The 55,664-nt window shown below is 63.4% G+C and carries 56 protein-coding genes and 1 tRNA gene (2 of these 57 only partly in view); 20 read left to right on the forward strand and 37 right to left on the reverse strand.

Annotation, left to right across the window (positions count from 1 at the left end):
* The 5 genes from FJ543_RS12805 to fghA form a co-directional block, all read left to right on the forward strand.
* Positions 1-155, forward strand: the 3' end of a protein-coding gene (locus FJ543_RS12805; protein ID WP_140617631.1) for an ABC transporter permease. Its footprint begins 781 nt before the window's first position; only the last 155 of its 936 coding nucleotides appear in the window; the start codon falls outside the window, past its left edge; the stop codon is at positions 153-155.
* 47 nt (positions 156-202) lie between these two features.
* On the forward strand, positions 203-1,009 hold the full coding sequence (locus FJ543_RS12810) for a 4-pyridoxolactonase (RefSeq protein WP_015315988.1): 807 nt from the start codon (positions 203-205) through the stop codon (positions 1,007-1,009).
* 26 nt (positions 1,010-1,035) lie between these two features.
* Entirely contained in the window at positions 1,036-2,214 is a 1,179-nt protein-coding gene (locus FJ543_RS12815; RefSeq protein WP_140875324.1) for an alanine--glyoxylate aminotransferase family protein, read from the forward strand.
* 38 nt (positions 2,215-2,252) lie between these two features.
* Positions 2,253-2,999: an SDR family NAD(P)-dependent oxidoreductase gene (locus tag FJ543_RS12820; protein WP_140875326.1), complete on the forward strand. Its 747-nt coding sequence runs from the start codon at positions 2,253-2,255 to the stop codon at positions 2,997-2,999.
* Positions 3,000-3,238: 239 nt separating this feature from the next.
* The gene (gene fghA / locus FJ543_RS12825) at positions 3,239-4,075 is read left to right on the forward strand and encodes an S-formylglutathione hydrolase (RefSeq protein WP_140875328.1); all 837 of its coding nucleotides are present in this window, start codon (positions 3,239-3,241) and stop codon (positions 4,073-4,075) included.
* Between the two features lie 270 nt (positions 4,076-4,345).
* On the opposite strand, the gene FJ543_RS12830 is transcribed toward fghA, so the two are convergent.
* Positions 4,346-4,422 (reverse strand) — tRNA-Met (locus FJ543_RS12830).
* 238 nt (positions 4,423-4,660) lie between these two features.
* Here FJ543_RS12830 and FJ543_RS12835 point away from each other — a divergent pair.
* Positions 4,661-5,626 carry a Gfo/Idh/MocA family oxidoreductase gene (locus FJ543_RS12835; RefSeq protein WP_015315992.1) on the forward strand — a complete coding sequence of 322 codons (966 nt, stop codon included), beginning with the start codon at positions 4,661-4,663 and terminating at the stop codon, positions 5,624-5,626.
* A gap of 56 nt (positions 5,627-5,682) precedes the next feature.
* Here FJ543_RS12835 and mnmA read toward each other — a convergent pair whose 3' ends face one another.
* Positions 5,683-6,873 (reverse strand): tRNA 2-thiouridine(34) synthase MnmA, encoded by a 1,191-nt coding sequence (gene mnmA, locus FJ543_RS12840; RefSeq protein ID WP_140713547.1) that lies wholly within the window; start codon positions 6,871-6,873, stop codon positions 5,683-5,685.
* Positions 6,874-7,156: 283 nt separating this feature from the next.
* Here mnmA and FJ543_RS12845 point away from each other — a divergent pair, with 283 nt between their 5' ends.
* Entirely contained in the window at positions 7,157-7,432 is a 276-nt protein-coding gene (locus FJ543_RS12845) for a DUF1153 domain-containing protein (protein WP_006203587.1), read from the forward strand.
* Positions 7,433-7,492: 60 nt separating this feature from the next.
* Here FJ543_RS12845 and FJ543_RS12850 read toward each other — a convergent pair whose 3' ends face one another.
* Both FJ543_RS12850 and FJ543_RS12860 read right to left on the reverse strand, forming a co-directional pair.
* Positions 7,493-7,657 carry a hypothetical protein gene (locus tag FJ543_RS12850; protein WP_224530100.1) on the reverse strand — a complete coding sequence of 55 codons (165 nt, stop codon included), beginning with the start codon at positions 7,655-7,657 and terminating at the stop codon, positions 7,493-7,495.
* 325 nt (positions 7,658-7,982) lie between these two features.
* Positions 7,983-8,360: a flagellar export protein FliJ gene (locus FJ543_RS12860; RefSeq protein WP_015315994.1), complete on the reverse strand. Its 378-nt coding sequence runs from the start codon at positions 8,358-8,360 to the stop codon at positions 7,983-7,985.
* A gap of 451 nt (positions 8,361-8,811) precedes the next feature.
* Here FJ543_RS12860 and ctrA point away from each other — a divergent pair, with 451 nt between their 5' ends.
* Positions 8,812-9,507 carry a cell cycle two-component system response regulator CtrA gene (ctrA, locus tag FJ543_RS12865; protein ID WP_006203583.1) on the forward strand — a complete coding sequence of 232 codons (696 nt, stop codon included), beginning with the start codon at positions 8,812-8,814 and terminating at the stop codon, positions 9,505-9,507.
* A gap of 123 nt (positions 9,508-9,630) precedes the next feature.
* Here the strand turns inward: ctrA and FJ543_RS12870 are convergent, their stop codons facing one another.
* Together FJ543_RS12870 and FJ543_RS12875 are read right to left on the reverse strand one after the other, a co-directional pair.
* On the reverse strand, positions 9,631-9,999 hold the full coding sequence (locus FJ543_RS12870; protein WP_015315995.1) for a response regulator: 369 nt from the start codon (positions 9,997-9,999) through the stop codon (positions 9,631-9,633).
* Between the two features lie 247 nt (positions 10,000-10,246).
* The gene (locus FJ543_RS12875; RefSeq protein ID WP_015315996.1) at positions 10,247-10,876 is read right to left on the reverse strand and encodes a histidine phosphotransferase family protein; all 630 of its coding nucleotides are present in this window, start codon (positions 10,874-10,876) and stop codon (positions 10,247-10,249) included.
* A gap of 385 nt (positions 10,877-11,261) precedes the next feature.
* On the opposite strand from FJ543_RS12875, the gene FJ543_RS12880 reads away from it, so the two are divergent.
* Both FJ543_RS12880 and FJ543_RS12885 read left to right on the forward strand, forming a co-directional pair.
* Positions 11,262-11,798: an EipA family protein gene (locus FJ543_RS12880; RefSeq protein ID WP_224530344.1), complete on the forward strand. Its 537-nt coding sequence runs from the start codon at positions 11,262-11,264 to the stop codon at positions 11,796-11,798.
* A 156-nt stretch (positions 11,799-11,954) separates the two neighbouring features.
* Complete coding sequence (locus FJ543_RS12885) at positions 11,955-13,109, forward strand: hypothetical protein (RefSeq protein WP_140875330.1); 1,155 nt, start codon at positions 11,955-11,957, stop codon at positions 13,107-13,109.
* Between the two features lie 46 nt (positions 13,110-13,155).
* Here FJ543_RS12885 and FJ543_RS12890 read toward each other — a convergent pair whose 3' ends face one another.
* The 5 genes from FJ543_RS12890 to FJ543_RS12910 all read right to left on the reverse strand — a co-directional run bounded on the left by FJ543_RS12890 (position 13,156) and on the right by FJ543_RS12910 (position 16,811).
* Positions 13,156-13,950, reverse strand: coding sequence for an RNA methyltransferase (locus FJ543_RS12890; protein ID WP_140875332.1), 795 nt, complete (start codon positions 13,948-13,950; stop codon positions 13,156-13,158).
* A gap of 101 nt (positions 13,951-14,051) precedes the next feature.
* Complete coding sequence (locus FJ543_RS12895; protein ID WP_015316000.1) at positions 14,052-14,396, reverse strand: metalloregulator ArsR/SmtB family transcription factor; 345 nt, start codon at positions 14,394-14,396, stop codon at positions 14,052-14,054.
* A gap of 171 nt (positions 14,397-14,567) precedes the next feature.
* Entirely contained in the window at positions 14,568-15,329 is a 762-nt protein-coding gene (locus tag FJ543_RS12900) for a HugZ family protein (RefSeq protein ID WP_140875334.1), read from the reverse strand.
* A gap of 111 nt (positions 15,330-15,440) precedes the next feature.
* Positions 15,441-16,202, reverse strand: coding sequence for a 3-hydroxyacyl-CoA dehydrogenase (locus FJ543_RS12905; protein WP_015316002.1), 762 nt, complete (start codon positions 16,200-16,202; stop codon positions 15,441-15,443).
* Between the two features lie 84 nt (positions 16,203-16,286).
* Entirely contained in the window at positions 16,287-16,811 is a 525-nt protein-coding gene (locus FJ543_RS12910) for an N-acetyltransferase (RefSeq protein WP_015316003.1), read from the reverse strand.
* 267 nt (positions 16,812-17,078) lie between these two features.
* On the opposite strand from FJ543_RS12910, the gene FJ543_RS12915 reads away from it, so the two are divergent.
* Positions 17,079-18,071, forward strand: coding sequence for a glutathione S-transferase family protein (locus tag FJ543_RS12915; protein WP_140875336.1), 993 nt, complete (start codon positions 17,079-17,081; stop codon positions 18,069-18,071).
* On the opposite strand, the gene FJ543_RS12920 is transcribed toward FJ543_RS12915, so the two are convergent.
* Positions 18,072-18,569: an NUDIX domain-containing protein gene (locus FJ543_RS12920; protein ID WP_140721592.1), complete on the reverse strand. Its 498-nt coding sequence runs from the start codon at positions 18,567-18,569 to the stop codon at positions 18,072-18,074.
* A 53-nt stretch (positions 18,570-18,622) separates the two neighbouring features.
* Between FJ543_RS12920 and FJ543_RS12925 the strand changes: the two genes are divergently transcribed.
* Complete coding sequence (locus FJ543_RS12925; protein WP_140875338.1) at positions 18,623-19,552, forward strand: metallophosphoesterase; 930 nt, start codon at positions 18,623-18,625, stop codon at positions 19,550-19,552.
* Here the strand turns inward: FJ543_RS12925 and FJ543_RS12930 are convergent.
* The 4 genes from FJ543_RS12930 to leuA all read right to left on the reverse strand — a co-directional run bounded on the left by FJ543_RS12930 (position 19,536) and on the right by leuA (position 25,062).
* Positions 19,536-20,150: a hypothetical protein gene (locus FJ543_RS12930; protein WP_140823183.1), complete on the reverse strand. Its 615-nt coding sequence runs from the start codon at positions 20,148-20,150 to the stop codon at positions 19,536-19,538. The genes FJ543_RS12925 and FJ543_RS12930 overlap by 17 nt on opposite strands.
* 108 nt (positions 20,151-20,258) lie before the next feature.
* Positions 20,259-21,059 (reverse strand): alpha/beta fold hydrolase, encoded by an 801-nt coding sequence (locus FJ543_RS12935; protein WP_140875340.1) that lies wholly within the window; start codon positions 21,057-21,059, stop codon positions 20,259-20,261.
* Positions 21,060-21,296: 237 nt separating this feature from the next.
* Positions 21,297-23,072: a hypothetical protein gene (locus FJ543_RS12940; RefSeq protein WP_140617646.1), complete on the reverse strand. Its 1,776-nt coding sequence runs from the start codon at positions 23,070-23,072 to the stop codon at positions 21,297-21,299.
* Positions 23,073-23,322: 250 nt separating this feature from the next.
* Complete coding sequence (leuA, locus tag FJ543_RS12945) at positions 23,323-25,062, reverse strand: 2-isopropylmalate synthase (RefSeq protein WP_140875342.1); 1,740 nt, start codon at positions 25,060-25,062, stop codon at positions 23,323-23,325.
* Between the two features lie 401 nt (positions 25,063-25,463).
* Here leuA and FJ543_RS12955 point away from each other — a divergent pair, with 401 nt between their 5' ends.
* Together FJ543_RS12955 and FJ543_RS12960 are read left to right on the forward strand one after the other, a co-directional pair.
* Complete coding sequence (locus FJ543_RS12955) at positions 25,464-26,630, forward strand: ATP-grasp domain-containing protein (RefSeq protein WP_140790932.1); 1,167 nt, start codon at positions 25,464-25,466, stop codon at positions 26,628-26,630.
* A 3-nt stretch (positions 26,631-26,633) separates the two neighbouring features.
* Entirely contained in the window at positions 26,634-27,410 is a 777-nt protein-coding gene (locus tag FJ543_RS12960; RefSeq protein WP_140875344.1) for an alpha/beta hydrolase-fold protein, read from the forward strand.
* A gap of 39 nt (positions 27,411-27,449) precedes the next feature.
* Here FJ543_RS12960 and FJ543_RS12965 read toward each other — a convergent pair whose 3' ends face one another.
* Entirely contained in the window at positions 27,450-28,985 is a 1,536-nt protein-coding gene (locus FJ543_RS12965; RefSeq protein WP_140875346.1) for an MFS transporter, read from the reverse strand.
* Positions 28,986-29,132: 147 nt separating this feature from the next.
* Between FJ543_RS12965 and FJ543_RS12970 the strand changes: the two genes are divergently transcribed.
* Positions 29,133-30,020, forward strand: a complete 888-nt coding sequence (locus tag FJ543_RS12970) for a LysR family transcriptional regulator (RefSeq protein WP_140665177.1) — start codon at positions 29,133-29,135, stop codon at positions 30,018-30,020.
* 23 nt (positions 30,021-30,043) lie between these two features.
* On the opposite strand, the gene FJ543_RS12975 is transcribed toward FJ543_RS12970, so the two are convergent.
* The 4 genes from FJ543_RS12975 to FJ543_RS12990 all read right to left on the reverse strand — a co-directional run bounded on the left by FJ543_RS12975 (position 30,044) and on the right by FJ543_RS12990 (position 32,887).
* Positions 30,044-31,147: an AbrB family transcriptional regulator gene (locus FJ543_RS12975; RefSeq protein WP_140875348.1), complete on the reverse strand. Its 1,104-nt coding sequence runs from the start codon at positions 31,145-31,147 to the stop codon at positions 30,044-30,046.
* A 79-nt stretch (positions 31,148-31,226) separates the two neighbouring features.
* On the reverse strand, positions 31,227-31,535 hold the full coding sequence (locus FJ543_RS12980; protein ID WP_140875350.1) for a putative quinol monooxygenase: 309 nt from the start codon (positions 31,533-31,535) through the stop codon (positions 31,227-31,229).
* A gap of 58 nt (positions 31,536-31,593) precedes the next feature.
* Positions 31,594-32,379 (reverse strand): SDR family oxidoreductase, encoded by a 786-nt coding sequence (locus FJ543_RS12985; RefSeq protein WP_140875352.1) that lies wholly within the window; start codon positions 32,377-32,379, stop codon positions 31,594-31,596.
* Positions 32,380-32,449: 70 nt separating this feature from the next.
* Complete coding sequence (locus FJ543_RS12990) at positions 32,450-32,887, reverse strand: DsrE family protein (RefSeq protein WP_140875354.1); 438 nt, start codon at positions 32,885-32,887, stop codon at positions 32,450-32,452.
* 102 nt (positions 32,888-32,989) lie between these two features.
* On the opposite strand from FJ543_RS12990, the gene FJ543_RS12995 reads away from it, so the two are divergent.
* On the forward strand, positions 32,990-34,087 hold the full coding sequence (locus FJ543_RS12995; protein WP_140875356.1) for a hypothetical protein: 1,098 nt from the start codon (positions 32,990-32,992) through the stop codon (positions 34,085-34,087).
* A gap of 171 nt (positions 34,088-34,258) precedes the next feature.
* Here FJ543_RS12995 and FJ543_RS13000 read toward each other — a convergent pair whose 3' ends face one another.
* The 7 genes from FJ543_RS13000 to FJ543_RS13030 form a co-directional block, all read right to left on the reverse strand.
* Positions 34,259-35,206, reverse strand: coding sequence for a cation diffusion facilitator family transporter (locus tag FJ543_RS13000; RefSeq protein WP_140617656.1), 948 nt, complete (start codon positions 35,204-35,206; stop codon positions 34,259-34,261).
* 5 nt (positions 35,207-35,211) lie between these two features.
* Complete coding sequence (locus FJ543_RS13005; protein WP_140721627.1) at positions 35,212-37,401, reverse strand: anthranilate synthase; 2,190 nt, start codon at positions 37,399-37,401, stop codon at positions 35,212-35,214.
* Between the two features lie 221 nt (positions 37,402-37,622).
* Entirely contained in the window at positions 37,623-38,678 is a 1,056-nt protein-coding gene (locus FJ543_RS13010; RefSeq protein WP_140875358.1) for a succinylglutamate desuccinylase/aspartoacylase family protein, read from the reverse strand.
* Positions 38,679-38,765: 87 nt separating this feature from the next.
* The gene (locus FJ543_RS13015) at positions 38,766-39,941 is read right to left on the reverse strand and encodes an MFS transporter (protein ID WP_140875360.1); all 1,176 of its coding nucleotides are present in this window, start codon (positions 39,939-39,941) and stop codon (positions 38,766-38,768) included.
* Between the two features lie 287 nt (positions 39,942-40,228).
* Positions 40,229-41,605: an FAD-containing oxidoreductase gene (locus tag FJ543_RS13020; protein ID WP_140875564.1), complete on the reverse strand. Its 1,377-nt coding sequence runs from the start codon at positions 41,603-41,605 to the stop codon at positions 40,229-40,231.
* A gap of 11 nt (positions 41,606-41,616) precedes the next feature.
* Positions 41,617-42,078, reverse strand: coding sequence for a DUF4126 domain-containing protein (locus FJ543_RS13025; RefSeq protein WP_140721635.1), 462 nt, complete (start codon positions 42,076-42,078; stop codon positions 41,617-41,619).
* 116 nt (positions 42,079-42,194) lie between these two features.
* Positions 42,195-42,842 (reverse strand): glutathione S-transferase family protein, encoded by a 648-nt coding sequence (locus tag FJ543_RS13030; RefSeq protein ID WP_140790913.1) that lies wholly within the window; start codon positions 42,840-42,842, stop codon positions 42,195-42,197.
* Positions 42,843-43,055: 213 nt separating this feature from the next.
* On the opposite strand from FJ543_RS13030, the gene FJ543_RS13035 reads away from it, so the two are divergent.
* Positions 43,056-43,613: a sugar O-acetyltransferase gene (locus tag FJ543_RS13035; protein ID WP_140875362.1), complete on the forward strand. Its 558-nt coding sequence runs from the start codon at positions 43,056-43,058 to the stop codon at positions 43,611-43,613.
* Here the strand turns inward: FJ543_RS13035 and FJ543_RS13040 are convergent.
* Together FJ543_RS13040 and FJ543_RS13045 are read right to left on the reverse strand one after the other, a co-directional pair.
* Positions 43,600-44,949, reverse strand: a complete 1,350-nt coding sequence (locus tag FJ543_RS13040) for an ATP-binding protein (RefSeq protein ID WP_140875364.1) — start codon at positions 44,947-44,949, stop codon at positions 43,600-43,602. The two genes, FJ543_RS13035 and FJ543_RS13040, sit on opposite strands and share 14 nt — an antisense overlap.
* Positions 44,946-45,605 (reverse strand): response regulator, encoded by a 660-nt coding sequence (locus FJ543_RS13045; protein WP_140875366.1) that lies wholly within the window; start codon positions 45,603-45,605, stop codon positions 44,946-44,948. Before FJ543_RS13045 ends, FJ543_RS13040 begins: the two co-directional genes overlap by 4 nt.
* A 166-nt stretch (positions 45,606-45,771) precedes the next feature.
* Here FJ543_RS13045 and FJ543_RS13050 point away from each other — a divergent pair, with 166 nt between their 5' ends.
* Together FJ543_RS13050 and FJ543_RS13055 are read left to right on the forward strand one after the other, a co-directional pair.
* Entirely contained in the window at positions 45,772-46,038 is a 267-nt protein-coding gene (locus tag FJ543_RS13050; protein WP_140665146.1) for a PepSY domain-containing protein, read from the forward strand.
* Positions 46,039-46,043: 5 nt separating this feature from the next.
* Positions 46,044-46,628 (forward strand): cytochrome b/b6 domain-containing protein, encoded by a 585-nt coding sequence (locus FJ543_RS13055; protein WP_140875368.1) that lies wholly within the window; start codon positions 46,044-46,046, stop codon positions 46,626-46,628.
* Between the two features lie 56 nt (positions 46,629-46,684).
* Here the strand turns inward: FJ543_RS13055 and FJ543_RS13060 are convergent, their stop codons facing one another.
* The gene (locus FJ543_RS13060; protein ID WP_140875370.1) at positions 46,685-47,680 is read right to left on the reverse strand and encodes a helix-turn-helix domain-containing protein; all 996 of its coding nucleotides are present in this window, start codon (positions 47,678-47,680) and stop codon (positions 46,685-46,687) included.
* Between the two features lie 125 nt (positions 47,681-47,805).
* Between FJ543_RS13060 and FJ543_RS13065 the strand changes: the two genes are divergently transcribed.
* Positions 47,806-48,450, forward strand: a complete 645-nt coding sequence (locus FJ543_RS13065; protein ID WP_140875372.1) for a cysteine hydrolase family protein — start codon at positions 47,806-47,808, stop codon at positions 48,448-48,450.
* A 67-nt stretch (positions 48,451-48,517) separates the two neighbouring features.
* Here the strand turns inward: FJ543_RS13065 and FJ543_RS13070 are convergent, their stop codons facing one another.
* The 6 genes from FJ543_RS13070 to FJ543_RS13095 all read right to left on the reverse strand — a co-directional run.
* Entirely contained in the window at positions 48,518-50,197 is a 1,680-nt protein-coding gene (locus FJ543_RS13070; protein WP_140875374.1) for a formate--tetrahydrofolate ligase, read from the reverse strand.
* Between the two features lie 312 nt (positions 50,198-50,509).
* On the reverse strand, positions 50,510-51,634 hold the full coding sequence (locus tag FJ543_RS13075; RefSeq protein WP_015316037.1) for a DUF2333 family protein: 1,125 nt from the start codon (positions 51,632-51,634) through the stop codon (positions 50,510-50,512).
* 103 nt (positions 51,635-51,737) lie between these two features.
* Positions 51,738-53,039, reverse strand: coding sequence for a DUF6638 family protein (locus tag FJ543_RS13080; RefSeq protein ID WP_140875376.1), 1,302 nt, complete (start codon positions 53,037-53,039; stop codon positions 51,738-51,740).
* Positions 53,040-53,148: 109 nt separating this feature from the next.
* Positions 53,149-53,565, reverse strand: coding sequence for a DUF559 domain-containing protein (locus FJ543_RS13085; RefSeq protein WP_140875378.1), 417 nt, complete (start codon positions 53,563-53,565; stop codon positions 53,149-53,151).
* A gap of 101 nt (positions 53,566-53,666) precedes the next feature.
* A complete protein-coding gene (locus FJ543_RS13090; RefSeq protein WP_140875380.1) occupies positions 53,667-55,577 on the reverse strand; it encodes an AAA family ATPase in 1,911 nt (636 codons plus the stop codon).
* A gap of 24 nt (positions 55,578-55,601) precedes the next feature.
* Positions 55,602-55,664, reverse strand: partial view of a hypothetical protein gene (locus tag FJ543_RS13095; RefSeq protein ID WP_140875381.1) — the 3' end only. Its footprint extends 1,083 nt past the window's final position; only the last 63 of its 1,146 coding nucleotides appear in the window; its start codon lies off the right edge, out of view; it ends in the stop codon at positions 55,602-55,604.

A 55,664-nucleotide genomic window follows, 5' to 3' on the forward strand; every position in this document is an offset into this window, starting at 1 on the left:
TGACGACGGCCATGCAGGTGGCGGGCATCAACATACCGACCGATGTCATCCAGATGCTGCCGTTCCTGGCGGTGATGATCATGCTGGTGCTGTTCGGGCGGCGGGCCAGCCTGCCGGCGGCACTGGGCATTCCATACGAGCGCGGCGCGCGCTGAGAAAAACCAGACGCGCGGATGAACCCGCGCCGGAAAAGGAGGCAACAATGTCGGATACCAAGGTCTACCTGCTCGACGGCGGCTCACTTGTCCTCGACGGCTATCATGTGTTCTGGAACCGTGGCCCAGGCGGCGAAGTGCGCTTCCCCGTCTATTCGATCCTGATCGAGCATGCCGAGGGCCGCTTCCTCATCGATACCGGCTATGACTACGACCACGTCATGAAGGTGCTGCCCTTCGAGAAGCCGATCCAGGAAAAGCACCAGACCATTCCCGGCGCGCTGGCGCTGCTCGGGCTGGAGCCGAAGGACATCGACGTCGTCGTCAACTCGCACTTCCATTTCGACCATTGCGGCGGCAACAAGTATTTTCCGCATGCCAAGAAGATCTGCCACCGTTCGGAGGTGCCGCAAGCCTGCAATCCGCAGCCCTTCGAACATCTCGGTTATTCGGACCTGAGCTTCTCGGCGGAAGCGGCGGAGGCACGTGGCGCGACCGCGCAACTGCTGGCAGGCACGACACGGGCCAACTCGACTTTCGAGGGCATCGAAGGTGACATCGAACTGGCAAAAGGCGTGAAACTGATCTCCACCCCCGGCCACTCGATCGGCCATTACAGCCTTCTGGTCGAGTTTCCCAAGCGCAAGCCGATCATGTTCACGATCGACGCCGCCTACACGCAGAAGAGCCTGGAAACGCTTTGCCAGGCCGCCTTCCATATCGACCCGGTCGCGGGCGTCAATTCGATGCGCAGGGTGAAGAAACTTGCCGAGGATCACGGCGCCGAGCTGATGTACTCGCACGACATGGACAACTTCAAGACCTACAAAACCGGCACACAGTTCTACGGCTGATCGCCGCCAATCCGGAGACCAAGACCATGCGCTATCCCGATCACGCGGATCCGGTCCTCACGCTGACGGCGGGGCCAGTCAATGCCTATGCCGAGGTGCTGCGAGGCCTCGGCCGCACGGTGCTCTACGACTATGACCCGGCCTTCCAGCTCTTCTACGAGAAGGTCGTCGACAAGGCTCAAAAAGCGATGCGGCTTTCCAACAAGCCAGTCATCCTGCACGGAGAGCCGGTGCTGGGTCTCGAGGCGGCGGCGGCGTCGTTGATCACATCGGACGACGTCGTGCTCAACCTTGCCTCGGGCGTCTACGGCAAGGGGTTCAGCTATTGGGCGAAGCGCTATACACCGCATCTCCTCGAAATCGAAGTGCCCTACAATGAGGCGATCGACCCGCAGGCGGTTGCCGCCATGCTGAAGGCGCATCCGGAAATCACTGTCGTCTCCGTCTGCCATCACGACACGCCGTCGGGCACGATCAACCCGATCGATGCCATCGGCGCGCTGGTGTCGGCGCATGGCGGTTACCTGATCGTCGATGCCGTCTCGTCTTTCGGTGGCATGAAGACGCATCCGGAGGACTGCAAGGCCGACATCTATGTGACCGGCCCGGGCAAATGTCTTGGCGCGCCGCCAGCGCTGACGATCATGGGGGTCAGCGACCGCGCCTGGGCCAAGATGAAGGCCAACAAGGCGGCGCCCCGGGCCTCGATGCTGAGCATCGTCGACTGGGAGAACGCCTGGTCTCGCGACAAGCCATTCCCCTTCACGCCCTCGGTGGCCGAAGTGAACGGCCTGGATGTGGCGCTCGATCTCTATCTCAACGAGGGGCCAGAAGCGGTTTGGGCGCGCCATGCACTGACGGCCAAGGCCATGCGGGCCGGCGTCGTCGCCATGGGCCTGTCGATCTGGGCCGCCAGCGATGCAATCGCCTCGCCGAGCACCACGGCCGTTCGCACACCCGACGGTGTCGACGAGAAAGCACTTCGCCAGGCAGCACGCGCCCGCTACGGCGTGGTGTTTTCGTCGGGTCGCGGCGAAACTTTGGGGAAGCTTACACGCATCGGCCATATGGGCCCGACGGCACAGCCGATCTATGCGATCGCGGCGCTGACGGCGCTTGGCGGCGCCATGAACGCGGCAGGCCAGAAGCTTGCGGTCGGCAAGGGCATCGACGCGGCGCTGGCGGTGATCGACGCCGACGCCTGAACAGACATCAACAGACCACGCATCGAGGGAGAAATTTCATGACGGAACGGCTTGCGGGAAAGACGGCGCTGGTGACGGGGGCGGCACAAGGCATCGGCAAGGCGATCGTGGTGCGGCTGGCGGCCGACGGCGCGACCGTCATCGTCAGCGACATCAATGCCGAGGGTGCCAAGGCCGCGGCCGCCGAAATCGGCGGCAAGGCGAAGGCGATCGCAGCCGATATCGCCGATCCGGCTTCGGTGAAAGCGCTGTTTGGCGAGATACAGGCACTCACCGGCGGCGTCGACATCCTGGTCAACAATGCCAGCATCGTGCCGTTCGTCGCCTGGGACGACGTCGACCTCGACCATTGGCGCAAGATCATCGACGTCAACCTGACAGGGACCTTCATCGTCACCCGCGCGGCGACCGACCAGATGCGGGCGGCGGGCAAGTCCGGACGCGTGATCAGCATCGCCTCCAACACCTTCTTCGCCGGCACGCCGAACATGGCGGCCTATGTCGCGGCCAAGGGCGGCGTCATTGGCTTCACCCGGGCGCTGGCCACCGAGCTTGGCAAGTACAACATCACGGCCAATGCGGTGACGCCCGGCTTGATCGAGAGCGATGGCGTCAAAGCAAGCCCGCACAACGAGGCGTTCGGCTTCGTCGAGATGCTGCAGGCGATGAAGGGCAAGGGCCAGCCCGAACATATCGCCGATGTCGTGTCGTTCCTGGCCAGCGACGACGCTCGCTGGATCACCGGCCAGACGCTGAATGTCGACGCCGGGATGATCAGGCACTAAGGGCAATCGTCAAGTCCGGCGCCCTGCCGCTCTGATCGCCGGCCATCGAAACGTCTGGCTTTTCGCTGGCCTCCAGCCTCCCGGCTAGGTCAGCGTGTTCCCAAAGCCTGGCGTCTACCGGCGGCGCTACCGGGGTGCACCTCGGTGACGCCGCCGGGATTGATTAGCGGCGCGCGGTTGCGAGCAATACATCCAGCCGCTATGCCGGGCCGGGATTTCTTGACGAGAAGGCAGAGCTGATGAAAGTCGTTTCCACGTCCAAGTCGCATGGCGGCGTGCAAGGTGTTTATTCACACGCTTCCGAAGCCTGCGCCTGCGACATGACCTTTGCCGTCTTCGTGCCGCCGCAGGCCAAGGAAGGGCCACTGCCGGTGCTTTGGTATCTGTCGGGCCTCACCTGCACTCATGCCAATGTCATGGACAAGGGCGAATACCGGCGTCTGGCGGCCGAGCTCGGCCTGATCGTGGTCTGCCCCGACACAAGCCCACGCGGCGAGGGTGTGGCCGACGAAAAGGATAATTGGCAGTTCGGCTCGGGCGCCGGCTTCTATCTCGACGCGACGCAGCAGCCCTTCGCCAGGAACTACCGGATGCACTCCTATATCGTCGACGAGCTGCCGGCCCTGATCGCCAGCCAGTTCCCCGCCGATATGGAGCGCCAGTCGATTTTTGGCCACTCCATGGGCGGGCATGGCGCGCTGACCATCGCGCTGAAGAACTCCGAGCACTTCAGAAGTTGCTCGGCGTTCGCACCGATCGTTCAGCCGATGACGGCAGACTGGTCGCGGCCGGCTCTGGAAAAATATCTCGGCAAGGACGAGAAATCCTGGCGCGCCTACGATACAACAGCGCTGATCGAAGACGGGCACCGCTTCGGCGAATTCCTGGTCGATCAGGGCACCGCCGATGGCTTCCTCAAGGACGGCCTGCGGCCATGGCTTCTCGAAGACGCCTGCAAGAAGTCCGGCATCGCGCTCACCTTGCGCATGCAGGAAGGCTACGATCATTCCTATAATTTCATCTCGACCTTCATGGACGACCATTTGAAGTGGCATGCCGCGCGCCTGGCCAAGTAGGAGCACGCCAGGGGCTACTCACTCCGTGAGGATCGGGTTCGGGTCCGGCAAGGCCATCCCATAGGCGGTGTCGGCCGCGCCTTCGGCTATGTCACTGGCGCAGGATCCGCAGGGCAAGAGCCTGAGCACGCTGATGCTGACGCGGCGGCGCGGAAATCGGCCGCGAACTCGATCGTTACGCGCTCAAACGGGTATGGCTGCGTGGATAGCAAACCGAGCCAAGGTTCTCGGGCGCCGGAGCCCATTGGTATCTGAAATTATTCTAGAAATTGGTAGCGGGAGAGGGACTTGAACCCCCGACCCCAGGATTATGATTCCCGTGCTCTAACCAACTGAGCTACCCCGCCAGGGCGGCGACAGGCCCGAAATCCGCCTTAAATCGAAAGGCATTTCGAGGCGTTCGCCAAGGTCGCGCGGATATAAGGTTGGGAGGGCGAGCCTGTCAAGCTTCGATGCATTCGATATCAGGGCTATTCTCGATGGGGAAAAGCTTTGCCGCACGAACAGCTGGTTGGTGCCGCCGGGGTTGAGTTCGACGGGGCACGTCGCTATGTCTCGGCCACGAGTTTTTAGAGTTTGAAACAGATGAAGCCGCGCATTGCAGTCCTCGGTTGCGGATACTGGGGCTCCAACCACATCCGCACCCTCAAGGCGCTCGGCGCATTGCACGCGGTTTCCGACACCAATCGGGCTCGCGCCGAAGGTTTCGCCAGCGAACAGGACTGCCTGGCGATCGAGCCGGACCAACTGTTCGTCCGCGATGACATCGACGCCATCATCATGGCCTTGCCGCCGCAGTTCCATGCCGATCTTGCCGTGCGCGCCGTCGAGAACGGCAAGGACGTGCTGGTGGAAAAGCCGATCGCGCTGACGGTGGCCGATGCCGAGCGCTCGGTGCAGGCGGCCAAGGACAATAGCCGCGTGTTCATGGTCGGCCATGTCCTGCGTTTCCATCCCGCCTTCGAGACGTTGAAAGGGCTGATCGACAAGGGCGAGCTCGGCGAGGTCCGCTACATCCATTCGCACCGGCTGGGGCTCGGCAAGTTCCATACCGAGAACGATGCGCTATGGGACCTGGCGCCGCACGATCTGTCGATGATCCTGGCCATCACCGGCACCGAGCCGATCGAGGTGCGCGGCGAGGGAGCGGCACTCCTCGACAATCTCAGCGATTTCGCGCATCTGCACATGCGCTTTCCCAACGGACTGCGCAGCCATCTTTTCACATCGCGGCTCAACCCCTATCGCGAGCGGCGGCTGACCGTGGTCGGAACCAAGGCGATGGCGGTGTTCGACGATGTCGAGCCATGGGAGCGCAAGCTTGCGGTCTACCGCCACGCCGTGTGGCAGGACAGCGGCCAGTGGGCATTCACCACCAATGAGCCGTCCTATGTCGCGGTTGCCCAGGGCATGCCGCTGACGCGCGAACTGGAGCACTTCATCCACTGCATCGAAACGCGCGCCGAACCGCGCACCAGCGGCGAGGAAGCGATCAGGGTGCTGCGCATCCTGACGGCCGGCACCGTCACCCACACCAAATCCACGGCCTGAAGGAAGGCTACGTCGTACTGGTACGTCGCACTCCTGGTACGATGGCCAGGGGAGAGCTACTCGGCGGGAACTTGCGCCGGCTTCGCGGCCAGCCGGCTCAGCATCGCTTCGGCTTCGGCGCCGCGCTCGGAGCGCACGATGAAGCCGCCGCCGAAGACACGGGCCTCGTTGCCGTCGTCGGAATAGAGCACGCAGGCCTGTCCAGGCGCGATGCCGGATTCACCGTCGGCCAGTTCGACCGAGGCCACACCTGCCTCGTGACGCAGCACGGCCGGCCGTGGCGGCCTGGTCGAGCGCACCTTGGCGAACAGCTCGATGCCGCCGGCGGGCACATCGGCGAGGCCTCCGTCTCCCAGCCAGTTCATGTTGCGCAGATAGATCTTGTGCGTCTCCAACGCCTCGCGCGGGCCGACCACGACACGGGCGCGCTCGGCGTCGAGATGGACGACATAGAGCGGCTCGCCGGACGCGATGCCGATGCCACGGCGCTGGCCGATCGTGTAGCGCAGAATGCCCTCGTGGCGACCGAGCACGCGGCCGTCGATATGAACGATGTCGCCTGGGTTGGCGGCAGTCGGCTTCAGCTTGGCGATGATGTCGGAATATTTGCCCTGCGGCACGAAGCAGATGTCCTGGCTGTCCTGCTTGGCGGCCACCGTTAGCCCCATCTCCTCGGCGATGGCGCGAACCTGGGGCTTCGATAGGCCGCCGAGCGGAAAGCGCAGGTAGTCGATCTGCGCCTGCGTGGTGGCGAACAGGAAGTAGCTCTGGTCGCGGTCGGCATCGACCGGCCGGTAAAGCGCCCGGTGGGCGCCATTGGCGCCGGAGCGGATGTAGTGGCCGGTGGCCAGCGCGTCGGCGCCGAGATCCTTGGCCGTGGCCAGGAGATCGGCGAACTTGACCGTCTGGTTGCAGGAAACGCAAGGAATGGGGGTTTCGCCGGCGACGTAGCTCTCGGCGAACGGATCGATGACCGCCTTGCGGAACCGCTCCTCGTAATCGAGCACATAATGGGGAATACCCAGCGTCTCGGAAACGCGACGGGCATCGTCGATGTCCTGGCCGGCGCAGCATGAGCCGGCCCGATGCGTTGCCGCACCATGATCATAGAGTTGCAAGGTGACGCCGACGACATCGTAGCCCTCGCGCTTCAACAAGCCGGCGACCACTGAAGAATCGACGCCGCCCGACATGGCGACGACGACGCGGGTCTCTTCGGGGCGTCTGGGGAGGTCGAGGCTGTTCATGGTGCTTTCATTTCGCGGCAGCTCAATGCCAATGTCGAGAATATAGGTCAAGCTTTCATGCGGCGCCAGCTTGCAGGACGACCCCGGCGTGGCGGACACTGCGAACGGGCACATTTCTCCCGGCTAAAACGGGGCTTCCGGCCGCATATTTCAAATGCCCGCTAAAAGACTAACGCGGCGTTCACGATCCTTACCTAGTCATTAGGGTCTGCTTAGGCAATTTTTAAAGCTGTGGCGGTAACGTGGCGGGGATTGGGTCTTTGAGTTTTTTGTAGAGAGTACGATGACCGATCTGGTTAGACCTAGAGTCAAATATGTTATCGGGCCTGACGGCAGCCCTCTCACGATTGCCGATCTGCCGCCGACGAACACGCGTCGCTGGGTTATCCGGCGCAAGGCGGAGGTGGTTGCAGCAGTGCGCGGCGGGCTTTTGAGCCTTGAAGAGGCATGCCAGCGCTACAAGCTGACCACGGAGGAATTCCTGTCCTGGCAAGCGTCGATCGACGAATATGGCCTTGCCGGGCTGCGCACCACGCGTATCCAGCAATACCGGCACTAGGCCGGTCTCACCACAAGCAAGGGCGCGGCATGCCGCGCCCTTTGCTTTCAGTGTCGCCGCTCAGACCGTCAGCGCTACCTTGCCGATCGGCTTGGTTGCGAGAAAGGCGTCGGCGGCTCCCGCCTGGTCGAGTGGAAAAGTCCTGGCGACATGGACGGCAGGCTTTTGCGCGTCGATCAACCCGGCGAGCGCGAGCAGGCCCTCGCGGTCGGGCACCACCGACATGCGCTCGACCCTGATATCGCGCGAACTGGCGTAGGCGCGCTGCGCAAAGGCTGGCTGCGCAATGGCGCGCTTGCCACGCGTCGAACATGAACTGACCGAACTCGGCCATAACCTGGCCGGACTGCTTGCCTAGATCAGATCACGGGCGGAGCAGCTGCGCCTGATATTAGGGATGCCCGGGCGAGGGCCAGCGCCAGAAAGGAGGATTGGGCGGCGTAGGTCTTGCGTACCAGCACCGCTTCCGCGGCGGCTTGCTGTTGCCGGTTCAGGCTGTCGCCTGGCAGGGCGCGCGCTTGTACGCCAAATAGCGCCGATGTCGGCCGACTCAGCCGATCATGGCGCTGCGGCCGCCAGTTTCGGTCTCGCGAACCTTGGTATCGCGCGATTCCAGCATCTCAGCCTTGGAAAGCTCCGCTTCAGCTTCGCCGAGTAATGATTCGGCGGCGCTTCGCTGCTGGGCGAGGTCGCCTTGCGAGTTCCTGAGATTGTCGCGGCGCAGGCGCGCCGCCTTGGCGAAGGTCGGATAGGCGAAATGATTGATATCTGTGATGCCGGCTTTCTTTTCCTCGGCGGTGATCTGAAGCTCCAATTCGACGGCCATGCGCTCGAACTCGGCGATCATCGTGTCGAGCTGCAGCAGCTGGCGCCGCTTCTCATTCACCTGAAATTGCTTCAGCCGAACGAGGTTTTCACGTGACTTCATGATTCGGTACTCCCGGAAACGCACACCCGCACATATCGTCCAAACCACCTGGAAAGGTCCAAGCGCTGCCCGTATCCACCGGCTTTCCCCGCACTATGGGAAACAAAACCCTAAAGTTTTTTGCCGACGGTAACCATTCGTTTACGGGCATTGTTAATCATACGGGTCAGGGCTTAAGGCCGGGTAAAAATTCCGGCCGCCGAAGCGAAGCCGCGTCGATGAGTCCCTGGAGTCACTTAGTCCGGTTTATTAATGTGCTGCATTAGGAATTTTGGTCTGTGATTCGTTATTAGATTCAAGAGGGTGTAGAAAGGGGTTAAAAAATCTGATACCGTATTGGACGGGAAATTAGGTTTTGTTAACCATTCGATGGCAGCCTCTGCACAAGGCAACCACTGCTCCGGGACAGGACGGGTCGTGAAATGGTCCGGCGGCAGAAAAGGGGAATGAAATGCGTGTTCTGCTGATAGAAGATGACAGTGCAACCGCACAAAGCATCGAGCTGATGCTGAAATCGGAAAGTTTCAACGTCTATACGACAGACCTCGGCGAAGAGGGTGTCGATCTGGGCAAGCTCTACGACTACGACATCATCCTTCTCGATCTCAACCTGCCGGACATGTCCGGCTACGAGGTCTTGAGAACGCTTCGCCTCTCCAAGGTAAAGACGCCCATCCTCATCCTCTCCGGCATGGCCGGCATCGAGGACAAGGTACGCGGCCTCGGCTTCGGCGCCGACGACTACATGACCAAGCCGTTCCACAAGGACGAGCTGGTGGCGCGCATCCACGCCATCGTGCGCCGCTCGAAGGGACACGCCCAGTCGGTCATCACCACCGGTGACCTGGTGGTCAACCTCGACGCCAAGACCGTCGAAGTCGGCGGCCAGCGCGTGCACCTCACCGGCAAGGAATACCAGATGCTGGAGCTGCTCTCGCTGCGCAAGGGCACCACGCTCACCAAGGAAATGTTCCTCAACCACCTCTATGGCGGCATGGACGAGCCGGAATTGAAGATCATCGACGTCTTCATCTGCAAGCTGCGCAAGAAGCTCGACGCCGCGTCCGGGGGCCAGAACTACATCGAGACTGTCTGGGGCCGCGGCTATGTGCTGCGCGAACCGGAAGATATCCGCGTCAGCGCCTGAGCGCAGTCGGCAACGCACTTCTAAAAAACCCGGCTTGGCCGGGTTTTTTTGCATTGTGGAGCAATTATTTGTTTTTGTGCGACACGACAGACCACCGCGCGGTTTGCCTGGAACAGCTTCCGTTCAGGCAGCGATTTTCAAGGCGCGAAAACGTTCGAGCAGTTGCGGGCGATTGAAGGGCTTCAACAGATAGCCCTGGGCGCCGGCGCGCTTGGCTCGCATGATCGACGCGATATCGAGTTCGACCAGCGAGATCAGGATCTGCGGCCGGATCGGGCTTTCCATGGCGCGCACGCGCCGGATGAGGTCGACCGCCTGCATATCCGGCAAGGCGCCGTCGATGACGATGATGTCGGGCATGTCGGCGGCGCACATCTCCAGTGCGTCAAGCCCGCTGGCCGCCTCGATGACCATCATGTCGGAACCGCCCAGGATGCGTTTTGCAACCTTCCTGATGACGCTTGAATCGTCGACGAACATGCAGCGTTTCATTTCCGCGTCCTCTTTGCCCTTGGGCGATCCGGTCGTGCGGGGCATCTACGGCGCAGCCTAGACCGATCTGGTAAAGAAGCCGAAAAGCCGTTAGGTAAAATTTTTGCAAAGAAACCGTTCGGCGGGTTTTTCCTTGCGGATGCTTCGGTGTCGACGAGCGGGCAAAGATCATCGCGCCGCGATTGTGGCGTCAATGAAATATTTCAGACTGAAATACTTCGTTTGGTCGCGCTGCCGGCGCCGACTTTCAGGCCACTGAGAGGACGATTTCTTCAGGCGTCGCGTGAATCGAAATCGTCATGTTGGCCTCGCGGGCCAACAGCAGCGTGTAATAAGGTTGCACCGAATGCGCGTCGATCGGCTCTTCCGGCTTGTGGCCGGAGTGCAGTTCGAGGAATTTCGGCGGCACACGCAGCATCGGCCCGCTTGCCGAAAGCGAAAAACGCGGCTCGGTTTCGAGATTCTCGAGCGTCACGACCAGCTTGCCGCCGCGCGGAATGGCGGCGTTGGCGACCAGCAGCAGGTTGAGCAGCAGCTTGACCTTGTTCTTGGGCAGCAGCGCACGGGTTCCATTCCAGACCAATTCCGGCTTTTCGTTCTTGAGGAAGGCGATGGCGACGGCCTCGGCATCTCCGGTGTCGATCATCATGCCCGCCGAGCCGGCCGCGCCAAAGGCGATGCGGGCGAACTGCAAACGCGCCGAAGCGTTTTTTGCACTCTGACGGATGAGCCGCATGGCGTCTTCGTCGGCGCCGCCCTCGTCGAGCAGTTCAAGCCCGTTGTTGATCGCGCCGACCGGCGAGATGATGTCGTGGCAGACGCGGCTGCATAAAAGTGCCGCCAGGTCGGGAGCGGTAAGGGTGAACAGATCGGCCATCGGCGAAATCCCTGCAAAATCTTCCATTTGACGGCCGAGCGATCGATCTTCGCGCCTGCCCACACGAATCACGCTTCAACCCAAGGCTTTCTGAATACACAGCGCCCGTGCGTGCAGCAACAAATCCAAAATTGCCGTCATGGCATATGGCGCGTTCACGCAGGCTGCGTGTCCGCTCGAGCGGCCAAGAGCCTTCGAACCGCCATCTTCATGTGGGAGTTTAATGGTTGAAAAAGGATTACGGCATAGTTTGCCCCTAACAGTCATCCTTAACGGCCGCCTAAAGAGCCGTACGGATGCGAGGCGTCGGCGAAAGTGCTTCATGACGGAGATTGGAAGCATGTTTTCCCGAATCTATGACCGGAGTTTTCTCCGTGTCCTCTCAATGGCGATCGCGCTCATGGGCGTTCTCGTCTTCTCGACATCGCCCCTGCGGGCGCAGGAGTACACCGCTCAGGAGATTGTCGATTCCGGCCACAAGTTCTTCGGCGCGACGTCGGGCGGGTTGGCCACCGTCGTGGAGAAGATTTTCGCCTCCTACGGTCTGCCCAATGGCTACCTGCTTGGGGAGGAGGGATCCGGTGCGCTGATCGGCGGCCTGACCTATGGCGAAGGCACGCTCTACACCAAGAATGCCGGCGATCACAAAGTGTTCTGGCAAGGCCCGTCGCTGGGCTGGGATTTCGGCGGCGAGGGGTCACGCGTGATGATGCTGGTCTACAATCTCGACGATGTCGGCAACCTCTACAATCGCTATGGCGGCGTCGCCGGTTCGGCCTATGTGGTGGCGGGTGTCGGCTTCAACGTGCTGAAGAACAACAATGTGCTGCTGGTGCCGATCCGTACCGGCGTCGGCGCCCGGCTCGGCGTCAATCTGGGCTACCTGAAACTGACCGAGCGGGCGACCTGGAATCCGTTCTGATCCGGCCGATATGAGCGAATCACGGACGGTTCGACCGGATTCCTCAACCGACGACCCGAATGGGCCGCGGCAAGCCCTTGCCGCGGTGCCGGATTTCCGCCATGCCAAGATGGCACGGTCCAGCCTTCCAAGTTGTCGTCGATAACGGGTAGTCCTTTGGTTCAGTCGGTCCTGTTCTTTGCCCTCGGCTTTCTCTGTGCCGGCTTTCTGGCGCTGATGGTGGCTCCCGCCGTCTGGCGGCGTGCCGTCGCACTGACCCGCAGGCGCATCGAGGCCTCCATTCCGCTGACGCAAGCCGAGATCCAGGCCGACAAGGACCGGATCCGGGCCGAATACGCCATGACGACGCGGCGCCTCGAAATCAACGTCAAGACGCTGCGCGAGAAGGCGGCCGAACAACTCGTCGAGATCAATCGCGGCCGCGAGGCGCTGAAGGCGCTGGCGGTCGAGCGCACGGACAAGGACCACGCGCTCGCCGAACTCGGCGCCAAGAACGAAGCGCTTCGACAGCGCGAAGAGGAACTACATCAGCTTTCGGAGCGGCTCAAGGAAACCGAACGAAAGCTGGAAAGGCGGGCGCTCGATCTCGAGAAGCTGGAGCACATGTATGACGACGCCAGTTTTGCCTCCAGCAGCCGCCAGATCGAACTCGTGGCCCGCGAATCCGAATTGCAGAAGCTTGCCAGCGATATCTTGCTGCTGCGCGGCCAGCGCAAGGAAGCGGATCGGCGCAGCCAGGAGATCATGGCCGAAAGCAAGGCCGCGCGCGATGCCCTGAAGGCCGAGAAGAAAAGGGCCGCTGAACTCGACAAGAAGGTCCAGCGGCTGCTCGCAACGCTCGCCGACCGTGAGGACAAGCTTGATCGGCGGGAAAAGGAATTGGCGCGGTTGCGGGAAAAATCGAAAACCGAGGACGGCGCACCGGCCCTGCGGCTGGTCGGCAAGCCAGATGAGCCGGCCCGGCACGAGGAGGCCGGCAAGCGCGACGATTTGGACCGGGCGATTGCCAAGCTTGACGGCGACCGCGAACGGCTGGAGGCCAGGCTGACGGCGCTGGCGCGCGAGAACAAGCGCCTCAAGGCGGATCTCGGCGCCGCGGCATCGTCGGGTTTGACGAACGGCAATGGTGCCGCGCTGCGCGAGCAGATGAATGAGCTGGCGGCGGAGGTGGTCCACCTGACGGCCAAGCTCGAAGGCCCCGATTCACCAATCGCCAAGGCGCTCGCCGCGCCGCAGGACAATCGCTCTGCCGGCAACGACCGCAGCCTCGCCGATCGCGTGCGCGCCTTGCAGAAAGCAGAAGCCAACTGACGCCGTGCAGGCTGACGCTTTCGCCGTGTCCTGGCTCACATGATCGTCAGCGCGAGAAATGATGCAGGGCAATGGCCGAGGCGGCACCGACGTTCAAGCTGTCGAAGCCCTTCGACATGGTGATCCGCACGGTTTGCAGGCGGGCAAGCAGGCTTTCGGGCAGGCCTTCGCCCTCGGTGCCGAGATAGAGTGCCAGCCGCTCGCCGCGCCGTGCATCGCGTATGTCGATCCGGCCGCGCGGTGACAATGCGAACTGGTCATAGCCCCGGCGGTCGAGCTCCGCGGTGAAGCCCGCGGTGTCGGTGAAGGACGCAAAAGGGATCTTGAGCGCGGCGCCGACCGAAACCCGGATCGCCTTGCGGTACAGCGGATCACAGCATGTCCCGTCCATCAGCACCGCATTGGCGCCGAAAGCGGCGGCGTTGCGGAAGATCGAACCCATATTGTCGTGGTTGGCGATGCCGACAGGCACGACGATCAGGGCTTGAGCGGGCAAGGCATCCAGCAATGACCCGGCCGGATGCGGCGTCTCCTTGCGGCCGATGGCCAGGATGCCGCGGTGCATGTGGAATCCGGCAATCGCGTCCATCACCCCGCTGGCGACGACGTAGACCGGCAGGTCCGCTTGCGCCTTGCGCAGCACCTCCTCCAGGCCGCCAAGCCGGTTTTCCAGGATCAGGATGGATTCGGCGGTGAAGCGGCTCGACGACAAAAGCAGGTCGAGCACCACTTTGCCCTCGGCGACGAAGCGGCCTTGCCGGCCCGCCAGATCGCGCTCACGAATATCGAGATAGGCTGCGACGCGCGGATCGCGTGGATCGTCGATGCGAATTGGGTCCATGTCCCGCTCAACAATCGAAAGCGCGGTCCGTGGGCCGGGAAAGACACACCAACCGCGCTCCGGAAATCGTCAGCGAGGTAAACGACCGCGGCAGCGTCCGGTCAAGTCCCGGCGCGGCGCAACCTCTGCGCCATTTGGGACAGATCCTCCTTGCCGCCGCCGAAAATGCCTTCCAGCATGGCGAGCAGTTCGCGCACGGCATCGGATTTGCAGGAATAGTAGATCATCTGGCGATCGCGGCGGGTGTCCACGAGGTCCAGCGCCCGCAACTTGGCCAAATGCTGCGAGAGGGCGGATTGGCTAAGCATCACCTTTTCGGCGATGGCGCCGACCGACATTTCGCCGTCGATCAGATAGCTCATGATCAACAGCCGTTTTTCGTTGCCCATCAGCATCAGAAATTCGGCAGCTGATTCGGCGTTGGCGATTAGCTTTGTCGAGACCATTGATGCCCCATGCTGTTTGCTCATCGAGGCGCCATGGGGGCAATGGCGCCTGAATCCATAAATTCACGTGTGAAGGTGCCGACGAGTCAGCACCACACCTAAAGCCTAGAACATTTCTTTCAAATCTCAAGCGTTGCTTTTGATCAAATGCAATTTAATCTCGCTTTGCGCCTAGGATGCCGCCCTGGCGGCCCTCGCCATTTCAACCAGAACGGGACGCAATTCCTGCGAATTTGCCAGTGGTTGTGGGAAGAATACCCGGCAAACATCGTCCCCGGACACCAGATCCATGCCATCGGCGTCCAGCCCGGCGATGCTCCAGCCAGCACCTGGCGCCTTGGCAAAATGATGGGCGTAGTTGGCGATCGCGTCGAGATGGTGCGCATTCATGTGCTCGACGGCTGACTGTTCGCTCGCCGCGAGCTCTTCGACAATCGGCCCGGCGGTGACCAGATCGGCCCGGTCGAGCAGATAGGCCTTGCCGAAGCCGCCGTTGAGACTGGCGCGCTGCGGCTCGAGGCGAAAGATTGAGAAGTCGCCGAGCCCGGCATAGAGGCTCGCCTTGGGATTGCGGTTGAGATAGCGGCGCGCGGCGCGAGCTTGGGCCTGCGAGCCGCGCTCCAGCCGCGAGGCCTGGCAGGCCAGCGTCAGCCGCGGATGCGCCAGCGGATCGCCTTTGCCGGGCTCCCCGAGCAGAAGGGAACAGCGCGGATCGGCAAGCAGGGCCGACGTGTGCGCCGCGAGCATCGACACCAGGATGAGCGGTGCGCCGTCAATGTCGGTGGCGACGCCGACCCGGCTCGCCAGCGGCGCCCCGGTCCCCGGTTCCAGCACCGCCAGGGCGCCGAAACGGGCACTGCGCAGAAGCGTTTTCGCCAGGCGGATCGCCTCGGCGTCGGTCTCGCGGATGACACCCTTCTTTCGATCGTCCAAGGTTTCTCGCCCTCCCAAGTTGATTTCCTATTCCACTTGTCAGCCGATGATGCCGGACTTGGCAAGGGGAGGTGCCCGCGCAAACCGCTTCGCAGCTTGGGGCGACACGCCTTACTTCGGCGCCATGCGGATGGCGCCGTCGAGGCGGATGGTCTCGCCGTTCAGCATCTGGTTTTCGACGATGTGCAGGGCAAGCGCGGCATATTCGGATGGTTCGCCGAGGCGCGACGGGAAAGGCACGGCGGCGCCCAGCGAATCCTGCACCTCCTGCGGCATGCCGGCCATCATCGGCGTCTTGAAGATGCCGGGCGCGATGGTGCAGACCCGAATGCCGGATCGGGCGAGATCGCGCGCCACCGGCAGCGTCATGCCGACGACACCGCCCTTCGAAGCCGAATAGGCCGCCTGGCCGATCTGGCCGTCATAGGCGGCGACCGAAGCGGTGTTGACGATGACGCCGCGCTCGCCGCCCCGCAGCGGCTCGAGTTTCGCGGCGCGGTCGGCGACCAGGCGGATCATGTTGAACGTGCCGATCAGATTGACCTCGATCACCCTGCGGTACTGGTCGAGCGGATGCGGTCCATCCTTGCCGATCGTCTTCACGCCGATGGCGATGCCGGCGCAATTGACCAGGATGCGCGGCTCGCCCAGCTTGGCGGCAGCCTCGGCCAGGGCGGCGACGGCACTGTCGGCACTCGCGACGTCGCACTGGACGGCGATGCCGCCGATCTCGGCCGCGACCTTGGCCGCGCGCTCGATGCCGACATCGAAGATGGCAACGTTGGCTCCCTTGGCGGCAAGCGCACGAGCGGTTGCCTCGCCAAGGCCGGAGCCGCCGCCGGTCACGATTGCTATCTGGCCGCTGGGATTCATGGCGTCATCCTTCCCGTGAGAATGGGCTTGCTATCAAACAGGGACGGATCAGGCCCGGATTGAAAGGCCGGGTCAAGCCATCGCCTAGACGTGCTCGGCGGCCCTGGCCTGGCTGGCGTGACCGACCTCGCCGGAAAGCCTGGCAACCGCGCCGGGCGTGATCTCGTGCGACAAAAGGCGGTCGAGGTCGACAGGCCTAGGCATCGAAATCTGACCACGGGGGATGCGCTTGAAGCCGAGCGGCCCGTAATAAGGTTCGTCGCCAACCAGGATGACGGCCGGCGCGCCAGCCTTGGCGGCCGCCTCCAGCGCGATCGCTACCAGCCGGCGGCCGATGCCGAGGTTCTTGAAGGCCGGCCGTACCGCGAGTGGCCCAAGCATCAGCGCCCGGCCGGCCCCCGCCGCTATGCGGGTCATGCGCACCGAGGCGACGACGAGGTCGCCGTCGACCGCGACAAAGGACAGGGCGCGCTCGTGGCCGCCGGCCTCGCGGATCTTGTAGGCGGCCAGCACGAAACGGCCGGGGCCGAAGGCCTCGTCGTTAATGGCTTCGATTTGAGGGTCATGCGCCGGAGTTTCCGGCAGGTATTTCACGTCGGCAAGGCTCATGGTCTTTGCGTTCCGGTAGAGGAGGAAAGGTTGCTGCAAACGGCAGCATTCGCCAGTCAGCGCTTCATCAAGCGCGGGCGCCCTTTCGTCGTCGGTCAAACCGGATCAAAGCAAAGTCGAACATGCGGAGTGTCCGCTAGCATCAATTTTGCGCCGCCGCAATCGACCCGTTCGCTGGCACTACCGATTGACGATCTGTTCAGCCCTGGATGCTTTCCGCCTTGCCGCATCGCGCCCTACATGACGGGAAACCCGAAAGGACAATTCATGGGATTGCTCGTCGACGGCAAATGGCAGGATCGCTGGTACGACACGAAGAACAGTGGCGGCAAGTTCGTGCGGGCGCAGTCGCAATGGCGCGACTGGATCACGCACGACGGCAAACCCGCCGAAGGCCGCAGCCGCGGCTTCAAGGCGGAGCCCGGCCGCTATCACCTTTACATCTCACTCGCCTGTCCCTGGGCGCACCGGACGCTGATTTTTCGCACGCTGAAGAGGCTGGAAGGCATCATCTCCGTCTCGGTGGTTCACCATTTCATGGGCGCGGACGGTTGGACGTTTCTCGCCGAGGACGGCGCCACCGGCGACACGCTCTATGGTCTCGACTTCCTGCACCAGATCTACACCAAGGCCGATCCTGCCTATTCAGGCCGGGTGACGGTGCCGGTGCTGTGGGACAAGAAGGAACAGACGATCGTCTCCAACGAATCCTCCGAGATCATCCGGATGCTCAATTCGGCCTTCGACGAATGGGGCGACGCCAGCTTCGACTTCTACCCCGAGGCCTTGCGCGGCGAGATCGACGTGATCAACGGGCTGGTCTATCCCGCCGTCAACAATGGCGTCTATCGAGCCGGTTTCGCCACCACGCAAGCGGCCTATGAGGAGGCGTTCGGCGCGCTGTTTTCGGCGCTCGATACTCTGGAACATCGCCTTTCCAGGCAGCGCTACCTAGTGGGTGATCGCATCACCGAGGCCGACTGGCGGCTGTTCACCACCCTGGTGCGCTTTGACCCGGTCTATGTCGGACACTTCAAGTGCAACCTGCGCCGCATCGCCGACTATTCGAACCTGTCGAACTATCTGCGCGACCTCTATAGCGTGCCTGGCGTCGCCGGGACCGTGAACCTGCGCCACATCAAGGCGCATTATTACGGCAGCCACGAGACCATCAACCCGACCCGGATCGTGCCGGTCGGGCCGACGCTCGACTATGGCGCGCCGCATGATCGGGCGCGGTTCGGAAGGGCTGCTGCCTGACTACCAATAGGGCGATGCTGGCACGTTGGCGAAAATTTCGGCGATCCGCCGCAGCGTTGCCGGCGTCGTGCCCTCCGGCAGGCGATTGAGCGGGAAAAAGCCGGCCTCGGCGATTTCATGGTCTGGCAGTTTCGGTGCGGTGCGGCTGAAATGCTCGACGAGGTAGAAGCCGACATGGTCGCGCCGGCTGGCACGGCGGTTGAAATGCATCGATTTGAGAATCGGCGCGTCCGTGATCTGGATGTTGCCTTCCTCGTAAAGTTCGCGCGCCAGCGCTTCGGCCATCGTCTCGCCGACCTCGACGCCGCCGCCGGGAAGCTGCCAACCGGGCACATAGGTATGGCGGATGAGGAAGACGGAATTGGTGGCGGCATCGTGGATCAGGCCGCGCACACCGAGCGTCATTGGCCGCCGCAGCACGAAATAGAGATGGAACAGCCGCGCCCTCAAACCCGCCCAGCCGGTCTGGCGGAACGGAGCCTCCTCGTCGCTCGCCATCAGTAGCGAAACCGTGGGTGGAAAGGGGCGCGCACGTCGCCTATGAAGGAGGGATGTTCAGGCTCGCGCATATTTCCGATGTCCATCTGGGGCCGCTGCCCGATGTATCCTATCGCGATCTCGCCTCCAAGCGCGTGCTCGGTTATGTCAACTGGCAGCGCAACCGCCGCCGCCACATGCACGACGCCGTCATCGACGCCATCGTCGCCGATATCAAGGCGCAAAATCCGGACCATCTCGCCGTCACCGGCGACCTCGTCAACCTGGCCCTCGACGGTGAGATCGAGATGGCGAAACACTGGCTCGAGACGCTGGGGCCACCGCATGTGGTGTCGGTGGTGCCGGGAAACCATGACGCCTATGTGCCCGGCGCATTCGACAAGGTCTGCCGGTCGTGGGCGGCGTGGATGAGCGGAGACGGTGTCAACACGCCGGTCGACCGCAATGCCTTCCCCTATCTGCGCGTGCGCGGCAATGTCGCGCTGATCGGGGTTTCGACGGCGCGCGCCACGGCGCCCTTCATGGCCAATGGTTTTTTCATGGAGGGGCAGGCGGCTCGGCTCGGCAAGATACTCGAGAGCACGGCGAAGCAAGGGCTGTTCCGCGCGATCATGATCCATCATCCGCCCCTGCGGGGCGCCGTCTCCCAGCACAAGCGGCTGTTCGGCATCGCCCGCTTCCACAAAATCGTCCGCCGCCATGGCGCGGAGCTTGTGCTGCACGGCCATTCGCATCTGCCGTCGCTGTTCCAGATTGGGCTTCGCGGTGCAAAGATCCCGGTCGTCGGGGTCGCCGCCGCCGGCCAGGCGCCGGGCGGCAATCACCCGGCAGCACAGTACAATCTGTTCGACATCGACGGCGAAAAGGGTAACTGGCGTATCCACCTGACGCGGCGCGGTCTGACCGGACCGTCAATACCGCCTTCCGATCTGCAGAGCCTGGAACTCGGGGTCGAGCCCGGCGAGGCTATGGCCGCCAGTTGAGAACCATGGCCGAGATGCGGTCCCACAGCAGCGCGGCCGACACCGCCAGACCAACCAGCGCGCCGGCGGCGACCAGCCCAAGCCCGGACAGGAAGGCCGACCAGCCCTTGCCTTGCGTCGATGCTCGCAGCGGTGGCTCGGCTTCCGCGACCTCGGCGCGTTTCATGCCGGCGACCGCCGGCTCGACGCCACCTTCCATCATCCTCTGGCGCTCGACGATGCGCTCGGCCACATAACGCGTCACGGAATCGGCGACCGGCTTCATCTCGGTCGACTCGGCAAGCACGACCCGGCCAATGCGTGTATCCTTGAGGAAGCGGTAGGTGCGACGGTCGCGTCCCATCGCGACATGGCTGACGGCGTCGATCCACAGGCGCGGCTGCAGCCCCGAGGAGACGACAAAGTCGAAATTGTCCATGTCGGCTGGAACGTCGGCGAAGACGGGCGCGAGGTCCGCGGCCAGCAGGTCCAGGCGCATGCGGTGCGCCTCGCGCATGTCGACGACGACATCGTCGCGGTCAGCGAAGGCATTCTTCACATCACGGATGGCATCGGACAGTTTCTTTGACGGATCGATCTTCTCGCCTGCGTCCTTCATCGGCGTGGCCTCGCGGGTTTGGTTAACAGGCAGTTAACACAGCCGAAGGCAAAATGCACTCGCGAGATCAAGACGGCAAGGCGCCCGCTTGGTGCCGCGCGGGACGTCTCAGCCGGTCGCAGCGAGTTTCGGGCGCAAGGGCCTGGCGCGGCGGTTCGTGTTGCGCTGGATGATCGCGGCGACCAGATCGGGCGCCTCCTCGATCAGCATATGGCCAGCCTCCAGCACGTGGTGCACGTGAAATCGCGCGGGCAGACCATCCATTTGGGTAACGGGTAGCATCGGGTCATTGCTCCCCCATACCACCATCACCGGCATGGTCAGTGTGTCCAACCGGTCGTGCGGGATGACGCCCTGGCGGTCGTCGCTGGTCATGGCGGCAGCAATCTCGATGAGTTTCTCCACCTGGCCGGGTCGCTCGCGCATGTCGCGAAGGGTATCCACGGTGCGGTCGACGGCGCGCGTCAGCGGTCCCGACATCGCGCTTAGGCACGCGCGGATGTCGGAGGGATCCCATGAGGCGGCAAAGCGGCGCAACAGCGGGCCGTTGATCTCGGGGCCGAAGCCGCCCGGCGCCAGAAGTGTCAGCGAGGCCACCCTCTCGGGTTCGGCCAGTGCCATCAGCGTCGCCACCGCGCCGCCCATCGAGTGGCCCACCAGATGAACGCGCTTCACCGATCGCGCGGCGAGATCGGTCAGGACGGCCCTTGCCGCCACCTTGGCCGGGCCGGCGCCGGGGAAATCGAGCGACAGCCCGTGCCCCGGCAAGTCATAAGCGAGTGTGCGCACCGCAGGCGACAGCGACGGGATCACTTCGTGCCAGACACCGTGGCAGCCGCCAAAACCATGCAGCAGGACGATGGCCTTCGAGCCAGCACCCTGTTCGGTGGCGTGAAGCGATGCGATCATTGAAATGTGAAAGCTTATTACGGGACGGGAAGATTACGGGACGGGAAGATGGGAATGCGGCTGGATTGCTCCTTGTCCAGCACGATGGCCAGTAAAATTTTCGCGACGACTGGCGTTTGCGCTCTCTCGACCTTGCGAAGTCGCCTGACAAAGCCGACAAATCCGTCGTATCGGGGGTTTGCCACCTGCTTTCGGCGGCCAACAATTCGGTTGGTCCAAACAACCGTTGGTGGGACGTCAGCTCGCGTTGCCGAGGCCCGCCGCGCGCAGAGCCCCAACCAGCCGCTCGGTCAGATCGGGCGGATATTTCCGGTCGATGAAGGTCGCGCGCGGATCGGCGGTGAATTTCGGAAATTTGGCGGTTAGCTCGTCGAGCAGCTTGCGCGCCAGATTGTCCTGGCCGGCGATCTTGGCACCGATCAGCCGGGCTGCAAGATAGTGCGATTTGGTTGCGGTTGTTCTCAAAGAGGAACTGGCGATGGCGGCCTTGTTCGTGTCGCCAAGCATGAGTTCGCCGGCGAAAAGTCCGAAATCCCACCATGTCGGATGACCGCTGGAGGCGTCCACCGCCTGGGCCAGGATCGGCGTCCCCTCGGCATACCTGCCAGCGAAAATCAACCCATAGCCGTAAGCTGCGGCCATGGCGAGATCGTAGGGATTGAGGTCATAGGCCTTGCGCATCCAGCGCAGCGCCTCGTCAGCGTTGCCAAGACGCGAATTGATGTAGCCGTAGGAGCGATGCGCATAAGGACTGGTCGGTCCCATCTGCACGGCGCGATGGGCAAATGTCATCGCCTTCTCGATCGTGGCATCCGGCGGATAGGCGTAGTGGTCGTTCACGGCCTCCAGGTGCAGCGAAGCGAGTTCCGAGTAGACCAGCGGTGACTTGGCGCCGCGTTCGGCGAGGGTTTCGAGGCAGCGATAGGCGGCCTCGTGGGTCCGGGCGTTCTGGTCGAGATAATATTTGTCGTTGAGCGTCAGGCATTGCGTGAGGACGGTCTGAATGCCGCTCTGTTCGATATAGCTGTAGATCGTGCCGGAAGCGGGAAGAGCGGACGTCAAGATGCCGGCTATACGGTTCTCGACGGCGGTCGGTGCGCTGTCGGCGGCGGTCAGGTTGCGCGACAAAAGCACCCGTCCGGTCGCCACGCTCTGCAGTTCAATCGTGATTTCGCCCGTATCCGGCCCAGGCAGAATATCGAAGATGAAGCTTGTGGCATTGGTGGCCGGATCGGTCGTGGCGACCGCGTCGCGACCGATGAAGTCGATCGTATCGAAACCGCTCAGGCCGGCGCGCAGCGATGCGGCGACACGGCTGGCATCCGTGCCACTGGCCTTGACGGCGATGTAGACGAGCGGCAAGGCCTCGCTGGCGGGAGACGGCTCGATGCTGCCGGTGAGGCCTGCGGTCTCGAGCGTGGCCGCAAGGTCGCCGCCTGCCAGCAGCGCACCGCTGCCCTGACGCAGGATCAGAACACCAAGCATGGCGATGACGACGGCGATCGCCATCCAGAAGAATCTGAGGTGACGTGCCACCGACGGCGCCGGCGCAACCATCGGTGCCAGTAAGGCAGGGGCCGCAATGGCACTCTCGGCAGTGCCGCGTTGCGCCGATGGAGCCGCCGCCGCTCCCGTCTGGATGGCGAGTTCGGCCGTCTCAGGCAAGCGGATCGCATTGAGCTCGTAGGCCGGGACATAGCCGCCGCGCGGAATGGCTATGCGGACAGGCTCGGCAACACCTTCATTGGCGAAATATTGCTGCAGCAAGTCGCGCAGCCGGCCGGCCTGAACCCGCACCACCGCATCGGTCGAAGGATCGAAATCGCCGTCCTTGCCGAAGACATCCATGGCGATGGAAAAGCCCTTGAGCCTGTCGGCTTCGCCTGCCTGTTCGCGCTCGACAAGATAACGCAACAGCTTGCGTGCCCGTTCGGATCTTCCGAACGTTTCGCTGGCAAGCAGTCGCTCCAATGTTTCGCGCACTGCGGGGGCGGCAGGCGTGGCATGCTGCAAGTGTCGATCCTCTCGAAGTCGGCACAGGTTAAGGCACGGATCATATAATGCCCGCACCGCCATACAAGTATACACCCATTATGCGATCGCGTACCCCACCGGATATTTTGCCGGTGGTTAATGAGCCGCGCGCGCGAGACGGCCAGGACGCCGGAGCAATCCTATCGAATCCCATGGATGCCAAGACCTTGTTCAGGCCCGAAGAATGGCGGCGCGAGAGCCAACCCCGGCTCTCGCGCCGACGGGTAAACTATCGCGCGTTGCGGCCGACGATACGATTGGCCGCTGACGTTACTGCTTCCAGAGAGGCAGCGACGATGTTGGTGTTGATGCCGGCGCCGAACAGCTTGCCGCCGGGATATTCCATCTCGACATAGGAGATGGCCGACGCATTCGAGCCGCGCTGCATCGAATGCTCGGAATAATCGAGCACCGACATCTCGACGCCGACATGGCGTGACAGCGCATCGACGAAGCCGTCGATCGGGCCGGTGCCGGTGCCTGATATCGTCACTTCCTTGCCGTTGTCGAGGATGACGGCCTCGACCACGCGCCGGCCCTTCACCTCGGTGGCCGGATAAGTGTGATGGTCGAGGAATTTCAGGCGGGCGCCAGGCTGGTCGACATAGGTTTCGAGGAAGCGGTCATGAATACGCTTGGCCGGCACTTCCTTGCCTTCGGCGTCGGTGATCGCCTGGATAGCCTGGCTGAATTCGATCTGCAGGTTGCGCGGCAAATTGAGGCCGTAATCGGCCTGCAGCACATAGGCAATGCCGCCCTTGCCCGACTGCGAGTTGATGCGGATGATGGCCTCATAGCTGCGGCCGACATCGGCCGGATCGATTGGCAGGTATGGCACTTCCCAGTGTGGCGTGTTGGCCTTCTTCAAGGCCTTCATGCCCTTGTTGATGGCGTCCTGGTGCGAGCCGGAAAAAGCAGTGTAGACGAGTTCGCCAACATAGGGGTGGCGCTCGGGAATCTTCAGCTGGTTCGAATATTCGTAGACATCCTTCATCCGGTTGATGTCGGAGCAGTCGATGCCCGGATCGACGCCTTGCGTGTACATGTTGAGCGCCAAGGTGACGATGTCGACATTGCCGGTGCGCTCGCCATTGCCGAACAGCGTGCCCTCGACGCGGTCGGCGCCAGCCATCAAGCCGAGTTCGGTGGTGGCGATGCCGGTGCCACGATCATTGTGCGGATGCAGCGAGATGATCAGGTTTTCGCGGTTGTCGAGATTGCGGCACATCCACTCGATGCGGTCGGCATAGATGTTGGGCGTCGACATCTCGACCGTCGACGGCAGGTTGATGATCAGCTTGTTGTCGGGTGTTGGCCTGACGATCTCGGTGACGGCGTTGCAGATCTCCAGAGCGACCTCGAGTTCGGTGCCGGTGAAGCTCTCCGGCGAATATTCGAAGCGATAGCCGCCGCCGGCCCTGGCAGCCATGTCGGTGATCATCTTGGCCGCGTCGGTCGCGATACGCTTGATGCCGCCGACATCTTTCTCGAAGACGACGCGACGCTGCAACTCGCTGGTCGAGTTGTAGAAATGCACGATCGGGTTGGTGGCGCCCTTCAGCGCCTCGAAGGTGCGGCTGATCAGTTCAGGCCGGCACTGCACCAGCACCTGCAACGACACATCGGCCGGCACGTTGCCTTGCTCGATGCACCAGCGCGCGAAGTCGAAATCGGTCTGCGAAGCCGAGGGGAAGCCGATCTCGATTTCCTTGAAGCCCATGTCGAGCAGCAGGCCGAACATGCGCGCCTTGCGCTCGTGGCCCATCGGATCGATCAGCGCCTGGTTGCCGTCGCGCAGGTCGACCGAGCACCAGATCGGCGCCTTGTCGATCACCTTCGAGGGCCAGGTCCGGTCGGTGAGGCCGACGGTCGGGTAGGGTTGATATTTGCGGGCTGCGTCCGGCATGCCCCGGCCAACTTGCTTGCCGGTCGCGGCCTCGCTGGCGCGGATGTCTTCTCGTGCGTTCATCGTTGTTTCTCCCGGCGGCTGGCGGGTCCACCTTTCAGGCGGATGTGGAGCCAAGCGGCGCCTTTACCAGAATTTCGTTCGCTTGATATGATTTGCCAAGGAGCATGCGCTTGCGCGGCGGTTCGACCGCCGGGCGCTCCTTCAGCGAACCCGGCGATCGCCGATAAGGCCGAGAAGAAGCAGGGTCGAGGCAAGCGCGCGCACGGTCTCGCCGGCAAAGCCGGTCTGACGGGAAGCGGTGGTGGGGCGCGTGTTCATGGCCGCTCTCATACAGGAGCGGCCTGTTGGAGGCAAGCGGGCCGGCCCCCGTCGAATTTTATCTTAACGCGGATGCTCTTCCCCGCGCGCCGCAAATGCGCCAGACTTGGCTTCCGGCGGGGTGCCGTCGGCAGGGGGCGTTCATGAATTTCGTGTTCTTCTCGCCGCATTTTCCCGCCAATGGCGCCGATTTCTGCGACCGGCTGAAGAAGGCCGGCGCGACCGTGCTCGGTATTGGCGATGCGCCCTATGATGCGCTCGACGGCAAGCTGAAGCAGGCGCTTTCGGAATACTACCGCGTCGCCGACATGGAGGATTACGAGCCGGTGTTCCGGGCGATAGGCCATTTCATCCACAAATGGGGCCGCATCGACCGGTTCGAATCGCTCAACGAGCACTGGCTGGAGCTGGAAGCCAACATCCGCACCGACTTCAACATCTACGGCACCAAGCTCGATTTCGTGAAGAATCTGAAGCGCAAGAGCCGCATGCGCGCCTTCTTCCGCAAGAGCGGTGTCGAGACGATCGCCCAGCGCAAATGCTCCGACCGGGCCGGCGCCATGACCTTTATCCGCCGCGTCGGCTACCCCGTGGTGGTGAAGCCGGATTCGGGCTCCGGCGCTTCGAACACGTTCAAGATCTCCAATGCGAAAGAGCTCGACCAGTTCTTCCGGGACAAGCCGGAGGACGTGACCTTCGTCATGGAGCAGTTCATCGAAGGGCTGGTGGTGACCTATGACGGATTGATCAACCGCGACGGCGAGGTGGTGCTGGCGGCCAGCCATCGCTACGACCAGAGCGTCATGGACGTGGTCAACAAGGACCGCCACATGAGCTACACCTGCTTTCCCCGGATCAGGCCCGCCGTAGAGGAGGCCGGCCGCAAGATCCTGAAAGCATTCGACGTGCGCGAACGCTTTTTCCATATCGAATTGTTCGAAACCAGGGACGACCGCATCATCGCGCTGGAGGTCAACATGCGGCCGCCCGGCGCCTGGATGACGGACGCGATCAACTACACGTTCGACATCGATGTCTACGCGGCATGGGCGGACATGGTGGTCAAGGATGCTGCCGGCGGCCCTTATGAGGGCAAGTATTTCACCGCCTATGCCAGCCGCAAGCGCCACCTCGACTATTTGCACAGCCATGCGGACGTGCTAGCCGCCCACCGCGACAAGATCGTCCATCATCAGCCGATAGAAGAGGTTTTCAGCCGGGCCATGGGAAATTACGCCTACCAGATGCGCTCGAAGGATCAGGCTGATCTGCGCGAGGCGGTGGCCTATATCCACGCCGAAAAGGCTTGAGGCATGGACATTTCCTATCACAAGGTCTTCGCCCGCAATCTCGGCCGCGACATGGAGTACAAGCGCTACGGGCATGCCGGCCGGCCGGTCGTGGTGTTCCCGACCTCGCAGGGCCGCTTCTACCAGTTCGAGGATTCCGGCGGAGTGGGGGCGCTCGCCGAGTTCGTCGATACCGGCCGCATCCAGCTGTTCACCGTCGACGGCATCGATACAGAATCCTTCTTCGCCAGGAATGTCGATGCCGCGCATCGCATCGACCGGCACGAGGCCTATTTCCGCTATCTGCGCGAGGAGGCGCTGCCGGACTTTCTGGAAACCGCCGCGCAAGCCAATGGCGGACGGCGGTTGAAGCCGCTGTTCTCGGGCTGTTCGATGGGCGGCTACCATTCCTCGAACTTCGTCTTCCGGTTTCCCGAGCTCGCCAGCGGCGTCATCTCGCTGTCGGGTGTCTATTCGGCCCGCGATTTCTTCGGCAAGGCGCTCGACGGCGACATTTTCTACAATTCGCCGCTCGATTATCTGCCAGGGATCGTCGACCCGAAACTGCTGGCGCGGCTGAAAGCGCTCAGGCTGATCTTCTGCTGTGGGCAGGGCGCATGGGAGGAGCGCATGCTGGTCGAGACGCGCCAGCTGGAACAGATCCTGCGCGACAAATCCATTCCGGCCTGGGTCGACTATTGGGGCGGCGACGTCAGCCATGACTGGCCGTGGTGGCACAAGCAGCTGGCTTATTTCTTCGGCCGCTGGCTGGATGACGATCTGATGCACAGGCTGGACTAAGGTGCATTGATATTCAGCTGGCCTGCGAATGGCTGACGCCTACCCCTCCTGGCAGGCCGGCAGGGGTGCGGTCTGGTGCTCCGCCGCGGATCCGCGGCGCAGACCGAGAAAGACGACGAGGGCGGTGACGATGGTGATTGCCGCCAGCACGATCAGCAGCCTGTCGAACGCTGTTTCGTAGGCCTCGACCAGCACGGCGGCGCCGGCCGCCGGTAAACGGTGCACGGTTCCACCGAGATTGCCGGTCACCAGCAATTGCGCCGCGGCGGCCGCGTCGCTGGAAGGCGCAGCGCCCCGAGCGGCGAGTTGCGCGGCGGTGAAGCCTGACAGCGTCGCCATGACGATGGCCAGCGCCACACCTTCGCAAGCGACACGGGTGGTGTTGAAGATGCCGACCGCCATCCCGGCCCGCTCTGTCGGCACGACGCTGACGGCGAGCCCGTCCATCAACCCCCAAGGCAAGGCGATGCCGACGCCGATCAGGATCAGTGGCGCGACCAGCGCAACCTCAACCGGTGGCGTCAGGCTCAGCCAGACCAGGCCGGCCGCCGCGACGAGCAGGCCGACGCCGCAGATCGTGGCCGGAGCAATCCAGCGCGCCAGCTGGCCGGCGAGCAAGGGCAGGAACAGCAACGGTCCGGAGAGGCAGATCATCAATTGCCCGGCCTTGATCTCGCTCATCCCCTCGATGCCGATGAAGCGGATCGGTAAAAGTACGAGCAGGACGACGAAGCCATAGGCGGGCGCCGCCGCAAGAAACTGGACGCCGACGAAGCGAGGAAAGCGAAACAGGGTGAGATCGAGCATCGGCCGGCGCACGCGCCGCTCGGCGACGACAAACAGCACAAAGCAAAGGACGGCGACGCCGAGAAGCGTTGCCACCAGCGGGTCGGTCCAGCCGCTCTGGGGTGCCTGGAGCACGCCATAGGTCAGCGAGGCCAGCGCGAAGGTGAACGTGGTGGCGCCCGCCCAGTCGAGGCCGGAAGCATCCGGATCACGCGATTCCCTGATGGTGCGCAGGCCGAGGGTTGCCGAGGCAGCCGCGAGCGCCATCACCAGAACAAAGATCGACCGCCAGCCGAAGGCGGCGATGAGCAGGCCGGAGGCGATCGGGCCGAAGGCCAGCCCGATGCCGAAACTGGTGCCGAGGAAGGAGAAGGCGCGCAGCCGCGATGGTCCCTCGAATTCCTGGGCAAGTGCGGAGGCGCCGCCGGCGAAGGCCAAGGCACTGCCGAGCCCTTGCGCGGCCCTGAAGATGTCGAACCAGGCGATGTCGGACGCCAGCATCGCGCCGAGCGAAGCGAATATGTAGAGGGCAAGACCGACGAGGAAGATCCGCTTGCGGCCATGATTATCGGCCAGCGCTCCGGCCGCCATCAGGCTGGCGGCGAAGGTCAGCATAAAGGCGTTGGTCACCCAGTTGAGCGTGATCGGGCTGCCGCCGAGATCGGCCGCGATGCGGGAGAGCGCGACGGCCGGGCCGGTGAAGGTCAGAGGCATCGTCATCGCGGCAAGGCATACCGACAAGAGCACGAGCCATCGCTCGGCCGGGCCGGTGGTGGTCTTCAAGGTCATGGGTTTTTCCTATCTGAGCGGTCTGCGCCGGCATGCGCGCAACCGCGGCGCCGATCATGCGGACCAAGATAGGTCAGAGACAGATCAGGAATAATAGTATTAAATATCCTGATATAACGGACGGAAACGCTCGAATGGAGCAGCATGATGGATCGCCTCAGCGGCCTTCTGGCTTTCGCCCGCACCGCCGAGTTCGGCAGCTTCGTCGCCGCCGGCCGGGCGCTCGGCATCTCCGCTTCAGCGGTCGGCAAAAGCGTCGCGCGGCTCGAACAGGAACTCGGCGTGCGGCTGCTGCAGCGCTCCACGCGACGAATCGGCCTGACGGAGGAGGGCAAGCTGTTCAACGAGCGCGTGCGGCGCATCCTCGACGACATCGACGATGCCGAGGCGATGCTGTCGCGGACAAGGGAGACGCCGCGTGGGCGGTTGCGCGTCTCCACCCCGATCGTCACCTACCATCTTTTGCTGCCGGTGCTGTCGGAGTTCATGGCCCGCTATCCCGAGATCGAGCTCGATATCGATTTCAACGACCGGATCGTCGACGTCATCGAGGAAGGCATCGACGTCGCCATCCGCAGCGGCGAGCTGCCTGATTCACGATTGGTGTCCAGACCCATTGCGCCCTTCCGCATGCTGCTGTGCGCGGCTCCCTCCTACCTCGATCGCCATGGCACTCCCGGTGTGCCGGCGGATCTCATCAGGCATTTCGGCATAAACTTCCGCTATCTCAACAGCGGCAGGCTGCTGGACTGGCCGTTCATTACCGGGAGCGCCCAACCGCTGATCCGTTCAATGTTGACCTGCAACAACATGGAAGCTTTGAAAGGCGCCACGATCGCCGGACTCGGCATCGCCTGCATGCCCGATTTCCTGGTGCGGGACGCGTTGCGCGAGGACCGGCTGCGCACCGTGCTCGACGATCATGTCGACGGCCGTGGCCAGTTCCGGATGCTATGGCCCTCCAATCGCCATCTGTCGCCAAAGGTGCGCGTCTTCGTCGATTTCCTGCCCGAACGCCTGGCAGCCGCGCGATAGCGGTGCCCTGGTGGCAGCCCTCATCATTCCCTGATGCTTCTGGCTACCAGCCGGGCAATGCTGGGGCCGACAAGCAGCACGATCAGGAAGCGCGCCGACTGCAGGGCCATGACAAAGGAGATGTCGACGTTCTGCGCGGCGGCGGCGATGATGGCGACGCTGTCCATGCCGCCAGGGCTGGTCGCCAGATAGGCGGTCAGCGGGTCGACGCCGGCGAGCCGGCTGATGAGGAAGGCAAGGCCGCCGCAAAACGCGATCAGCGCGATGATCGAAGCGATGATCTGCGGCAAAGCGCGTGCCGCGTGGCGCAGGATCGGCCTGGTGAAGTTCAGGCCGATCGCCCAGCCGACCATCGCGTAACTGACCGCCAGCAGCCATTGCGGCAATTGCATCGGCACCCCGAGGCCGAGATGGATGACTGTGCCGAAGATGAAGCTGCCGAGGAAGAAGGGCGAAGGCAGCCGGCAAAGCCTGCCCGCGAGGCCGCCGATGAGCGCCATGCCGATGGTGGCGGCGAAGGGTTGCGGATCGATCTCGGGGAACCAGATAACGGGCGGGACCTCGATGCCCGAGGTGTCGACCCACATCTTGGCGACGAGGGCTGCCGTCATCGAGACGAAGATGACGCGCAGATACTGCATGAAGGCGACAAGGCGCTGGTCGGCGCCGAAGGCGCCGGCCATCAGCACCATGGCGGTGGCGGCCCCCGGCGAAGAACCCCAGACGGCGGTGGTGCCCGGCAGGATGCGCCAGCGGCTGATCAGCCAGCCAAGCAGGCTCAAGGCCGCGACGGTGGCGATCACCACGCCGAGGAACAGCGGCCATTCCTTGTAGAAGACCGGGAAGATATCGGCCGAGATCGAAGCCGCGACGAGGCAGCCGACGACAGCCTGGGCGGCGCCGAACAGAAGCCGCGGCACACGCACCGCGGCACCGTTGGTGCCGGCGACGATGGCCGCCAGCATCGGTCCGATCAGCAGCGCCGCCGGCAAAGCGGCGAGTTCCAGCGCGCCGGCGAAGAGCGCGGAGATGACCAGCAGGATGAGCCACTGCCAAGGCTTGCTCAGCCGCGTCATGCGCTCGATGGCGGGTTGGTCGGAAGATGGCTGCTCGGCCTCGGAAACCATGTTCTGGTCTAACCCCAGACGCGAAAAATGCGAACGCAAGTGCGCCTGAAAAAGCACGTTTCGGCCTCGGGCGCCCGCCTCAGCCCGTTTTGGTTTCAGCCAAGCCGAAGCCGCCCACCGGATGCGTTTCCACCTGGAATTCGAAGCCGCCGATGAAGGGGCGCGCCTTGGCGATCGCCGCCTGGACTTCGGGAAGCTGCAGCGAGGCCTTGTGGCTCGCCTGATCTGTCCACACCTCGGTCACCCAGATCGCGTCGGCATCGGCCGGATCGGTGGCGATGATATAGCTCAGGCAGCCGGGCAGGGCGCCAGTGCTCTCACGCAGCACGGTCATGACTACGTCGCGTTGGCCACGCGCCGCCCGCATCTTGCCGATCAGTCCATACATGTCCTCGTCTCCCCCTGGGTTGGCGCGAAAGGAGTGTGTCCAGTATGCCGGTCGCCGGTCAAGGCATCAACTGGCCGCCATTGACCTCGATCACCTGGCCGGTGACGTAGCCGCTCAACAGGTCCGATGAGAGGAACAGATAGGCGCCGACGCAATCTTGCGCCGTGCCGGCACGGCCCTGCGGGATGGTGGCGACCATGCCCTTCATCTGCTCGTCGGTCGAATAGCGTTCGTGGAAGGGGGTGAGGATGGTGCCCGGCGCCACGGCGTTGACGCGGATGCCGAAGCCGATCAGTTCCTTGGCCATGCCGCGCGTCACGTTGGAGACGAAGGCCTTGGCCGAGCCGTAAAGGCCGGCGCCGCCGCCCGCCCCGTTGCGCGCGGCGATCGACGAGGTGTTGACGATGAAGCCGCCCTGTTTTTTCAGCCACGGGATCGCCTTACGCGAGGCGGTCAGCACCGAGCGTGCGTTGAGGTCCATCACCGCGTCGTAATGCGCCTCGGTCTGCTCGGCGTAGGGCACGCGGCCAAGCATGCCGCCGGCATTGTTGACCAGCCCGTCGAGCCGGCCGAAATGCCGCGCGCTGTCCTCGACGACGCGTTCGACATCGGCAGGGAGAGAAAAGTCGCCTTGGACGAGGAACACCTCACCGCCGCCGTCGCGGATGGTCTGGCCGAGTTTCTCGGCGGCGTCGCGGCTGGAATTGTAGTGCAGCGCCACCTTGCATTCCTGCCCGGCATAAGCGAGCGCGAGCGCCGCGCCGATGCCGGTCGAGGCGCCGGTGACCAGCACCGCCTTGCCGGCGAGGTCGGGGATGACAAGACCAAGGGCTGTCTCTGGCACTGCTGTTCCTCCGGGGATTTCCAAGTTTCTTGGCGGGTGTTGCCACCCTTGCATTCAAGTCAGTGCCGCTTCAAGGCCTGAGATAGACATAGCCCTGGCTTTGCAGTTCGGCGAGCTTGACGACGCCACCCCTGTCGGCGGCATGGAAGCCGTCGAGCAAATCGGCGAGGGTAATGTCCATGCCGTACATGGTGTTGCCGCAGGCATGCGGGTCGAGCCCTTGCTGGACAAGACCGGTAAAGCGCCCCGAAACCGCCGCCGATATGCCCTTCGACTTGAAGCCGGCAAGCGCCGGACCATGCACGACCAGCGCGATATCGACGTTGCCGCCGGTGCCCTCATAGTGGTTCTTGATGTTGCCGAGCACGAAATTGACCTTGTCGAGGTCGCTGAGGTGATAGGCGACCTTCAGCCTGGCAGGCTCGGTGGTTGCGGCCTGCACCGCCCGCAGGCCGAGAAGCGTCCCGGCTCCGGCGAGAGCCGCGTGGAACATGTCACGTCGGCGCATGGCGTACCTCCCTGGCTTGCCGGCCCAGCGCGATTTGCGTGGCCGCGGCCGCAATACTAGCATAAATTGACGTTACGTCCTGTCGATGCGGAAGGGGGGCACATGGCGTTCAGGGAATGGAAGACGTTTGCCAGCGCCGGATTTGGCGCCGCACTGCTTGGCGGACTTGTGGGTTCTGCTTTTGCCGACAATGCGCTCAAACTCACCGAACTCAGCCCCAACGGGGCGGACGCCTGTTTCGGCCGGGTCTATGACGCGGCGCACCTCAAGGCGCGTCCGAAGCAGAAGGTGACGCGGATTTTCTTCTACTACGGCCGTGATCCGGTCAGCCGTCCGAATGAGGAACCGAACGCGAATTCCGATACTTCCTACAATGGGTTCCTCACCACCACGGTGCGTGGCGCCAAGGCGCCGGAATGGGCCGGAGGCTGGTGCAATCACGAGTCCGAGGATGGCAAATCGGGCCCGATCCGTTGCGGCATGGACTGCGACCGTACGCTGGCGTCGCTGAAGATCGACGGCAAGGGTCGGCTGATCCTGTCGGACCTGTCGTCCGATATCTACCTCGACGCCGGTTCGGAAGAAGAACTCGGCGCGGCTGAATACGACAGGCAGGCGCTTGGCAAGGAAGACGACAATTTCCGCCTCGATCCGATGCCGGCGGCGAGCTGCAAGGCTGAATTCGCCCGCATCGATCCGATCGACCCGGCGCTCGGGCCGCCGCTTCGCGAGCGGCTGAAGCCCGACCGGGCCTTCTGCTACGGGCGCGACTATGACGCTGCGCATATGAGTTCGCATCCCGAGCAACTGACGCAGTCGATCCGGGTGTTTCGAGGACCGGTCGAACTGGCGTCCTTCGCCTCGGGAGGCGACGCCGCGAGCTGGCCCGACGGCGCCGACATCGTGGTCTCGGTCACGACGCGGCAGAAGGGAGCCAAGGTCACGCAGACTTATTCATGCCAGGGCGAGGCCGATCAATGGCGTTGTGCCGCGAGTTCGAAGACGAGCAATTTCTCCTGCGACATCGCGCAAAAGGAAATCTTCCTCAAGCGCGGCGCCAACGGCGCCATCACGCTTGCCAACCCCAACAGCAGCCTGGCGGTCGTCGACCTGTGCTCGAAGGCGGCCGACGGCAAGACGATGTCCGACGACAAGGTCTATCGGCTGGAGCCAATGCCACAATCCGCCTGCGCGCCGTAACCAGCGTTTCGTCATCCTTGGGTCGCCGCTACGGAGCTGCGCTCCTGCTTCGCCCAAGGATGACGAAGTCGAGAAACTCCGGTTAGCTCTTTGTTTTTACGCAATTCCGGACGGAAAGCCGCTCACGCTTTCTTGGAATTGCTCTTCCAAGGTCAGCGACAGTGACCCGCCTCAGGCGAACGGCACCGCGGTCGTGCCCTTGGGCAGCTTGGCTTCGTCGTCGGGCTCGACATGGATGGTCACCCGCACCGAGGGGAGTTCGGCCTTCAGCGCGTCTTCGATGCGATCGCAGATGACATGGCTGGCGCCGACCGACATGTCGGCGTCTACGACCAGATGGAACTCGATGAAGGTGGCGCGGCCGGCGATGCGGGTCTTGAGGTCGTGCACCTCCATGGCGCCCTTGCAATTGGCCGAGATGATGTCGCGGATGCGCATGTGCTCCGCCGTGTCGACGGCCCGGTCCATCAGGCCGTTCATCGACGAGCCGATGACATGCCAGCCCTGCCACAGGATGTTGAGCGCGACGATGACGGCCAATGCCGGGTCGAGGATCTGCCAGCCGGTCAGGATCGCTCCGACGAGGCCGCCGAAGACGCCGACCGACGTCACCACATCGGTCATGATGTGATTGCCGTCAGCGACCAGCGCCGGCGATTTCTCCGCCCGGCCCGTGCGGATCAGCATCCAGGCCCAGAAGGCGTTGATGACGGTGGCGACGCCGTTGACGGCAAGGCCTTTCCAAGGCTGTTCGAGCGGCGCCGGGGCCTGCCAGGAGCGCCAGACTTCGTTCAGAATCAAAAGCGCGGCGAGCACGATCAGCACGCCTTCCAGCACGGCGGAGAAATATTCGGCCTTGTGATGGCCGAAGGGGTGATCCTGGTCGGCCGGCTTGTGGCTGACCTGGATCGCCCAGAAAGCGGCAATCGACGCGATGACGTTGACGATCGATTCCAGCGCGTCCGAATAGAGCGCGACGGAGCCGGTCACGTACCAGGCGGCGGCTTTCAGCGCGAGCACGACAAAAGCGACCACGATCGACCAGAAGGCAAGGTTGGCGACCTTGCGCTTCGCGGCCGCCCTGGCTGCGATCGCCATCGTGTTCTCGGCTTCGGCCATTGGCGTCAGGCTGCCTTTTCCTTGGCCTTTCGCGGCAAATGCGCGACGATGTTCTCGATGATGCGCATGCCGGCATTGTGGCCGAGCGTCATGATCGATTCCGGGTGGAACTGGACCGCGGCGATCGGCTCCTTGCGGTGCTCGAAGGCCATGATGACGCCGTCTTCCGTCTCGGCCGTAACCATGAAATCGTCGGGCAGGCGTACCGGATCGGCGAAGATCGAGTGGTAGCGGCCGACGGTGACTTCCTTGGGCAGGCCGGAGAAGATGATGCCCGGCTTCGAGACGCGGATACGCGACGGCTTGCCGTGCATGGGAATGTGCAACTGCCTGAGTTCTCCGCCATAGGCTTCCGCCAGTGCCTGCAGGCCGAGGCACACGCCGAAGATGGGCAGGTCGCGCGCGCGCGCCTTTTTGATGGTCGCGGCGCAGTCGAAGTCCTTCGGCGTGCCGGGTCCGGGTGACAGCACCACGAGGTCGGGCTTCAGCCGGTCGAAGACTTCCTCCGGCACCGGCGAGCGCACGGTCGAGACATTGGCGCCGGTCTGGCGGAAGTAGTTGGCCAGCGTATGGACGAAGGAATCCTCGTGGTCGACCAAAAGGATGTTGACGCCGTCGCCGACGCGCGCCGTGGTGCGCTCGGTGCTGGTCGAATTGCCCGTCTTGGCGTCGCGGATCGCGGAGAGCATGGCGGATGCCTTCAGTTCGGTTTCAGCTTCTTCTTCCTCTGGAATGCTGTCGAAGAGCAATGTAGCGCCGGCACGAACCTCGGCGATGCCGTCCTTGATGCGGATGGTGCGCAAGGTAAGGCCGGTATTCATGTCGCCGTTGAAGTTGACCATGCCGATCGCGCCGCCATACCAGGCGCGCGGGCTTTTCTCGTTCTGCTCGATGAAGCGCATGGCCCACAGTTTCGGTGCGCCGGTGACGGTGACCGCCCAGGCGTGCGAGAGAAACGCGTCGAAAGCGTCCATGCCTTCACGCAAGCGGCCCTCGATGTGGTCGACGGTGTGGATCAGGCGCGAATACATCTCGATCTGGCGGCGGCCGATGACGCGTACAGAACCCGGCTCGCAGACCCTGGACTTGTCGTTGCGATCGACGTCCGAGCACATTGTGAGCTCGGATTCGTCCTTCTTCGAATTGAGCAGCTTCAGGATCTGCTCGCTATCGGAAATGGCGTCGTCGCCGCGTTTGATGGTGCCGGAGATCGGACAGGTCTCGACGCGGCGGCCGTTGACGCGCACGAACATCTCCGGCGACGCACCGATCAGGTATTCGTTCTCGCCCAGGTTGATGAAGAAGGAATAGGGCGACGGGTTGATGGACTTCAGCTTGCGCGAAATCTCGGAGGGCTGGGTCTCGCAACGCTCGTAGAACATCTGGCCGGGGACGACCTCGAACAGGTCGCCACGCTTGAACGAGTCCATCGCGCGGCGCACCAGATTGGCGTATTCGCCGGGCTCATGGTCGCCGCGTGGCGGGATGCGGTCGGCGGTCCTGAACGGCTCGGCGATTTGGTCGCGTGGCAGGCCTTCGGTCGAAAAACCTTCGCCCGCATAGTCGTAGCGATCGGTCCAGGCCTTGGCCGAGTAGTGGTCGACGACCAGAATCTCGTCGGGCAGGAACAACACCAGGTCGCGCTGGCTTTGCTTGCGCACGAGCGTGTGGTCGACCGGGTCGAACTGGAAGGCAAGGTCGTAGCCGAAGGCGCCGTAGAGACCGAGATTGGCGTCTTCCGCCGTCTTGAACAGCGCGGTGATGGCGCGCAGCACAGTGAAGACCGAGGGAACGCGGCTGCGTTCCTCCTCGGTGAAGACACGGCCGGGTTTGGCGACATCGAGGCGGATCAGCTTTTTCGAGGTCTCGGCGATCGTGACCTCGGCGAGGCCGCCCAGTGTCCTGCCGATGACCGGCAACAGCGCCTCGCCACGGCCGTTCAGCGCCTCGATACGCATGGCGCGGCCGCGTGCCGAGATGACCAGCGGCGGATCGATGATGGCCGTATCCCAGCGCGTGTAGCGGCCGGGATATTCGTAGTTCGAGGAAAATACCGCGCCCCGGCGCGAGTTCAGTCCGTCGACATAAGTGTCGATCGCGCCTTCATAAGGGCGGCCGTGGCGCTCGCGGGTGATGGTGATGCCACCCGCCGTCGCGAAGCTTTCAGCGCCGTTTTCCAGAACCTTCAACGTCATTGCCGTCTCCATCAGCTACTTGGGCAACGGACCCGGGAATGGCTTTAAAAAACAAATGGCCGCCCGGACATTCCGTTGCGGCCACCCTCTATTTTCACGCGCACGCGTTCGAACAGGCCGCTGTCAGCAGGCCCACCACCAAATGGTCTTGATCGAACGCATGTTCATGGCGATTCCCTTAGCGGCGATTGGGCGGCCGCGCAACTGGATTCGACGCAGGCTCAATCCTCCAGCGTGCCCGACCTTGCATCGGCGCTCTTCCTGTCGCCAACCAGTTTCAACAGGTCTTCGCCGGAGCGGATGATGCGGCGCGAGCGGCGGGTCAGGATGATGCCGTCCTGCGGCGCGAACACTTCCGTGCGGCCATCGGCTTCGCCTGGCGCGTGAACGATGGTAGCGAGCCGCGCGCCCCTGGTGACGCGGTCGCCGGGCTTGACGTCGTAGAGGACCGCACCGCCACGGGGCGCCGGCATCATGTCGATATTTTCCAGAGGTGCCGCGACGCCCTTGAAGGGGCCGGGCGCGGGCAGGGCGGTGTCGGATATCACGCCGCGCGCCACCAGCAGCCGGTAGAGGCCTTCGGCGTCGGACTTGGCCAGCGCGCCGTCGACATCGAGAATGCCGCGATATTCGACGGTGGTGGCGACGCGCCTGTCGAACTTCGCCACATCGGCCGATGCGTTCTGGTAGGGCATGATCGAAGCGCCCTCGAAGGTGCCGTCTGTGTCCTCGCTCCACAGCACCACGGCATCGACGCCCATGGCGGCGGCGCAATCGGCCATCCCGGGCCACAGGCTGGTGTGGACGTAGAGATAGGCAAGACCCTCATCGTCGCAGTGCAGGTCGAGCACGATGTCATGGCCGAGCGAAAGCTGCACCAGGCGCGACTTCAGCCGATGGTCGGCGCCGCCAAAGGTGGCGTCCGGCAAGAGCCTGGCGTCGGGCGCGGCCAGCAGCGGAAAGCCGCGGTTGAAGTTGGTGCGGGTGCCGAGATGAAAGCGACCCTGGTGCTCGCCGAAGTGGTATTGCGCGCGGCCGATCGGGTTGGCCCAGGGCACGATGGTGATGTTGCCCCTGATGCGACCCTCGGCCTCGGCCTTGTTCAGCATCGGCATCAATGCATCGATGGCGACGACGCCAGGCAATTCGCCGGCATGGAGCGCTGCCTGCAGGTAGGCCGAAGGTGCTGTCTTGTCGGCGCCGGCCAAGCGGAGCACCGGGAATTCGTAGGAAACGCCGTCGCTGTCGCCGGCGATGCGTTCGATCGATTTCTGCATGACGTTCTCCATGAAAGCGAGAAGACATGCCCATTGGAAGGTACCGATGTCGATTGGTCCAGCCCGCCGCGCTATGGGCGCAAGGGCCTATTCCGCGGCAGCGTGAAGCGTGACAGGCGCGCGCCTGTCCAGCGCCGCCGACAGCACCGCAACGGCGACCGCCAGCAGGGCTAGCACCGCGCCGACCAGTGGCAAACCGGCATAGGAAACGCCTGATGACAGCGCCACGCCGCCGATCCATGCGCCGCCGGCATTGCCGACATTGAAGGCGCCTTGATTGAGCGTGGCTGCAAGGTTCGGTCCTTCGGAAGCCGCCTCGACGACCCGGATCTGCAGAGGTGGCACGACGACGAAGATGAGCAGGCCCCAGAGGAAGACGATGCCGATGGCAACGCTGGCGATCGCGCCGAACTGCATGAAGCCGACGAACAGCAGGGCCATCAGCAGCAAGGTGGCGATCACTGTCGGCATCAGTTTCCAGTCGGCAAGCCTGCCGCCGATGATGTTGCCGATGGTCATGCCGGCGCCGAACAGCAACAGCACCCAGGTGACAGCCGCGGTCGACAGGCCCGACACGTCGGTGAGGTATGGCTTTATGTATGTGAAAACGGCGAACAGGCTGGCCGAGGTCAGCGCCGCGATCAGCATCGCCAGCCACACTTGCAGCTTGCCGAGCACACGGACTTCGGCGCGCAGACCGCCGCCGCTCGGTTCCGTGACGTCGGACGGCACCAGCCAGGCGATGGCGGCGACCGAGATCAGGCCGATGCCGACCACGGCCAGAAAGGTGGCCCGCCAGCCGAAGGCTTCGCCGAGTGCGGTGCCTGCGGGAACCCCGAGGATGTTGGCGAGCGTCAGGCCCGCGAACATCAGCGCGATGGCGCTGGCGCGCTTGTTGCGCGGCACAAGGCTTGCCGCGACGACCGAGCCGATGCCGAAGAAGGCGCCATGTCCGAAAGCGGTGAAGACGCGCGCAGCCATCAGCAGCCAGTAATTGGGCGCGATGGCGCAGAAGAGGTTGCCGACGACGAACAGGGCCGCAAGTCCCACCAGCACGGGCCTGCGCGGCAAATGCGCGGTGGCCATGGCCACGACAGGCGCGCCGAAGACGACTCCCAGCGCATAGCCGGTGACCAGCAGGCCGGCGGCGGGGATCGTCACGCCGAGATCGGCGGCGACCTCGGGCAGCAGGCCCATGATGACGAATTCGGTGGTGCCGATGCAGAAGGACGCAATGGCAAGCGCAAGGATCGGCAAAGGCATGAGAGGTCCAGACTGAATCGGTTCAATTTCAGACTGCGCGAGGACCCCTGCCGGGCGCAACAGACATTGCCGCAATGCAGCAATGCAGAAAGCATGGAGCGGACGTCTCCTCTTCTAACGGCCCGACGCAGACCGATCCTTCAAGGGCTGAAACGATGTCGCTTCGTGCCCGACACGATATCTTGAAGCCGGCGCGGCCCCAGCAATAAATGCGTGATGACGACCGTGAAATCGCGGAGCCTTCGGCAAGGCACAGGCGACGATTGAAGGGGCAGCGGCTGACAGTCTCACGCCAGCGGCTTCAGCTCCTGGGCGATGGTGGGCAGCAGCTCCGAGACGGTGGGATGGATGTGCACGGCGCGCGCCAGTGTGTCGACCGACGCCTTGGCGTACATCAGGTCGAGCACGCAATGCACCGCCTCGTCACCGCCGGGACCGAGCACCGAGCAGCCGAGGATCTCCCTGGTGTCGGCATCGACGAGGATCTTCATGAAACCCTGCGTCTCGCCCTTTTCGATGGCGCGGCCGACACGGGTCATCGGCCGCTGGCCGACAAGGGCGCGACGTCCGGATTTCCTCACCGCCGTCTCGGTCATGCCGCAACGGCCGAGCGGCGGATCGATGTAGAGCGCGTACGCCTCGATGCGGTCGCTGATCCTGCGCGGATCCTTGTCGAGCAGATTGGCGGCGACGATCTCATAGTCGTTGTAGGAGGTGTGGGTGAAGGCGCCCTTGCCGTTGCAGTCGCCCATCGCCCAGATGCCTGGCACGCTGGTGCGCAGCTGGTCGTCGACGACAACCGCGCCGCGTCCGTCGACCTCGACGCCCGCCTTGTCGAGGCCGAGATCGTCGGTATTGAGCGTTCGGCCCAGCGCCAGCAGCACATGCGAGCCGACCGCGGGCGGCTGGCCCGTGGAGAAACTCACGGCAATGTCCCCGCCCTGCTTGGCGAAGCCGATGTCATCGGCGCCGACATGGACCGCGATCCCTTCGTTTTCGAGGATCGACAGGATGGCGGCCGAGACGTCCTCGTCCTCGCGGCCGGTGAGGCGCGGGCTCTTTTCGATGACGGTGACTTCCGAACCGAAGCGGCGGAACATCTGCGCGAATTCGAGCGAGATGTAGCTGCCGCCGACGACGATCAGGTGGCGCGGCAAAACGTCGAGATCCATCATCGACGAGTTGGTCAGATAGTCGATGTCGTGGATGCCGGGCAGGTCCGGCACCGAGGCGCGGCCGCCGGTGTTGAGAAAGATCTTGTCGGCGGTCAACAGGTCGTCGCCGACGCGCACCGTGTTGGCGGATTCGAAGCGTGCATGGCCGCGATAGAGAGTGCAACGCTCCATTCCGGCGATCCAGGTCTCCAGATTGCCGCGGGCGTCGTTGGTGACCTTGTCCTTGCGCGCCTTGATCCTGCTGTAATCGATCCCGACGGGACCCGGGAACGTCACGCCATAGTCGGCGGCGCGCCGCGCCAGATGGGCGGCATAGGCGCTGGCGACCATGGTCTTGGTCGGCATGCAGCCGGTGTTGACACAGGTGCCGCCGACCAGCTTGCGCTCGATCAGCGCCACGCTCATGCCGGCTGCCGTCAGACGGCCCGCCAGGGGCGACCCCGCCTGGCCAGCGCCGATGACGATGGCATCGAAGGTCCTTGCGTTCAAGGTCTGGGCCGTCATGCCACCGCCGCCACGATCAGCAGGCCGCCGATGATCGCCACCGCATCCTCGATGAAGGCCGCGGGCGGATCCTTGCCGAAAACGGCCGCCAGCCGGCCGCGCGCTTCGGCACCACCCAGGGTGCCGATGACCGCGCCGATCGCTCCGGCGATCAGGCACACGATGGTGGCGCCGCTGGTCGCGCCGATCACCGCGCCGCTGAACGCGCCGAGCAGAATGCGGGCGCCGAACTGCTGCGGCACCTTGCGGCTTGGCGTCGACGGCAGCTGGTCGGTGACCAGTTCGACTATGGCCAGGACGGTGAAGATGCCGACAGCCGCCCAATGGCCCATGAAGCTCGCCCAGGTGCCGGCAACCGGCAGCCAGCCGAGATAGGCGCCCCAGGCAACGGCGGCAGGTGCCGTCATGGCGCGCAGGCCGGCAATGACGCCGATCAGGAGTGCAAGAATGTAGAGCATGGTCGATCCCCCTCGATCCCGGGCCGGTACAGCCTTGAAACGGCAAGCTACCATAGGCCGGATATTTGGCTAGGCCGCAGACTCACAAGCGCACAGCCACGGCGGATCGAGGCAAGTCAGTTGGCTGATGGAGCGTTGATCGCAAATTGCGCGGCGAAAGCCCTGATATAAGCGGGCCGAGCTTCCCCACGCGCCACATAGGCGGCCAGGTTTTGGTATTCATCCAGAATGCCTGACATCCTCAGTCGCAGCAGCACTGACACCATCAGTAGATCGCCGGCGCTGAACGCATCATCGAGCCAGTCCGCGACGCCCAAATGAGCCGAGAGACAGTCCAGCCGGGCGCGAACACGGTCCTTTACCAGCGGCAAGCGCGCCTCGCTCCAGGGCTTGTCGGCTTCGAAAATTCTTGCCGTGGTCAGTTCGAGGATCGGCGGCTCTATGGTGTTCAGTGCGGCGAACATCCACGTGATCGCTCGCGCGCGGGCGTTGCGCTCCTTCGGCAGCAGGCCCGCATGCTGCTCGGCAAGATGAAAGACGATCGAGCCGGTCTCGAACAGCGAGAGAGAACCGTCCTCATAGGTAGGGATCTGGCCGAAAGGATGGATGGCCAGATGGTCAGGCGCCTTCATGCCCGCGAAAGAAACAAAACGAACCGCGTAAGGCTGCCCCACTTCTTCCAGCGCCCAGCGAACACGCGTATCGCGGGCCAGTCCCTTGCCGCCATCGGGTGATCGTTCAAACGCCGTGATCGTGATTGTCATCGCATTTGTTCCTTGCCTGGGCGAATTTCTTCGGCTTCCTACCGAGGACGAATGAGCTTCCCGGAAATCGACATCGGTCCTGAACTATTTCATTGCTGGAGCAGATCGCGAATGGCCGCCAATCAGCAAGGCCGCGCATCCTGGTTTACGGATTTCACGTCAGTCCTCGCCTTGGCGCTGTTCGCAGTGATGTAAAAAAACGGAGGCACTGCCATGGTTCAGAGCGAACGCGCGAAAATGGCTGGTGGTGAATGGTATACGTGCCTGGATGACGATCTTGGCGCGTTGCGCGGCTTGGCCGCGGATGCGGTGTTCGAGCACAATACGCTGCCGCCTCGCCGACGCGGGAATCTCGGGCCGGCCCTGCGGACACTGCTGGGCGGCGTGGGCGAGGGTGCCCGCATCGAGGCGCCGTTCCATTGCGCCTACGGCTTCAACATTTTTCTCGGCGCCGGCACCTTCCTCAATGCCGGCTGCACCATTCTTGACACCGCGCCGGTGCGTATCGGCGAGGGGACGCTGCTTGGCCCCAATGTGCAGATCTATTGCGCCGAGCACCATAAGGAGGCGGCAAGGCGCCAGGCGGGGCTGGAGATCGCCAAGCCGGTCACGATCGGTGACAATGCCTGGATCGGCGGCAGCGCGGTCATCCTTGGCGGCGTCAGCATCGGCGAGGGCGCCATCGTCGGCGCCGGGGCGGTGGTGACGCGCGACGTGGCGGCGCACACGACCGTGGTCGGCAACCCGGCGCGGGTGGTCAGGCGGGGCTAACACTACGCGGCGGGAACCTGATCGTCGCTTCAAAACCGTCCCGTCGGCCGGATGCCGGTGAGGTCAGGACAAGCGTCGCATCGATCTGCTGCAGGATTTTGGTGACGATCGCCAGTCCCAGGCCTGATCCTTCGGCACGCGTCCCACCGCGTTCGAACCGTTTGACCAGACCGCCGGGAGCTGACGCCACCGGACCTTGGTTGATCACGCTGAGCCGAGCATCGTCAGTGATGCGAACGACAACCTCGCCGCCCTCGGCGCCATGCCGCAAGGCGTTCTCGATGAGGTTGCGCAGGATAATGGCCAATGCATCCGTATCGATCGCGGCCAACGCCTTGCCTTGGTCGGACGTTTCAAGACGAAGCCGACCCCTGTTCTGGCCGTGCTGCTCGAAGTCAGCGACCACCAATGCGGCGACCGCGGCGAGATCGGCTGGCTTGCCGGCGATCGCTACTCCGGCGTCGGCGCGCGCCAGCTGCATCAGCTTTTCGGACAGGCCGGCGAGGTCGGACAGAGCCGCCTTGATCTGGCGCGGGCGTTTTCTTGCCGCCTCGTCGGATGTTTCCGCGATCAGGCGCTCCGTTTGTGCCAACGCGCCGGCGATCGGTGTGCGCAATTCATGCGCGGCGTTCGCCGTGAACTCCTTTTCAGCGTCGAGCGCCATATGCAGGCGCCGCATCAGGCTGTTGACCGACTTGGCGATGGCGGCAAGTTCGGAGGGCAGGTCCTCGGTGCGGATCGGAGCAAGGTTGTCGCCGTGGCGGGCGCTGATTTCGCCGCGCAGTGTCGCGATCGGCCTCAGGAAACGCGTCAGGGTCAGCCACGCGACAAGTGCGCTCAACGGGATCAGAATGACCATCGGTATGAGGAAGCCGGTGGCGGCTTCGAGCGTTTCCTCATTGCGCCGTGAATCGAGCTCGGCGATCTGGATGAGTATTGTGCCGCTGACCGCAGGCTCGGTGTAGATGCGCCATCCGGCTGCCTCCGAGAAGCCCTGCTCGAGCTCAGCCGTGAGCGGCTCCGCGGGAGCGTCATGGGAATGCATGAGAAGGCGGCCGCCGGCGTCCCGCACCTGGAAGATGAGGCGGCCGCCTTCGTCGTCCGAAACAGCCTCCCCCAGCCTGCGCGGCGATTGCGATGCCTCACGCCCGAACATATCGTCGATGACCAGCGGCAGCAGTCTGCGGGCTGCCTCCTGCATCGAATTGTCCATGGCTTCATTGATTTCGCGGTGCAGCGTGATGCTTCCGGTGCCAGCGGCGACCAGGCCAACAGCGACCGTGACGAGGATCAGCGACGACACGAGGCGACCGGCAAGGCTGCTGAAGACCTTCATGGGAGTGCAAGGCGGTAGCCCAACCCCCTCACGGTTGTAAGGACCTGGCGCCCGATCTTCTTGCGCAAGCGGCTGACATAGACTTCGACAGTGTTGCTTTCGATCTCCGCGCCGAAGGCATAGAGCGCGTCCTCGATCTGGTTCTTGCCGACTGTCATGCCGGGCCGGCGCAGGAACTGCTCCAGCACCGCCCATTCGCGCGATGTCAGCATGGCCTCGGTGCCGTCGATGGTAACGCGGCGCGCGGCCTGGTCGATTTCGACGGCTCCGAGCCGGATCAAAGGGTTGGGGTTTCCGGCATAGCGGCGCGCGACCGCGGCAAGGCGTGCGGACAACTCGCTGAGATCGAAGGGCTTGACCAGATAGTCGTCCGCCCCGGAATTCAGCCCCGCTATGCGGTCTGAGAGCTGGTCGCGCGCGGTCAGGATGATGACCGGCGTATCGGTGCCTTCACGACGCAGCGTTTTAAGGAATTCGAGACCCTTGCCGTCGGGCAGATGCAGGTCAAGCAGGAGGAGCACATAGGAAACTACACGGAGGTGATCGCAGGCACCGCCAAGCGTCGTGCTCCAGTCCACGGCGTGGCCGTCGGCAGCGATATGATCGCGCACCGCTTCGCCCAGCACCGGATCATCTTCGATCAACAGAACGCGCACTTCGCCTCCGTGTCGCTGCAACACGCGCCTTCATGCGGCACGAGGCTGACAGGAAGCTGAATGAAAGCCAACTGAGGCTTTTGCACGATGCGATGCGTGTTCAGGCTGCTGTCAGGTTTCGCGGCCAAGGTCCTCGACATCGGAATCGGCCGATGGAGAAAATAAGATGAAGACCTTGATCCTGACCGCGCTGGTTATGGCTTTTGCCAGACCGGCCTTCGCCGCCGACAAATGCGATGTGCCGACCGGCCAGTGGCAGCCGCGCGAAGCCTTGCAGAAGAAGCTCGAAAGCGAAGGCTGGAAGGTTCGCAGCATCAAGACGGAACACGGCTGCTATGAAGCCAAGGCGCTTGACGCCAATGGCAAGAAGCTGGAAGCCGTCTTCAATCCCAAGACGCTGGAGTCGGTCGGTGCCGATTCCGATGACGGTTGACGGCCATGAACGCCACTGTTTCGACACGAGAAACCTCGGTCGAGTCGACACGAGAGGCCTCGGTCGAGGTCTGGAGCCCCTACGTCCGCCTCTTTCACTGGTCGCTGGTCCTTTGCGTCGCGGTGGCGTGGCTTTCTTCAGGCGAAATCATGAAGGTGCATGAACTGGCCGGCTACAGTGCCGGGGTTCTGATTGCCTCGCGTTTGATCGCCGGTCTGGCGGGGTCGGGATACACGCGCTTCCGTCAGTTTGTGCGTGGACCGCGCGTGGTGAGTTCTTATCTCGCCGACGTGGCGCATGGCGATGAAAAACGCTATCTCGGCCACAACCCCGCCGGCGGTGCCATGGTGCTGGCGCTTCTGGCTTGCGTGGCAGGAATTGCGCTCACCGGCTGGATGCAGACCACCGATGCCTGGTGGGGCGTGGCCTGGGTCGAGGATACGCACAAGATCCTGGGCAATGGTGTACTGGTGCTGATTGGACTTCATGTCGGCGGCGTGCTGCTCGCCAGTCTGCGTCATCATGAAAATCTGGTTCGCGCCATGATCACCGGCCGTAAACGCGCGGCCTCGCCGCAAGACGTTGGCTGACCGCGGAGAGCGGAAATGCAAGGGCACCGCAGCGACGCGACGCCCTTGCCGTTCGATCACGATGACAGGGCCAGCGCCACCCGTCCGTCCTGATCGACCCGTCTGGAAAACTGGCGCCGATATTGCGCGGGTGATGTCCTTAGCCGCGCGGCGAAATGTTGGCGCAAGGAAGTTGCGCTGCCGAAGCCGGCCTCGAAGGCGACCATGTCCACCGGCTTGTCCGTCGTCTCCAGCAGCCTCTGCGCCAGCGCGACGCGCTGGTCGGCCAGCCAGTCGCCGAAGCTGGTACCTGTCGTCTTCTGGAAACGGCGGGTAAAGGTGCGGCGGGTGAGACCGGCCGCGTCAGCGACGCTGTCGAGACTGTGCGGTTCGCCTGATGTCGCGCGCACCATGTCGAGAGCCTGGGTAAAGCGGTCGGCGGCCGGGCTCGGCGCTACCGGGCGTTCGATGAACTGCGCCTGTCCGCCTTGCCGGTGCGGCGAAAGCACGATGTGCCGGGCGAGCCGCAGTGCCGCCTCGGCGCCATAGCGGGCGCGCACGATGTGCAGGCAGCAGTCGAGCCCGGCGGCGACGCCGGCGGAGGTGACGATGTCGCCGCCGTCAACGTAGAGCACGTCCGCATCGACCGAAATGTCGGGATGGAGAGCCTGCAACTGATCCGTATAGGCCCAATGCGTGGTCGCCTTCCGTCCTGAAAGCAGGCCGGCGGCGGCGAGGGCAAAGGTGCCGAGGCAGAGGCCCACGATCAGCGCGCCGCGCCGGTGGGCGCGGCCGAGCGCTTCCTTGAGCGGTTTTGCCACAGGCGCTCCGAGATCCTTCCAGCTCGGGATGATGACGATATCGGCGTCTTCGAGCGCGGCAAGCCCGTGCGGGACCAGGATGCTCAATCCGGCGTCGGTCTGGATCAGCCCTTCCTCCACGCCGCAGACGCGGAAGTCGAAGCGCGGCAGGCCGAGCCTGGTGCGGTCGGCGCCGAACACCAGGCACGGCACGGAGAGATGGAACGGACTGATGCCGTCGAAGGCGAGGACGGCGATGATGGGAGCGGTCATGGGGCGTTTCCAGTGTGAAGGAGGATTGTCCCAATTCTTTCGTATGATGTCAATCGGGCCACTGTTGGCGCCTCGGTCAGCAGGCTATCTTCGGTCCATCGCATTCAAGCCTGAAAGGAAATATCATGTCTGCCCCAGCCAACACCGCGCCGCGCCGCGCGCTGATCGTCGTCGACGTCCAGAATGACTATGACGGCGGCAACCTGGCGATCCAGTATCCGCCGTTCCGCGACAGCGTCGTCAACGTGACGCGTGCCATGGATGCCGCATCGGCAGCAGGCATCAAGGTCGTGGTCGTCAAGCAGATGGCGCCCGAGACGTCGCCGATCTTCGCCCGGGGCAGCCATGGCGGCGAACTGCATCCCGAGATCGCCAGGCGCGGCCGCGACCATTATGTCGAGAAGAACTTGCCAAGCGCCTTCACCGGTACCGACCTCGAGGACTGGTTGCGCGCCAACGCCATCGATACGATCGCGGTCGTCGGCTACATGACGCATAATTGCGACCTGTCGACCATCATCCATGCCGTGCATATGGGCTTCGCGGTCGAGTTCCTGTCCGACGCGAGCGGTTCGGTGCCTTACGCCAACAGCGCCGGCTATGCCTCGGCGGAGGAGATCCATCGCGTGGTGAGCATCATCCTGCAGTCGCGCTTCGCCGCGGTGCTCAAGACCGCCGAATGGATCGACTGCCTGGAGACCGGCGCACTGCCGGAGCGCGACACGATCCATGCGTCCAACCAGCGGGCGCTCTCGCGCAGCGCCGCGTAGGACGATCCGCAAACGAGAAGGGCGCCGCGGCGATGCGGCGCCCTTCTTGTTCTGTCGAGATAAAAGATCAGAACAGGCCTTCGATCTGGCCGGCCTCGTTGAGGAAGATCTTTTCCGACGACGGCTTGCTCGGCAGGCCCGGCATTGTCATGACCTCGCCGCAGATGATGACGACGAAGCCGGCGCCGGCGGACAGCCTGACCTCGCGCACCGGCACGGTGTGGCCGGTCGGCGCGCCGCGCAGGTTCGGGTCGGTCGAGAACGAGTACTGTGTCTTGGCCATGCAGACCGGAAGGTTGCCGTAACCGGCATCCTCCCAGGCCTTCAACTGGTCGCGCACCGATTTGTCGGCGATGGCTTCCGAGCCGCGATAGATGCGCTGAACGATGGTGTTGATTTTCTCGAACAGCGGCATGGAGTCGGGATAGAGTGGCGCGAACTGCGACGCGCCGGATTCGGCGAGCGCCACCACCTTGTGGGCAAGCTCCTCGATGCCGGCGGAGCCGTTGGCCCAGTGCTTGCACAGGATCCCTTCCTCGCCCATCGAGGCGACGTAGTCCTTGAGCGCCTGGATCTCGGCGTCGGTGTCGGAATAGAAGTGGTTGATGGCAACGACCGCCGGGACGCCGAACTGCCTGATGTTCTCGATGTGGCGTCCAAGGTTCGGGCAGCCCTTCCTGACGGCTTCGACATTCTCCTTCCCAAGGTCTTCCTTCTTGACGCCGCCATTCATCTTCATGGCGCGCACGGTGGCGACGATGACGGTGGCGGCCGGCTTCAGCCCGGCCTTGCGGCACTTGATGTCGAAGAACTTTTCGGCACCCAGATCAGCACCAAAACCGGCTTCGGTGACGACGTAGTCGGCAAGCTTGAGCGCCGTTGTGGTGGCGACGACCGAATTGCAGCCATGCGCGATGTTGGCGAACGGGCCGCCATGCACGAAGGCCGGGTTGTTCTCCAGCGTCTGCACCAGATTGGGCTGCATGGCGTCCTTGAGCAGGACGGCCATGGCGCCATCGGCCTTGAGGTCGCGGGCATAGACCGCCGACTTGTCGCGGCGATAGGCGACGATGATGTCGCCGAGGCGCTTTTCCAGGTCCTTCAGGTCGGTGGCGAGGCACAGGATGGCCATTACTTCCGAGGCGACGGTGATGTCGAAGCCGGCTTCGCGCGGAAAGCCGTTGGCGACGCCGCCGAGCGAGCAGATGATCTCGCGCAGCGCCCGGTCGTTCATGTCCATGACGCGGCGCCACACCACACGGCGGGTGTCGATGCCGAGTTCATTGCCCCAGTAGATGTGGTTGTCGATCAGGGCCGACAAAAGGTTGTGCGCCGTGGTGATGGCGTGGAAGTCGCCGGTGAAGTGGAGGTTCATGTCCTCCATCGGCACGACCTGCGCGTAACCGCCGCCGGCGGCACCGCCCTTGACGCCGAAATTCGGGCCGAGCGAAGCTTCACGGATGCAGACGATCGCCTTCTTGCCGATGCGGTTCAGACCGTCACCGAGGCCGACGGTGGTGGTGGTCTTGCCTTCGCCGGCCGGGGTCGGGTTGATGGCGGTGACGAGGATCAGCTTGCCGTCCTTGTTGCCCTTCACCGACTTGATGAACTCGGCCGAAATCTTGGCCTTGTCGTGGCCGTAGGGCAGCAGATGTTCGGTTGGGATGCCGATCTTCTGGCCGATCTCCTGGATCTGCTTTTTCCTGGCGCCACGCGCGATCTCGATGTCGGACTTCACTTCGGCCATAACGGCGTTCCTCTGGATTGGACGGTGGAGGGGACGGGGTTGATCTTACTCGCAAGAAGGCTGGAGCCGGACGCGCAGGGCATCTAACCCTGTCGCTGCGGCGGCGTCAACTTTCATGCAACTATGTTTCCTATAGAGAAAATTCCTCTGCGGCGGCCGACCTATTCCCGGTTCTTTATGGCTCCGCTTGCCGCGCCGTATAGAAGCCAGAGCAGGGGCGCTTCCGCCGTCTCAAAACAGCCGCACAATGCACGGAATGCGACAGACGCGACGACGCAAATCCGCCATCGCGAGTGTTGCCGTGGGACAGCGCTACTGCGTCAGCACGTTGCTGATTTCAACCATGTTCGAGCGCACCCGAAGCACGTAGAAGCCCATCGTCGTCAGATGGGTGGGCAGCAGCCAGCCGTCCTCGCGGCCATTGGCGATGATGAAGGGCTGGATGCGCAGGGCCGACACGAACTGCGCGTCCATCGTATCCCACAGGCTCTGCAGGTGCTTTTCCTTGATGACGTCCTCGAAGTCGGCCTGGGCGCCCTTCATCAGGCCGTAATAGGCATAGAGCTGGCCATAGGCGAACCAGTAGCGGTCGTCGGCGCGGGTGTCGAACCAGCCATTGTTGTGGTTCTCGGCACGCTCCTTGAGGATGGCGGAGGTCGAGCCGATGTCACTGGCGATGCGATCGATATACTGCTTCAGATTGTCGGCGCGGGCATCGAAAGTGGCCTGGCAGGTGGCGAGCCGGGCATTGAACGAACGCAGCTTGCGCACGGCGTCGCGATAGTAGCTCGGCGTCGGTGTCTTCGGTCCAAACGGGCTCACGCCGAAATACCAGGTGTACTCGTCGAACTGCAGATTGCCACGCGCGTCCTGCAGGTCGGCATCGATCTGCGAGGTGGTGCGCACGCGGCCGAGATTGTCGGCAAGCTCGGTCGCCGTGCGTCGCACCGCCTGGTTGATGCCGCGCTGGAAAGAGGCCTTGTTGTCCATCCACGGGGTGTTGTCCCAGTCGATGCCGAACAGGCCGAGCTTGTAGAGGATCATCGACGAGATCCAGGCATTCTGGTTGACGTTGAAGTCAGTCAGGTCCGCCGCCACCTGGGCGATGCCGGAGTTGCCGCAAGTCTTGGCCGTGTCGGTGCCGGCGCCGGCGGCCACCTGTTCACCGGCGGAAACGTTGCGCTTCTCGAACGTATAGGTGTCCGGGTAGTTCGGGTTGAACCTGTTCCACCACTGGGTGGCGTAGAAGAAGTTGGCGTAAAGGCCGATCAGCACCAGCAAGGCTAGGCCGACGACGGCCTTCAGGATCCAGCCGCGCTGCGTGTACCAGCGGCCGGCCCACAAGAAGGGCCACAGGATCACGCCGATCAGAAGGCCGATGCCGCGGCCGATCCACTGGAACAGCTTGACGAAGAAGTTCACGATCGGGTCGAGCATGGCTGTATCACCCCCTCAGCACGATGCCAAAAAGTTGCAGGCTTTTTGGATAACATCATGCACCAAAACAACAAGTTAGAACGGAATGCCGGTTCATATCGTTCTAGTCGGTCAGGCCGTAGAGGCGTGTGCGAAACGCCACCTTTTCCTTCAAATATGTGGTTTTCAGAACGTCCACAACATGCGATCGCCAAGCGTCGCTGAAGCCGTCATAGTCCTTGTAGAAGCCGTCCTTGTTGAAGATGTAGCGCGACACGAAGTCCGACGGCACGAAATCCGAGATCAGCCGGTTGGTCAGCCAGGCGTCGGGATGATCAGGCTTGGCGCGGACCACCAGGAAGCGCTGCTGCGGGAAGACGTCCTCGATCTTGAGGTGGCCGAACTGGGCGATCTCGCGCTTGGCGGCGTTGAGGAAGGGAAAATTGCCGTCCCTGGTGATCAGGTCGGCATGGCCTTGGATCCAGGTCTGCAGCCAGACCTTGTCGACATCGGTCAAATTGCGGTTCGGCTCGGCGTCGCGGATCAGCGCGCGCACGACCATTTCAGCGCGGTGCTCGAGATAGCCCGAGGTTTCGATCCAGGAGGCGCGCGGCAATTCGATGCGGCCGGTGGCGGCCAGGAATTTGAACACCTTGTCGGCGTCCTTGATGGAGAGATAGCTCACCTGCCAGGGCCGCGAGCGACGGAAACCTGGAGCCGCCGGATCGCTGATCACCGTCGTCATGTCGGGATCGACGAACACGTAGAGGCCGCCGAAATGGCTGGTCCAGTAAGCGTTGTGGCGGAAGATCACCTGGTCGGGCACCAGCGCGTTCTCCCTGATGTCGCCGCAGACCTTGGCGAGTTCCACCATGCGGGTCAGCATGGCATTGTCGCGCCAGGCGTCGGGCTCCTGCTTCAGCCGGTCGACGAGCTTGCCGAGCTCGGCCGCCTTGCCCAGCACGTCCTCGGCCGACAGCACCTTGAACTCGACCTGGCTGATCGACAGCAGGTCCTCGATGTCGTTGACCTTGGGAACGGAATCCTCGATCTCGCCGTAGATCACGTCCTTGATGGTCAGCGCGTCTATGGCGCGCTGGTTCCTGGACATGAATTCGAACATCAGCTGCGAGGTGTTCGAGAAGGCCGTGTGCACCACCGGCAGGTCGATCTGCGACGGCGTCAGGATGATGAAGCGGCGGTTGACCTCGTTGGGATCCAGATAATCGTAGTCGCCACACTCCTCGGCCACTTCGGGCGAAAAGCCGGTGCGGTCGATCTGGAAGCTCTTCAGCTTTGTCGGCTTGAGACCGAAAGCCGCCAGCGCCTTGTTGTAGCGCTGGATGAGATGCGGCTCGTCGACCGTGAGCAGCCGGCCGTAGATGAGTTCGTTGTCGCGCAGGAGATCGGGTTTGCGGGCGGTCATGTCGAAGAATCCGAAAGGCTTTGCCTGACAAGGCGAAGCGCTAACGTTGACGTCCCCCTCTCCCCGTTCTTCACGGGGAGAGGGTAAGGGTGAGGGGCGGCGCTGACGGTCAAGAATGTGTCTCCCCATAGCCTTCGGCGGCGAGAAATCGAAGATCATTCGTTTCGATATGGCGATCGAGACGCTGTTCGATAGCCGCCAATATGGTTTCGAGCACCGCGTCCCGTTCCTTTAATACGTCGACGTTCCAAAAGCGGAGCACAGACCAATCATTTGAAATCATGAACTGATCGCGGACCTGATCATATTTGTTGCCTGCGTGTTGACTGCCGTCCGCTTCGACAACCAAGTGGCATTCCCTGCAGGCAAAATCAGCAAAGTAGCTGCCTATCGGAAACTGTCGAACGAATTTGTGCCCGTTTAGTCTGCGATCGCGCAATTCCATCCAAAGTGCGCCTTCGGCATCGTTATCCGATTGCCGCAGACGTCTTGCCCGCTTTGTCGTCGTGAGTTCTGGTCCACGCATGCGCTGCCCCTCACCCTCACCCTCTCCCCGTGAAGGACGGGGAGAGGGGGGCATCAGCGTTGGAGCCACACTTTTTAGCACCCGTGGGCAACGAAGCAAATTCACGCATTCCACAGACCCTTCTTCTTCATCTCCTCCATCTCGCGCGCCGCGCGTTCGCGCAGCCTTGCGTCGCGCAGCAGCTTCTCCACCGCGGCATCGTCGGACTTGTCGGAATAGCGGAACTCGGAATCGGCGTAGCGGTTGATCTCCTGCATGACCATGGCAAGCGAGAACGGCCCGCGCAATTCCTCGATCATCGCCTTCTTGTCGTCGTAGCTCTTGTGCATGAAAGCTTCCGGCTTTTCGAACCAGTCGTCGGGAAGCTCGATGTCCATGGCACGCATCTTGATGGCGTCGGTGACGTTCTTGATGGCGCGGCCGGTGAAGCGCGGCTCGGCATCCTTGATCAGGTGCAGGTAGGTGCCGATGTCGGCCATGGTCTTGGGCGCGCCATTTTCCTTCATGTAGCGCTCGTAGACCCGCACCAGTCCGTCCTCCCGCGGCTTTTCATGCTCTTCATAGGCTTCGGTCACGGCGCGCTGGATCTCCTGCGCGGCGTAGAGTTCGTGCTTGCCCAGGGGGATTTCGTGGTTCTTGCCGGCGAGCAGCACGAAAATGTCGATATAGTCGTCGCGCGTCTGCGGCCCGTCGACCAGCCAGCGGGCGCCGGCGCGCTGGCGCAGCGCATCGTCGACATTCTCGGGATAGTTGGAGAACATGCCGAACGAGCAATTGCCACGCACCACGGTGGCAGCACCGGCGAAGGCGTCCATCAGCACGCCGGTGATCTCCTGCAGGCCCGCCGAGGCGCGGTCGTCGGAACGGCGGGCGGCCACCTGGTCGATGTCGTCGATGGTGCCGAAGCCGATGACGCGCGGGTTCAACACATTGTTGATGAACTGGCGGCAGTTCTGGCCAGACTTGCCTTGGTAGGACGAAATCTGGTCGACGCCGAAATTTTCATAGGCAAAGGGGTAGCCGGCGACCTGGCAATAGCCGTTGACGAGGCCGGCGATCATCTGGATCAGCGTCGTCTTGCCGGTGCCGGGCGCGCCGTCGCCGATGAAGGTGAACAGGAAGCCGCCGAGCTCGACGAACGGGTTCAGTTCACGCTCGAAATCATAGGCCATCAGCATCTTGGCGAGCTTGACCGACTGGTATTTGGCGATGTGGTTGCCGACGACCTCTTCCGGTTTCTTGAAGGTCATCACCAGCGGCTTGGAGCGCTTGCCGGGCGCGACGTCGAAGCCGTCGAGGGTGAAGTCGTCGGCGTCGATGCGGATATGGGCGTTCTCGAACGGGCCGATGCCGTCGAAGCGGCTTTTGCGCGCCAAAAGCCCGTCGATGGCGACGCGGGCGAAGGCGCGCGCCCTGGTCGTCAGGTCGCCGTCGTCCGTCGAGCCCGCTATCGCCTTGTCGATGCCGGCCAGGATCGATTTCACCGCATCCTGGGGCGTGTCGAACAGGAAGTCCGGCTCGGGGATATCGTTCGGCGCCTCGCCGTCGCCGTCGATGAGCTGGAACAGATACGAGGCGAGGCTGAAGGCCGAAATATAGGCCGAAGCCGACAGCAGTTTCTTGAAGGTGGACGCCTCGTCGCCTTCGAGCGGCGCGCGGGTGTTCCTGGCCTGCAGGCTTTCGAGATCGGAGCCTTCGGCGAAGACGTCCGATACCGCCAGCGCGATCGCCGTGCCGCGCCGGGCGCGAAAGAGCAGCGTGTGCTGCGGGATGGTCAGCAACTGGTCGTCGGGATGAACGGCGCCGACCGTCTTCGACAGCTCGACCTCGCGGGTGCGGCGCACCGAACCGACCGAGACGGTGGAGACGAAGCGGCGGTTGGTGCCGGCCAATGCCGTACCGGATTCGCGCGATGGATCCTCCAGCACGACGATGCGGGTGATGAAGCTCTGCGCGGTGGCGCGGTGTTTTTCGATAGCCGCTTCCGGGATGGTGGTCAGGCCGGTGTCCATGAAGGGTGCTCCGCGGTGTGACGGTCAGACGTCTGAGATGACCTGCCCATTCGACAGGATGTGAACCTTGTAGGCGCCAAAGATCTT

The organism is Mesorhizobium sp. B2-5-7, assembly GCF_006440875.1.
Taxonomy (GTDB): Bacteria; Pseudomonadota; Alphaproteobacteria; order Rhizobiales; family Rhizobiaceae; genus Mesorhizobium; species Mesorhizobium australicum.

Excerpts from the sequence above, each read along its gene's own strand:
- FJ543_RS12810 (WP_015315988.1), top strand. The coding sequence starts at position 203 with ATGTCGGATACCAAGGTCTACCTGCTCGACGGCGGCTCACTTGTCCTC.
- FJ543_RS12815 (WP_140875324.1), top strand. The coding sequence starts at position 1,036 with ATGCGCTATCCCGATCACGCGGATCCGGTCCTCACGCTGACGGCGGGG.
- FJ543_RS12820 (WP_140875326.1), top strand. The coding sequence starts at position 2,253 with ATGACGGAACGGCTTGCGGGAAAGACGGCGCTGGTGACGGGGGCGGCA.
- fghA (WP_140875328.1), top strand. The coding sequence starts at position 3,239 with ATGAAAGTCGTTTCCACGTCCAAGTCGCATGGCGGCGTGCAAGGTGTT.
- FJ543_RS12835 (WP_015315992.1), top strand. The coding sequence starts at position 4,661 with ATGAAGCCGCGCATTGCAGTCCTCGGTTGCGGATACTGGGGCTCCAAC.
- mnmA (WP_140713547.1), bottom strand. The coding sequence starts at position 6,873 with ATGAACAGCCTCGACCTCCCCAGACGCCCCGAAGAGACCCGCGTCGTC.
- FJ543_RS12845 (WP_006203587.1), top strand. The coding sequence starts at position 7,157 with ATGACCGATCTGGTTAGACCTAGAGTCAAATATGTTATCGGGCCTGAC.
- FJ543_RS12850 (WP_224530100.1), bottom strand. The coding sequence starts at position 7,657 with ATGTCGGTGGTGCCCGACCGCGAGGGCCTGCTCGCGCTCGCCGGGTTG.
- FJ543_RS12860 (WP_015315994.1), bottom strand. The coding sequence starts at position 8,360 with ATGAAGTCACGTGAAAACCTCGTTCGGCTGAAGCAATTTCAGGTGAAT.
- ctrA (WP_006203583.1), top strand. The coding sequence starts at position 8,812 with ATGCGTGTTCTGCTGATAGAAGATGACAGTGCAACCGCACAAAGCATC.
- FJ543_RS12870 (WP_015315995.1), bottom strand. The coding sequence starts at position 9,999 with ATGAAACGCTGCATGTTCGTCGACGATTCAAGCGTCATCAGGAAGGTT.
- FJ543_RS12875 (WP_015315996.1), bottom strand. The coding sequence starts at position 10,876 with ATGGCCGATCTGTTCACCCTTACCGCTCCCGACCTGGCGGCACTTTTA.
- FJ543_RS12880 (WP_224530344.1), top strand. The coding sequence starts at position 11,262 with ATGGCGATCGCGCTCATGGGCGTTCTCGTCTTCTCGACATCGCCCCTG.
- FJ543_RS12890 (WP_140875332.1), bottom strand. The coding sequence starts at position 13,950 with ATGGACCCAATTCGCATCGACGATCCACGCGATCCGCGCGTCGCAGCC.
- FJ543_RS12895 (WP_015316000.1), bottom strand. The coding sequence starts at position 14,396 with ATGGTCTCGACAAAGCTAATCGCCAACGCCGAATCAGCTGCCGAATTT.
- FJ543_RS12905 (WP_015316002.1), bottom strand. The coding sequence starts at position 16,202 with ATGAATCCCAGCGGCCAGATAGCAATCGTGACCGGCGGCGGCTCCGGC.
- FJ543_RS12910 (WP_015316003.1), bottom strand. The coding sequence starts at position 16,811 with ATGAGCCTTGCCGACGTGAAATACCTGCCGGAAACTCCGGCGCATGAC.
- FJ543_RS12915 (WP_140875336.1), top strand. The coding sequence starts at position 17,079 with ATGGGATTGCTCGTCGACGGCAAATGGCAGGATCGCTGGTACGACACG.
- FJ543_RS12920 (WP_140721592.1), bottom strand. The coding sequence starts at position 18,569 with ATGGCGAGCGACGAGGAGGCTCCGTTCCGCCAGACCGGCTGGGCGGGT.
- FJ543_RS12925 (WP_140875338.1), top strand. The coding sequence starts at position 18,623 with ATGTTCAGGCTCGCGCATATTTCCGATGTCCATCTGGGGCCGCTGCCC.
- FJ543_RS12930 (WP_140823183.1), bottom strand. The coding sequence starts at position 20,150 with ATGAAGGACGCAGGCGAGAAGATCGATCCGTCAAAGAAACTGTCCGAT.
- FJ543_RS12935 (WP_140875340.1), bottom strand. The coding sequence starts at position 21,059 with ATGATCGCATCGCTTCACGCCACCGAACAGGGTGCTGGCTCGAAGGCC.
- leuA (WP_140875342.1), bottom strand. The coding sequence starts at position 25,062 with ATGAACGCACGAGAAGACATCCGCGCCAGCGAGGCCGCGACCGGCAAG.
- FJ543_RS12955 (WP_140790932.1), top strand. The coding sequence starts at position 25,464 with ATGAATTTCGTGTTCTTCTCGCCGCATTTTCCCGCCAATGGCGCCGAT.
- FJ543_RS12960 (WP_140875344.1), top strand. The coding sequence starts at position 26,634 with ATGGACATTTCCTATCACAAGGTCTTCGCCCGCAATCTCGGCCGCGAC.
- FJ543_RS12965 (WP_140875346.1), bottom strand. The coding sequence starts at position 28,985 with ATGACCTTGAAGACCACCACCGGCCCGGCCGAGCGATGGCTCGTGCTC.
- FJ543_RS12970 (WP_140665177.1), top strand. The coding sequence starts at position 29,133 with ATGGATCGCCTCAGCGGCCTTCTGGCTTTCGCCCGCACCGCCGAGTTC.
- FJ543_RS12975 (WP_140875348.1), bottom strand. The coding sequence starts at position 31,147 with ATGGTTTCCGAGGCCGAGCAGCCATCTTCCGACCAACCCGCCATCGAG.
- FJ543_RS12980 (WP_140875350.1), bottom strand. The coding sequence starts at position 31,535 with ATGTATGGACTGATCGGCAAGATGCGGGCGGCGCGTGGCCAACGCGAC.
- FJ543_RS12990 (WP_140875354.1), bottom strand. The coding sequence starts at position 32,887 with ATGCGCCGACGTGACATGTTCCACGCGGCTCTCGCCGGAGCCGGGACG.
- FJ543_RS12995 (WP_140875356.1), top strand. The coding sequence starts at position 32,990 with ATGGCGTTCAGGGAATGGAAGACGTTTGCCAGCGCCGGATTTGGCGCC.
- FJ543_RS13000 (WP_140617656.1), bottom strand. The coding sequence starts at position 35,206 with ATGGCCGAAGCCGAGAACACGATGGCGATCGCAGCCAGGGCGGCCGCG.
- FJ543_RS13005 (WP_140721627.1), bottom strand. The coding sequence starts at position 37,401 with ATGACGTTGAAGGTTCTGGAAAACGGCGCTGAAAGCTTCGCGACGGCG.
- FJ543_RS13010 (WP_140875358.1), bottom strand. The coding sequence starts at position 38,678 with ATGCAGAAATCGATCGAACGCATCGCCGGCGACAGCGACGGCGTTTCC.
- FJ543_RS13015 (WP_140875360.1), bottom strand. The coding sequence starts at position 39,941 with ATGCCTTTGCCGATCCTTGCGCTTGCCATTGCGTCCTTCTGCATCGGC.
- FJ543_RS13025 (WP_140721635.1), bottom strand. The coding sequence starts at position 42,078 with ATGCTCTACATTCTTGCACTCCTGATCGGCGTCATTGCCGGCCTGCGC.
- FJ543_RS13030 (WP_140790913.1), bottom strand. The coding sequence starts at position 42,842 with ATGACAATCACGATCACGGCGTTTGAACGATCACCCGATGGCGGCAAG.
- FJ543_RS13035 (WP_140875362.1), top strand. The coding sequence starts at position 43,056 with ATGGTTCAGAGCGAACGCGCGAAAATGGCTGGTGGTGAATGGTATACG.
- FJ543_RS13040 (WP_140875364.1), bottom strand. The coding sequence starts at position 44,949 with ATGAAGGTCTTCAGCAGCCTTGCCGGTCGCCTCGTGTCGTCGCTGATC.
- FJ543_RS13050 (WP_140665146.1), top strand. The coding sequence starts at position 45,772 with ATGAAGACCTTGATCCTGACCGCGCTGGTTATGGCTTTTGCCAGACCG.
- FJ543_RS13055 (WP_140875368.1), top strand. The coding sequence starts at position 46,044 with ATGAACGCCACTGTTTCGACACGAGAAACCTCGGTCGAGTCGACACGA.
- FJ543_RS13060 (WP_140875370.1), bottom strand. The coding sequence starts at position 47,680 with ATGACCGCTCCCATCATCGCCGTCCTCGCCTTCGACGGCATCAGTCCG.
- FJ543_RS13065 (WP_140875372.1), top strand. The coding sequence starts at position 47,806 with ATGTCTGCCCCAGCCAACACCGCGCCGCGCCGCGCGCTGATCGTCGTC.
- FJ543_RS13070 (WP_140875374.1), bottom strand. The coding sequence starts at position 50,197 with ATGGCCGAAGTGAAGTCCGACATCGAGATCGCGCGTGGCGCCAGGAAA.
- FJ543_RS13075 (WP_015316037.1), bottom strand. The coding sequence starts at position 51,634 with ATGCTCGACCCGATCGTGAACTTCTTCGTCAAGCTGTTCCAGTGGATC.
- FJ543_RS13080 (WP_140875376.1), bottom strand. The coding sequence starts at position 53,039 with ATGACCGCCCGCAAACCCGATCTCCTGCGCGACAACGAACTCATCTAC.
- FJ543_RS13085 (WP_140875378.1), bottom strand. The coding sequence starts at position 53,565 with ATGCGTGGACCAGAACTCACGACGACAAAGCGGGCAAGACGTCTGCGG.
- FJ543_RS13090 (WP_140875380.1), bottom strand. The coding sequence starts at position 55,577 with ATGGACACCGGCCTGACCACCATCCCGGAAGCGGCTATCGAAAAACAC.